The sequence below is a fragment of the Devosia sp. P2_G7 genome (genome assembly GCF_056403495.1).
The window spans coordinates 1-54,774 of the sequence record NZ_JBFUFI010000010.1 but is presented as its reverse complement, the minus strand read 5'-3'; the positions used below and the strand labels follow the sequence as shown (position 1 = coordinate 54,774).

At 65.0% G+C, this 54,774-nt stretch carries 55 protein-coding genes, 2 tRNA genes and 1 pseudogene (1 of these 58 only partly in view); 28 read left to right on the top strand and 30 right to left on the bottom strand.

Annotated features, from left to right (window positions below; translation table 11 throughout):
* Window positions 1-818: the end of a L,D-transpeptidase family protein gene (locus AC1DWU_RS16370; protein ID WP_477151068.1), read on the top strand. The gene continues 829 nt to the left of window position 1, outside the view; only the last 818 of its 1,647 coding nucleotides appear in the window; its start codon lies beyond the left edge, outside the window; the stop codon is at window positions 816-818.
* A gap of 21 nt (window positions 819-839) precedes the next feature.
* Here the strand turns inward: AC1DWU_RS16370 and AC1DWU_RS16365 are convergent, their stop codons facing one another.
* Window positions 840-1,244, bottom strand: coding sequence for a DUF6165 family protein (locus AC1DWU_RS16365; RefSeq protein WP_477151067.1), 405 nt, complete (start codon window positions 1,242-1,244; stop codon window positions 840-842).
* Window positions 1,245-1,460: 216 nt separating this feature from the next.
* Between AC1DWU_RS16365 and AC1DWU_RS16360 the strand changes: the two genes are divergently transcribed.
* The 3 genes from AC1DWU_RS16360 to AC1DWU_RS16350 are packed head-to-tail and all read left to right on the top strand — an operon-like array spanning window position 1,461 to window position 6,094.
* The gene (locus AC1DWU_RS16360) at window positions 1,461-1,889 is read left to right on the top strand and encodes a hypothetical protein (RefSeq protein ID WP_477151066.1); all 429 of its coding nucleotides are present in this window, start codon (window positions 1,461-1,463) and stop codon (window positions 1,887-1,889) included.
* Window positions 1,890-1,910: 21 nt separating this feature from the next.
* On the top strand, window positions 1,911-5,234 hold the full coding sequence (locus AC1DWU_RS16355; RefSeq protein ID WP_477151065.1) for a glycosyltransferase family 9 protein: 3,324 nt from the start codon (window positions 1,911-1,913) through the stop codon (window positions 5,232-5,234).
* Window positions 5,235-5,245: 11 nt separating this feature from the next.
* Window positions 5,246-6,094, top strand: coding sequence for an FkbM family methyltransferase (locus AC1DWU_RS16350; RefSeq protein WP_477151064.1), 849 nt, complete (start codon window positions 5,246-5,248; stop codon window positions 6,092-6,094).
* A gap of 17 nt (window positions 6,095-6,111) precedes the next feature.
* Here AC1DWU_RS16350 and AC1DWU_RS16345 read toward each other — a convergent pair whose 3' ends face one another.
* The 3 genes from AC1DWU_RS16345 to nirK are packed head-to-tail and all read right to left on the bottom strand — an operon-like array spanning window position 6,112 to window position 8,491.
* Entirely contained in the window at window positions 6,112-6,357 is a 246-nt protein-coding gene (locus AC1DWU_RS16345; protein WP_477151063.1) for a BON domain-containing protein, read from the bottom strand.
* An 11-nt stretch (window positions 6,358-6,368) separates the two neighbouring features.
* Window positions 6,369-7,283, bottom strand: coding sequence for an SUMF1/EgtB/PvdO family nonheme iron enzyme (locus AC1DWU_RS16340; protein WP_477151062.1), 915 nt, complete (start codon window positions 7,281-7,283; stop codon window positions 6,369-6,371).
* A 59-nt stretch (window positions 7,284-7,342) separates the two neighbouring features.
* Complete coding sequence (gene nirK / locus AC1DWU_RS16335) at window positions 7,343-8,491, bottom strand: copper-containing nitrite reductase (protein ID WP_477151061.1); 1,149 nt, start codon at window positions 8,489-8,491, stop codon at window positions 7,343-7,345.
* Between the two features lie 218 nt (window positions 8,492-8,709).
* Between nirK and AC1DWU_RS16330 the strand changes: the two genes are divergently transcribed.
* From AC1DWU_RS16330 to AC1DWU_RS16315, 4 genes are all read left to right on the top strand, one after another.
* On the top strand, window positions 8,710-9,150 hold the full coding sequence (locus AC1DWU_RS16330) for a pseudoazurin (RefSeq protein WP_477151060.1): 441 nt from the start codon (window positions 8,710-8,712) through the stop codon (window positions 9,148-9,150).
* A gap of 59 nt (window positions 9,151-9,209) precedes the next feature.
* Window positions 9,210-9,536, top strand: a complete 327-nt coding sequence (locus tag AC1DWU_RS16325; protein ID WP_477151059.1) for an NnrU family protein — start codon at window positions 9,210-9,212, stop codon at window positions 9,534-9,536.
* A gap of 16 nt (window positions 9,537-9,552) precedes the next feature.
* Window positions 9,553-9,897 carry an NnrU family protein gene (locus AC1DWU_RS16320; protein WP_477151058.1) on the top strand — a complete coding sequence of 115 codons (345 nt, stop codon included), beginning with the start codon at window positions 9,553-9,555 and terminating at the stop codon, window positions 9,895-9,897.
* Between the two features lie 406 nt (window positions 9,898-10,303).
* Window positions 10,304-11,005, top strand: a complete 702-nt coding sequence (locus AC1DWU_RS16315) for a VIT1/CCC1 transporter family protein (protein WP_477151057.1) — start codon at window positions 10,304-10,306, stop codon at window positions 11,003-11,005.
* Between the two features lie 26 nt (window positions 11,006-11,031).
* On the opposite strand, the gene AC1DWU_RS16310 is transcribed toward AC1DWU_RS16315, so the two are convergent.
* Genes AC1DWU_RS16310 through AC1DWU_RS16295 form a run of 4 tightly spaced genes read right to left on the bottom strand, consistent with a single transcriptional unit; the run spans window position 11,032 to window position 14,968 of the window.
* Complete coding sequence (locus AC1DWU_RS16310; RefSeq protein ID WP_477151056.1) at window positions 11,032-11,337, bottom strand: hypothetical protein; 306 nt, start codon at window positions 11,335-11,337, stop codon at window positions 11,032-11,034.
* A gap of 12 nt (window positions 11,338-11,349) precedes the next feature.
* Entirely contained in the window at window positions 11,350-12,303 is a 954-nt protein-coding gene (locus tag AC1DWU_RS16305) for an FAD:protein FMN transferase (RefSeq protein WP_477151055.1), read from the bottom strand.
* Entirely contained in the window at window positions 12,293-14,491 is a 2,199-nt protein-coding gene (locus AC1DWU_RS16300; protein WP_477151054.1) for a PepSY domain-containing protein, read from the bottom strand. Before AC1DWU_RS16300 ends, AC1DWU_RS16305 begins: the two co-directional genes overlap by 11 nt.
* Window positions 14,492-14,500: 9 nt before the next feature.
* Window positions 14,501-14,968 carry a DUF2271 domain-containing protein gene (locus tag AC1DWU_RS16295; protein ID WP_477151053.1) on the bottom strand — a complete coding sequence of 156 codons (468 nt, stop codon included), beginning with the start codon at window positions 14,966-14,968 and terminating at the stop codon, window positions 14,501-14,503.
* Window positions 14,969-15,103: 135 nt separating this feature from the next.
* Here AC1DWU_RS16295 and AC1DWU_RS16290 point away from each other — a divergent pair, with 135 nt between their 5' ends.
* Window positions 15,104-15,760, top strand: coding sequence for a response regulator transcription factor (locus AC1DWU_RS16290; protein WP_477151052.1), 657 nt, complete (start codon window positions 15,104-15,106; stop codon window positions 15,758-15,760).
* Window positions 15,761-15,810: 50 nt separating this feature from the next.
* Window positions 15,811-17,151, top strand: a complete 1,341-nt coding sequence (locus tag AC1DWU_RS16285; RefSeq protein WP_477151051.1) for a sensor histidine kinase — start codon at window positions 15,811-15,813, stop codon at window positions 17,149-17,151.
* Here the strand turns inward: AC1DWU_RS16285 and AC1DWU_RS16280 are convergent.
* A complete protein-coding gene (locus tag AC1DWU_RS16280; RefSeq protein ID WP_477151050.1) occupies window positions 17,143-17,760 on the bottom strand; it encodes a UbiX family flavin prenyltransferase in 618 nt (205 codons plus the stop codon). The two genes, AC1DWU_RS16285 and AC1DWU_RS16280, sit on opposite strands and share 9 nt — an antisense overlap.
* Window positions 17,757-19,253, bottom strand: a pseudogene (locus tag AC1DWU_RS16275) (UbiD family decarboxylase). Before AC1DWU_RS16275 ends, AC1DWU_RS16280 begins: the two are co-directional and overlap by 4 nt.
* Window positions 19,254-19,371: 118 nt before the next feature.
* Here AC1DWU_RS16275 and AC1DWU_RS16270 point away from each other — a divergent pair.
* From AC1DWU_RS16270 to AC1DWU_RS16255, 4 genes are all read left to right on the top strand, one after another.
* Window positions 19,372-19,713 carry a hypothetical protein gene (locus tag AC1DWU_RS16270; RefSeq protein WP_477151049.1) on the top strand — a complete coding sequence of 114 codons (342 nt, stop codon included), beginning with the start codon at window positions 19,372-19,374 and terminating at the stop codon, window positions 19,711-19,713.
* Window positions 19,714-19,987: 274 nt separating this feature from the next.
* On the top strand, window positions 19,988-20,185 hold the full coding sequence (locus AC1DWU_RS16265) for a DUF1775 domain-containing protein (protein WP_477151048.1): 198 nt from the start codon (window positions 19,988-19,990) through the stop codon (window positions 20,183-20,185).
* A gap of 40 nt (window positions 20,186-20,225) precedes the next feature.
* Window positions 20,226-21,758 (top strand): copper resistance CopC/CopD family protein, encoded by a 1,533-nt coding sequence (locus tag AC1DWU_RS16260; protein ID WP_477151047.1) that lies wholly within the window; start codon window positions 20,226-20,228, stop codon window positions 21,756-21,758.
* 24 nt (window positions 21,759-21,782) lie between these two features.
* The gene (locus AC1DWU_RS16255; RefSeq protein WP_477151046.1) at window positions 21,783-22,499 is read left to right on the top strand and encodes a Crp/Fnr family transcriptional regulator; all 717 of its coding nucleotides are present in this window, start codon (window positions 21,783-21,785) and stop codon (window positions 22,497-22,499) included.
* Here the strand turns inward: AC1DWU_RS16255 and AC1DWU_RS16250 are convergent.
* On the bottom strand, window positions 22,465-22,653 hold the full coding sequence (locus AC1DWU_RS16250) for a DUF1858 domain-containing protein (protein ID WP_477151208.1): 189 nt from the start codon (window positions 22,651-22,653) through the stop codon (window positions 22,465-22,467). The two genes, AC1DWU_RS16255 and AC1DWU_RS16250, sit on opposite strands and share 35 nt — an antisense overlap.
* A 171-nt stretch (window positions 22,654-22,824) precedes the next feature.
* Between AC1DWU_RS16250 and AC1DWU_RS16245 the strand changes: the two genes are divergently transcribed.
* Window positions 22,825-24,045 carry an NnrS family protein gene (locus AC1DWU_RS16245; RefSeq protein ID WP_477151207.1) on the top strand — a complete coding sequence of 407 codons (1,221 nt, stop codon included), beginning with the start codon at window positions 22,825-22,827 and terminating at the stop codon, window positions 24,043-24,045.
* A gap of 70 nt (window positions 24,046-24,115) precedes the next feature.
* Here AC1DWU_RS16245 and AC1DWU_RS16240 read toward each other — a convergent pair whose 3' ends face one another.
* From AC1DWU_RS16240 to hemN, 6 genes are all read right to left on the bottom strand, one after another.
* On the bottom strand, window positions 24,116-25,693 hold the full coding sequence (locus AC1DWU_RS16240) for a carboxylesterase/lipase family protein (RefSeq protein WP_477151206.1): 1,578 nt from the start codon (window positions 25,691-25,693) through the stop codon (window positions 24,116-24,118).
* A 149-nt stretch (window positions 25,694-25,842) separates the two neighbouring features.
* A complete protein-coding gene (locus AC1DWU_RS16235) occupies window positions 25,843-26,658 on the bottom strand; it encodes a DUF6544 family protein (protein ID WP_477151045.1) in 816 nt (271 codons plus the stop codon).
* 100 nt (window positions 26,659-26,758) lie between these two features.
* A complete protein-coding gene (locus tag AC1DWU_RS16230) occupies window positions 26,759-27,373 on the bottom strand; it encodes a LysE family translocator (RefSeq protein WP_477151044.1) in 615 nt (204 codons plus the stop codon).
* Window positions 27,374-27,459: 86 nt separating this feature from the next.
* Window positions 27,460-28,653 (bottom strand): hypothetical protein, encoded by a 1,194-nt coding sequence (locus tag AC1DWU_RS16225; RefSeq protein WP_477151043.1) that lies wholly within the window; start codon window positions 28,651-28,653, stop codon window positions 27,460-27,462.
* A 44-nt stretch (window positions 28,654-28,697) separates the two neighbouring features.
* The gene (locus AC1DWU_RS16220) at window positions 28,698-29,345 is read right to left on the bottom strand and encodes a helix-turn-helix domain-containing protein (protein ID WP_477151042.1); all 648 of its coding nucleotides are present in this window, start codon (window positions 29,343-29,345) and stop codon (window positions 28,698-28,700) included.
* Window positions 29,346-29,450: 105 nt separating this feature from the next.
* On the bottom strand, window positions 29,451-30,800 hold the full coding sequence (gene hemN / locus AC1DWU_RS16215; RefSeq protein WP_477151041.1) for an oxygen-independent coproporphyrinogen III oxidase: 1,350 nt from the start codon (window positions 30,798-30,800) through the stop codon (window positions 29,451-29,453).
* Window positions 30,801-30,891: 91 nt separating this feature from the next.
* Between hemN and AC1DWU_RS16210 the strand changes: the two genes are divergently transcribed.
* A complete protein-coding gene (locus AC1DWU_RS16210) occupies window positions 30,892-31,623 on the top strand; it encodes a Crp/Fnr family transcriptional regulator (RefSeq protein ID WP_477151040.1) in 732 nt (243 codons plus the stop codon).
* Here the strand turns inward: AC1DWU_RS16210 and ccoS are convergent.
* The 8 genes from ccoS to ccoN all read right to left on the bottom strand — a co-directional run bounded on the left by ccoS (window position 31,589) and on the right by ccoN (window position 39,614).
* Window positions 31,589-31,765, bottom strand: a complete 177-nt coding sequence (ccoS, locus tag AC1DWU_RS16205) for a cbb3-type cytochrome oxidase assembly protein CcoS (RefSeq protein WP_477151039.1) — start codon at window positions 31,763-31,765, stop codon at window positions 31,589-31,591. The genes AC1DWU_RS16210 and ccoS overlap by 35 nt on opposite strands.
* Window positions 31,762-34,023: a heavy metal translocating P-type ATPase gene (locus AC1DWU_RS16200; protein WP_477151038.1), complete on the bottom strand. Its 2,262-nt coding sequence runs from the start codon at window positions 34,021-34,023 to the stop codon at window positions 31,762-31,764. The genes ccoS and AC1DWU_RS16200 overlap by 4 nt, the downstream gene beginning before the upstream one ends.
* A 1-nt stretch (window position 34,024) precedes the next feature.
* Window positions 34,025-34,507 carry a FixH family protein gene (locus AC1DWU_RS16195; protein ID WP_477151037.1) on the bottom strand — a complete coding sequence of 161 codons (483 nt, stop codon included), beginning with the start codon at window positions 34,505-34,507 and terminating at the stop codon, window positions 34,025-34,027.
* Window positions 34,504-36,063 (bottom strand): cytochrome c oxidase accessory protein CcoG, encoded by a 1,560-nt coding sequence (ccoG, locus tag AC1DWU_RS16190; RefSeq protein ID WP_477151036.1) that lies wholly within the window; start codon window positions 36,061-36,063, stop codon window positions 34,504-34,506. The genes AC1DWU_RS16195 and ccoG overlap by 4 nt, the downstream gene beginning before the upstream one ends.
* A gap of 132 nt (window positions 36,064-36,195) precedes the next feature.
* Window positions 36,196-37,062, bottom strand: coding sequence for a cytochrome-c oxidase, cbb3-type subunit III (gene ccoP, locus AC1DWU_RS16185; RefSeq protein ID WP_477151035.1), 867 nt, complete (start codon window positions 37,060-37,062; stop codon window positions 36,196-36,198).
* The gene (locus tag AC1DWU_RS16180; RefSeq protein WP_477151034.1) at window positions 37,059-37,244 is read right to left on the bottom strand and encodes a cbb3-type cytochrome c oxidase subunit 3; all 186 of its coding nucleotides are present in this window, start codon (window positions 37,242-37,244) and stop codon (window positions 37,059-37,061) included. Before AC1DWU_RS16180 ends, ccoP begins: the two co-directional genes overlap by 4 nt.
* A gap of 12 nt (window positions 37,245-37,256) precedes the next feature.
* Window positions 37,257-37,988, bottom strand: a complete 732-nt coding sequence (ccoO, locus tag AC1DWU_RS16175; RefSeq protein ID WP_477151033.1) for a cytochrome-c oxidase, cbb3-type subunit II — start codon at window positions 37,986-37,988, stop codon at window positions 37,257-37,259.
* 12 nt (window positions 37,989-38,000) lie between these two features.
* Window positions 38,001-39,614, bottom strand: a complete 1,614-nt coding sequence (gene ccoN, locus AC1DWU_RS16170) for a cytochrome-c oxidase, cbb3-type subunit I (protein WP_477151032.1) — start codon at window positions 39,612-39,614, stop codon at window positions 38,001-38,003.
* 137 nt (window positions 39,615-39,751) lie between these two features.
* Here ccoN and AC1DWU_RS16165 point away from each other — a divergent pair, with 137 nt between their 5' ends.
* A complete protein-coding gene (locus tag AC1DWU_RS16165; protein ID WP_477151031.1) occupies window positions 39,752-40,192 on the top strand; it encodes a hemerythrin domain-containing protein in 441 nt (146 codons plus the stop codon).
* 37 nt (window positions 40,193-40,229) lie between these two features.
* On the opposite strand, the gene AC1DWU_RS16160 is transcribed toward AC1DWU_RS16165, so the two are convergent.
* The 3 genes from AC1DWU_RS16160 to AC1DWU_RS16150 all read right to left on the bottom strand — a co-directional run bounded on the left by AC1DWU_RS16160 (window position 40,230) and on the right by AC1DWU_RS16150 (window position 42,640).
* Window positions 40,230-40,574 (bottom strand): hypothetical protein, encoded by a 345-nt coding sequence (locus AC1DWU_RS16160; protein ID WP_477151030.1) that lies wholly within the window; start codon window positions 40,572-40,574, stop codon window positions 40,230-40,232.
* 106 nt (window positions 40,575-40,680) lie between these two features.
* Window positions 40,681-41,298, bottom strand: coding sequence for a response regulator FixJ (gene fixJ, locus AC1DWU_RS16155; RefSeq protein ID WP_477151029.1), 618 nt, complete (start codon window positions 41,296-41,298; stop codon window positions 40,681-40,683).
* Complete coding sequence (locus AC1DWU_RS16150; RefSeq protein WP_477151028.1) at window positions 41,285-42,640, bottom strand: PAS domain-containing sensor histidine kinase; 1,356 nt, start codon at window positions 42,638-42,640, stop codon at window positions 41,285-41,287. The genes fixJ and AC1DWU_RS16150 overlap by 14 nt, the downstream gene beginning before the upstream one ends.
* Before the next feature lie 172 nt (window positions 42,641-42,812).
* Here AC1DWU_RS16150 and AC1DWU_RS16145 point away from each other — a divergent pair, with 172 nt between their 5' ends.
* Both AC1DWU_RS16145 and AC1DWU_RS16140 read left to right on the top strand, forming a co-directional pair.
* Complete coding sequence (locus AC1DWU_RS16145; protein ID WP_477151027.1) at window positions 42,813-43,640, top strand: universal stress protein; 828 nt, start codon at window positions 42,813-42,815, stop codon at window positions 43,638-43,640.
* Between the two features lie 134 nt (window positions 43,641-43,774).
* Window positions 43,775-43,933: a hypothetical protein gene (locus tag AC1DWU_RS16140; RefSeq protein ID WP_477151026.1), complete on the top strand. Its 159-nt coding sequence runs from the start codon at window positions 43,775-43,777 to the stop codon at window positions 43,931-43,933.
* A 97-nt stretch (window positions 43,934-44,030) separates the two neighbouring features.
* Here AC1DWU_RS16140 and AC1DWU_RS16135 read toward each other — a convergent pair.
* Both AC1DWU_RS16135 and mobA read right to left on the bottom strand, forming a co-directional pair.
* Window positions 44,031-44,106: transfer RNA gene (locus AC1DWU_RS16135), tRNA-Asn, on the bottom strand.
* Between the two features lie 81 nt (window positions 44,107-44,187).
* On the bottom strand, window positions 44,188-44,829 hold the full coding sequence (gene mobA, locus AC1DWU_RS16130; protein WP_477151025.1) for a molybdenum cofactor guanylyltransferase: 642 nt from the start codon (window positions 44,827-44,829) through the stop codon (window positions 44,188-44,190).
* 89 nt (window positions 44,830-44,918) lie between these two features.
* Here mobA and AC1DWU_RS16125 point away from each other — a divergent pair, with 89 nt between their 5' ends.
* The 9 genes from AC1DWU_RS16125 to AC1DWU_RS16085 all read left to right on the top strand — a co-directional run bounded on the left by AC1DWU_RS16125 (window position 44,919) and on the right by AC1DWU_RS16085 (window position 54,295).
* A complete protein-coding gene (locus tag AC1DWU_RS16125; RefSeq protein ID WP_477151024.1) occupies window positions 44,919-45,545 on the top strand; it encodes an outer membrane protein in 627 nt (208 codons plus the stop codon).
* Window positions 45,546-45,660: 115 nt separating this feature from the next.
* A tRNA-Cys gene (locus AC1DWU_RS16120) sits at window positions 45,661-45,734 on the top strand.
* 109 nt (window positions 45,735-45,843) lie between these two features.
* Window positions 45,844-46,581 carry a hypothetical protein gene (locus tag AC1DWU_RS16115; RefSeq protein WP_477151023.1) on the top strand — a complete coding sequence of 246 codons (738 nt, stop codon included), beginning with the start codon at window positions 45,844-45,846 and terminating at the stop codon, window positions 46,579-46,581.
* A 112-nt stretch (window positions 46,582-46,693) separates the two neighbouring features.
* Complete coding sequence (locus AC1DWU_RS16110) at window positions 46,694-47,347, top strand: protein-L-isoaspartate O-methyltransferase family protein (RefSeq protein WP_477151022.1); 654 nt, start codon at window positions 46,694-46,696, stop codon at window positions 47,345-47,347.
* Window positions 47,348-47,554: 207 nt separating this feature from the next.
* Entirely contained in the window at window positions 47,555-48,886 is a 1,332-nt protein-coding gene (locus AC1DWU_RS16105) for a TolC family outer membrane protein (RefSeq protein ID WP_477151021.1), read from the top strand.
* Between the two features lie 132 nt (window positions 48,887-49,018).
* The gene (locus AC1DWU_RS16100) at window positions 49,019-49,393 is read left to right on the top strand and encodes a hypothetical protein (RefSeq protein ID WP_477151020.1); all 375 of its coding nucleotides are present in this window, start codon (window positions 49,019-49,021) and stop codon (window positions 49,391-49,393) included.
* Between the two features lie 178 nt (window positions 49,394-49,571).
* Window positions 49,572-50,261, top strand: a complete 690-nt coding sequence (locus tag AC1DWU_RS16095) for a PopZ family protein (protein WP_477151019.1) — start codon at window positions 49,572-49,574, stop codon at window positions 50,259-50,261.
* Window positions 50,262-50,436: 175 nt separating this feature from the next.
* Entirely contained in the window at window positions 50,437-53,283 is a 2,847-nt protein-coding gene (locus AC1DWU_RS16090) for a valine--tRNA ligase (RefSeq protein ID WP_477151018.1), read from the top strand.
* A 10-nt stretch (window positions 53,284-53,293) separates the two neighbouring features.
* Window positions 53,294-54,295 carry a CorA family divalent cation transporter gene (locus AC1DWU_RS16085; RefSeq protein ID WP_477151017.1) on the top strand — a complete coding sequence of 334 codons (1,002 nt, stop codon included), beginning with the start codon at window positions 53,294-53,296 and terminating at the stop codon, window positions 54,293-54,295.
* Window positions 54,296-54,774 lie beyond the last annotated feature (479 nt).

Genomic DNA, 54,774 nt, shown 5'->3' with positions numbered 1-54,774 from the left:
TCGGCCCTGCCTCCCTCGTCGCCATGAACGTGCCGATCGAGGACCGCATCGAGTCGATCGATTTCGCCATGGAGCGCTGGCGCTGGATGCCGGACGATCTCGGCAGCCAGTACATCATCGTCAACATCGCCGGCTTCGAGCTCCGCCGCATCCGCGACGGCGAGATCAAGGAGAAGATGGCCGTGGTGGTCGGCAAGCCCTACAGCCGCACCCCCGTGTTCAGCGACGCCATCCGCTACCTCGAGTTCAACCCGTACTGGAACGTTCCGGCCGGGCTCGCTGCCAAGGAAGAGCTGCCCAAGTTGCAGAGCAACCCCGCTGCCGTTGCCGCTGCCGGCTTTGAGGCGGTGCGCGGCAAGGATGTCTACGACGTCCGCCAGGTCGATTGGGCCCAGGTCACACCCAGCCGCTTCCCGTTCCAGCTGCGCCAGAAGCCGGGCACCAACAATGCGCTGGGCCGCGTCAAGTTCATGTTCCCCAACGCCCACGATGTCTACCTGCACGACACGCCGTCACGCAGCCTCTTCGGCCGCGCCGAGCGCGCCTTCAGCCACGGCTGCATCCGCCTGTCCCGTCCGCTGGAATTGGCCGATCAGGTCCTCGCCGCTGGTGGTGTCGACGGCTGGTCCAACGACCGGATCGACTCGGTCGTCGCCTCGCTGAAGAATACCGTGGTGAACCTGAAGACGCCGCTCCCGGTCCACATCACCTACCTCACTGCCTGGGTCGAGGCCGACGGCGTCCACTTCAGCTCCGACATCTACGGCCACGACGAAAAGCTGCTGGCGGCGCTGGACGGCAAGTCGCTGGCCTGGTGAGGCACGCTCGGGCGGGGGCCCTCAAGCGTAGTCCTTCACTTCCACGATCTCGGATCCCAGCGCCTCGTTCAGCTGCCGCTTGATCGCCGCGCGGCGATCGTTGGTCCGGTAGACCGAGCGGGCCAGCGCGATGAACTCCTCGTCGAACGCAGCGTGCTGCTCCTTGATGCGGATGGCATCCTCGATGTCCCACAGCGCCTCGTTCACCTGCCGCAACTCATTGCAGAGGTTTGCGAGCGCCGGCGTGTCCACCCCCTGATTAGCGAGCAAGGCGCTCAGCAAAGCCAACTCGTGCCCGGCCAGGGCACGCTTGTCCGGATTGCTGATCCGCTCGGTCTTGATCTTGAGGATCGAGATCTTGTCGAGCAACTCACCCATCGATACCGGCGCGAGGATCGCGTGTCGAACCTGCTGTCCATTCAACATTCAAAAGTCTCCTGTACGAAAGCGCACATGTAGCGTAGCAAATGGATCTATAGTTGCGTAAAAAGCCGACTAGATAGGAAGCAACGATAGCCATCATTTGGCAACTAACGTCGAAATGTTGGAATGGTTACATGAAATAACCCCAATTTACGTGGAACAGATAGTGGTGCCCCCACGTTCAAGGGCGTGTCTGTAGCTAGACCATAGGAGCCCAAGATGTTTGCCACTCGCTTGGCCCGACTGCTCTCCATATTGATAACCTCGACCGCCTCGGTGGTTCTGCCGGCGCCGATCATCAGTCCCGCGACGGTCGCCCAGGAAGCGAGCTGCTTTGTCGGTGTCGACTTTGCCGCCATGTCGCACGATCAACTGGCGGCGGTAGTGACTGAGGCGGTGCAGGGCATGCCGCCCGGCACGTCGGACGCCGATATCGTTGCGGCTATCGGCTCTCAGATCGGGGCGAATGCTGCCGGTTGCAGCCCGGAACAGCTCGCCGCCGTCGCCCAGAACGTCGCAGCCGTGCTGGAAGAACTGGGCATCACTGTCAACGGCAACATGGCTCAGCTGCTGCTGGTCGCGATGGTCACGCCAGCACCACCGATCCTACAGGGGCCGGGTGTCTCTACCGTCGCTTCCGTCTACTGATCAGCACTGGCGACCACGACGATGAGTTCACGCAGACTTCAGGCGCTGGTCGCCAGTTTTACGACCCAGACGCTGGCGTCGCCCAAGGCGCCGGCGCCCACACCTCCCCTGTCGGCGGACCTGCCGGCGGGCATATCGCAGCAGCTGGCTGACGCGGCTTTCGCTCAGGGCCAGTGGCAGCAGGCGTGGGGATACTTCTTCTCCGCGCTGCAGTCTGGCGAGGCGGTGGTCGACATCGCCCACTGCCTGCTGTTCGGCGGCCGCTGCGCCCTCTACCTCGGCGACTACAACACCGCGCAAGTGCTGCTCTCCGACTACGTGGACCGCTTCCCCACCGATCCCGAGGCGTTGTTCTATCTGGGCAAAGCCTATCAGGGTGCGCATCGCGATTTCGAGGCGCTGGCGTCCTTCAACGCCGCCGCGCTGGTCGGCGCCGGCAAGCCCAAATACCTGGCCGCGGTTGCGCAGGCGGCGCACAGCCTCGCCTTCCAAGGCTTCGGCTACGCGTCCGACACCATGCCGGCCACCTATCTCGCAGTGGCACACGCGGCCCTCGACGCCGCTCTCGCCAAGGACCCGAACCATCTCGAGACGCAGACGACATCGATGCTGCTGTCGCTCGATACCGGCGACATCGACAAGGCGCTTGCGACAGCCCGCAGCATCGTCGAGAACGAGAGCAAGCATGGCGCCGAGCGGGTAGGGGCCGCCACCACCAGTCTGGCCCTCGCCCTCACGCGCGGCGGCGATCTCGCCCGGCTCGAAGAGCTTCCGTACCTCAAGACCTATCCCGCCGGCCGTCGCCTGCTCGGGCGGGCGCGCGGATTGCACGCGGCGAGCCAACCACATCCGTCCCCTGCATCCCTCCGCGCTGTCGTCCACGACCCCAGGGCCGATCGCTGGACCCTCGAAGCCCTTGGCGCCCCGAAACTGCCCTGGCCCCGCGCCCGCCATACAGTCGGCCGGGCGGCCGAGACGATCTCCATCGATTGCGATCTGGCTGTCCCAGTCCATTACCAAAGCCGCGGTGAACTGGCTGGCTTGGCCATGCGCCTCCATCGGCTGCCCTCGCACTTTGCCGGCCTCGTTGTCTTCGCGGCATCTGCGATCCCCGGCAATCGCGATCCGCAGGCGGTGTCGAGCCTCCTTCTCCGCAAGGCGGCCTGGAATGAGCTGGTGACGCTGCACCCGCATGCCGACCGGCAGGCGCTGGTGGCCGCCGCCCTCCAACGCCTGCGGCTCTACGCGGTGCCGAGTTCCACCAGCATCGCAGTGCTAGACTGGCCTCAGGCCGCGGCTTCGGCCGCCGCGCCGCGCGTCGTCGTGTTGTCGCGCCACGGGCCGCGCCTCGTCGGCGGGGGTGAGCAATTCCTCCGCATCGCCGGCCAGACTTACGCCGCCGAGCAGGGCGCCGACGTGTTCTTTGCCGGCCTGACGACCGATTGGAGCGAAGCCGTGACTCAGTGGCCGGGTGCCGGAACCGGCTTCACCGAAGGCTTCGTCTATGACGACGCCGACGCCTTCCGCGCCTTCTGCCTCGCCAACGGCGTCACCGCGGTCCACGTCATCTCGGGCCTCGGCGAGTTCGTGCTCGACGCCACCGCCGGCCTCGATATCCGCCTGGTCTACGGCGTCCATTTCTGGCGCGAGTTCATCCCCGCCCGTGTCCTCAGCCGCCCGTATTATCCCAATGTCAGCCTCGAAGACGCCAAGCCCTTGCCGGCCATGGAGGATCTGTTGGCCCGCGGCGACTACCTCTACGTCAACTCCGACTTCTGCGCCGATATCGCCCGCAAGGCCTACGCCTGGTCGCCGCCGGTGATCTACTCCGTCCCCGTCGACGAAACCGGCGCCGAGCTGTCCGACCCCTCGCAGCCGGCCGTTTGGCCGCGCGATTTCGTGCTGCTGGTGAACGCCCGAGCCGACAAGGGCTGGCATCTCTTCCTCGATATCGCCGAACGCCTGCCGGAGCAGGGCTTCGTCGCCATCGCCAGCCAGTCCGACCGCCAGGCGGCCCTCGCCGAGGTGCAGCGCCGCGGCCTGCACAATGTGCGCGTCATCGATCGCACCGACCGCATGGACGAACTCTATCGCGCCGCCCGCGTCGTCGCCGTCCCCAGCTTCACCTTCGTTGAGACCTTCTCCCGCGTTGTGATCGAGGCGGGCCGGCTCGCGCGCCCGGTGCTGATGGCCGATAGCGGCAACCTCGCCTATCTCGGCGCCGGCACCAGCCTGGTGCTACCCAACGATCCTAAGGTTTGGGCAGCACGCATCGCGCAACTCGCCTCCGACGCCGCGGCTTACGATCAGGCGGTCGCCGAAGTCGTAGGCATCGCCGAGCGGCACTCCGCCGATGCCCTCATCGACAAGCTCCGCACCATACCGCTCCGCGCCGACCGCCCACGGGCGCTCGTCTGCATCGGCTCCGGCATCGGCAACATCTGCCACACCAGCCCGATGATCCGCCACCTCTCGGGCTATCTCGGTGCGCCGGTCGATGTGCTGGTAGCCGGCGATTTTCCAGGCAGCGCCGCGGCGATGGCCGGATCACGGTACGTCGGGCAGGTGTTCGAACGCTTCGCCCATGTCGAGCAGCGCCCCTACGACGTCGTCCTCGTTACCCACTGTTTCGGCACACTGATCCCCGCCTTCAACGCGCCGCGCGTGCTGTCGAGCCGCGATTTCATGCAGTTCGACCCGGCCGGCTCATTGCACGAGGCCGAGTTCAATCTCGCCTTCCTCGAGGCGGCAATCGGCCTCGGCTACGCCCCCGAGGATCGGCTGAACTACTTCTTCGGCGGGCTCGATGACGTCGTCGTCCGAGCGGTCACCCGCCGCAAGCCGCGCATCGCGCTGCATGCCGGCTCGAAAGGCGGCATCTGGGCCGCCAAGCGCTGGCCCGGCTTCGCCCAGTTGGCTGGTGAGCTCACGCGCGCCGGCGCCGATGTCATCAGCGTCGGTGTCGCCAGCGAGTATGTCGAGGGCACCCTCGACAAGACTGACCTCAGCATCGCCCGCATGGCCGAGGAACTCAGCGCCTGCGACGCGCTCGTCACCAATGACAGCGGCGTCATGAACGTCGCCAATGCCCTTGGCCTGCCCATCGTCGCGATCTTCGGCCCCACCAACCCGGCAACGCGCGGACCACTGAAATCGGCGGTCCGCATCCTCGCGCCACCGACCGAGTGCGCTCCCTGCGAAGCCGATCCGCGCTACAAGTCCCGCTTCGACGAAGGCGCCTGCCGCTGCATCTCGCTCATTGGCACGCCCCAGGTCATCTCGGCCCTGCGCGAACTCAACGTGTTGCGCCGAACCCGCCGGCACAGCACCCGCCGAGCGGCCTGACGGAGCGCGCGGTGGACTTCGCCATTACCCGCAGGCAGAAGGCGCGCCTCCAGGACATCCCAACGCCCTGGGGCACGCTGATCGGCGTCAAGGCCGATCGCATCACCCGCACCATCCTCGCCGACGGCCAGTACGAGTGGGCCGAGACGGCCATCGTCGCGCAACTGCTGCGCGCCGGGGCGACCGCCATCGATGTCGGCGCCAATATCGGCTACTACACCGCACTGTTTCGCTGCCTGGTCGGCCCGCGCGGCGCAGTCCATGCCTTCGAGGCCAACCCCTTCACGGCAGCTCTCCTGAAGCTCGGCATGGCCCGCAATGGCTGGCACGATATCGTCATCAACGCCAAGGCGCTGGGAGATGCCGCGGGCACCCTGCAAGTGCGGCAGATGGACCTCGACCTGGCCCTGACCGATGACGCCCTCAATCTCGGTGGCTGGTCGCTGCACGAGGCCACGTCCGGCGCGTGGGAGATCCCCGTACTGCCGCTGGATCAGTACGTCCGCGACCACCACATCGAGAAGGTGCATTTCCTCAAGGCCGATGTCGAGGGCTTCGAGCTGAAGGTACTGCAGGGCGCCAAGACCGTCGTCCGCAAACTCAGGCCCTACATCATGTTCGAGATGCGCGCGCCCGTCACGGCCGACCGCCTGCGCTGCGAGCAGATGGTCGAGCACCTCGAGCACGACGGTTACGTCTGCTGCCGCATCGTCAAGCGGCCGTTCCCGCACTTCCGGATCCTCGCCCGATCAGACCTCGAGGAGGAGCGGTTCCACTTCAACCTGCTGGCCATGCCGGCCGCCCGCTACCGCGAGTTCTTCGCCAGCGTCGCCGGCCGCATCATCGAGACGCCGGCCTGACGCGCGGCACCGCACGACTAGGCTGCGAAACGGCTCACGACGTCGGTGACTGTGATGGCGTTGGCCAGCCCCTCGACACAGATGAGGTCTGCGACGAGCCTTCCGATCGCGATCCGCTGGGTCTCCGAGCCAACCTCTCCGGTCAGCATGACCGTGCCATCGAAGACGTGCACGCGGATGTCCCCGGCCGGCACGAACGGATCGCTCCAGAGGGCTTCAGTCACCCGGCAGGCAATGTTGTCGTCAACGCGAAGGTTACGCATGAGTCGCTCTTTCAGTTGGTCGTTGCGTTCTTGTTCAGCAGCCCCAGTGCGTAGTCGACTGGAGCACGCCACCACTCGCGCTCCCGCACCAGGCGGAAACCAAGGTTGTCCGGAGGAGCGCCGATGGTGCAGCCGCCGCCCTGCGCGTCGCGGACGAAGACGTTCATGGGGGTGCGGTGCCTGCCTTCGAGGAAGCGGACGCCGCACGAGTCGAGATATGTGAGCGTTTCGTCCGCCGGACCCAGTGTGGTGCGGCTTCCGCAGGTCGCCGTCCACTCCCACACAGTTTCCGCCAGGTCGGCGACGCCGTACTCATTCTCGCCGAAGGTCCCGATGGGGCTGGGGGTAGCAAGGGCATTCGCGCCGAGCTTGGCTTCGCGCTCGTAGAAGGCGAGCCAGCGTTCGGCCGGGTCCTTGGCATCGGTTTCGATGTCGAGCGCATGGTCTCGCGCCTTGCTGCCCGCGGCGAACGCCCATTCTCCGATCGTGGGCAGGCGCCAGGTCTGGCCGGTCTTTTCGCTGAGCCACTTGGCATACTCATTGGCGTCGTTGAAGCTGACACCTGTGACCGGAACGTCGACCAGACCCCGCCGGCGCGGCTCCGCCTTCTGGCAAGCCCCGTCGGCAACGCACCGGTCATAGTCCGACGCGCTGACTTGGTATTTCATGATCTCAAGCGCCCCGGCATCGTTGACCGTCACAAGGGGCCCATCGACCGTGGCGGTGCCGCGCACGAACTCCCCGGGCGCCCGGTAGGTGTAGGGCCGGGGGTCAATTGTCACTGTAACTGGAGCTAGGCTCGGGGTCGTCACGACCGGAAGCTGAATAGCGCCACTCTGCATGGCGATCGTTGCCAGAAGTCCAGCAAGCAGGACGATGGGCACCAGCAGTGCTGTCTTATCTTGGTGCGCGACTGTGTGCGTCATGATTGCACCTTTGAGAATGCGGTGGCCCGTGCATGTCGGGCCACCGCCGTTTCGGACGCTTAGCCGTCGATCGGCGTGGGCGCCTGAACCTGGGTCATCAGGTCGTCGTTCCACTCGCCACCCACCTTGAAGTGGGCGGTGGCGCCGAGTTCGACGGCTTCGATGAGGTTGTGGTTGACGTAGGCGTAGACCCCCGGCTGGAGGAAAGTGTAGAGCGCTGCGCCAGCACAGCCCCCGGGGATGTGCCAGGTCTCGAGGTCGACTTGGGGCGCGTTGTTGAACTTGCCGGTAGCCCAGACATGGTCGCCGTGTCCGCCGATCAGGTGCGGGCGAGTGTCCCGGTTTGCCTGCGAATGGATGATGAGCACCGTCTCGCCGACATTGGCGGTCATGGCGTTCTCGCCGGTCAGCGCACCCACGGCGCCGTTGAACACTTCGTGCGTCGGCGTCAGGGTCTTCATGACCTCGAGCATGTCGGCGTATCCGTCGCCGGCCGACTCGTAGGTCTTGAAGTTGCCGTCCGCGTCCTTCGGAACGTAGAAGTCCTGCTCGCCGACATAGTAGACGTAGTCGTACTTGAGCGGCTTGCCGGCGCCGTCCTTCAGTCCGTCACGCGGCAGCACCATGATGGCGCCGTTCATGCCCGACACGACGTGCCACGGGATCATCGGGCCGCCCGGTGCGCAGTGGTAGACAAAGACGCCGGGGCGCGTGGCCTTGAAGCGCAGCTTCACCTGTTCGCCGGGGTTGATGAGCGTGAGCCCGCCACCGCCGAGCGCGCCCGTCGCCGCGTGGAAGTCGATGTTGTGCTGCATCGTGTTGGTGTCGGGGTTGACCAGTGTCAGCTCGACGTAGTCGTCTTGGTGCACCACCATCAGCGGACCGGGGACCGAGCCGTTGAAGGTCATGGCCGGGACGGTCGTCCCATACTCGTCGATGACGAGCTGCTTTTCCTCGATGACCAACTGGAACTCGACGACCTGGGGTCCGCCAACCGCAATCTGGTCGTGAGCGTGGACGAACGGTGGCTTCAACAGCTCCACCCGCTTACGCGGCAGAGCCGCCAGGTCAGGGGCAGGGCCGGTCGTCACGCCGGCTTCCTCAGCCTGCGCCGGCACCGAAGCCAGCACTGCACCGAATACGCCGGCAAACGCGGCGGCGCCGAGCAGGGTGCGGCGCGATACTTCTACTTTGTCCTGACCGTCCATTTTGGTCTCCACGGTTGACGGGCACCAGTACGCCCGGTTCGACTGTGGAATATGCCCGCCGCTGCCCCTCTTCTTTGATCCGCCTCAAATTGAGGGTGCGGCGTTTTGTGCAGCGGCAGACGTCATCTGTTTGATCCTCGTCAAAGAGAACTTGTCGGCAATGCAGGAAATGGTCGCGAAAGGACATGAAGACCGTGTCTTCGTTTTGGAGAACCACTATGCGTACCCTCAAGACCCTGGCCGCCGCCGCGCTGCTGGTCCTCGCTGCCGCTCCGGCGATGGCCGCTAACTTCGAAGTCCACATGCTGAACAAGGGCGAGACCGGGGCGATGGTCTTCGAGCCGGCCCTGACCAAGGTTGCAGTGGGTGACACCGTTACCTTCATTCCCACCGACAAGGGACACAACGCCGAAGCGATCAAGGACCTGCTGCCCGCCGGCGCAGAGCCCTTCAAGGGCGCGATGGGCAAGGAGCTCGTCGTCACCTTCACCGCGGCCGGGGCGTATGGCGTCAAATGCGCACCGCATGTCGGCATGGGCATGGTGGCCCTGGTTGTCGTCGGCGATGCTCCCGTCGATGTAGAGGCCATCAAGGCGGCGAAGCTGCCCAAGAAGGCGCAGGAGCGCATGACGGCCATCACCGATCAGCTCGCCCTTTAGGACGCGCTTAAGAGGCGGACCCACGTGGTCCGCCTCCAATTTTCCGGCGAGATCCCGCAATGCTGAGTGATGCGGCTGGCTGGGGCGAGCTCGCCACAGCGATGACGGTTTTTCTTCTGACGCACGCGATCCCAGCGCGTCCGGCGCTACGTGGCCGCCTCGTCACTCTTCTGGGGCGTCGAGCCTACCTGATCGCGTACAGCGCCGTTTCGCTCCTGGCCCTCGCATGGGTCATCGGCGCCGCTGCCAATGCGCCCTACCTCGAGTTGTGGCCGCGGGCGGACTGGCAGAGCTTGGTGCCGGCGATCGGGATGCTGCTCGCGTCAGTCCTGGCTGTCTTCGCGCTCACCATGCCCAATCCGCTCTCGCTGGGAGCGGGGCTTTGATCCGAACCATCCCGGAGTGGCCGGCTTCGTCCGCCACCCGCTCCTTTGGGCCATGCTGATCTGGTCGATTTCGCACATGTTCCCGAATGGCGATCTCTCACACGTCATGATGTTCGGGCTGTTTGCGCTGCTGTCGGCGGCCGGGATGATGATGTTCGATCGGCGGTCGCGCGGGACGCTTGGCGATGCCGCTTGGCGGCAGCTTGCCAAGAAAACCTCCAACATCCCGCTAGCGAGCCTTGCGAAGGGGTGGCGCCCGAGACTGTCACCGGCCACTGGGCTGCGGTTCGGCGCAGGATTGGTCCTCTATGGCATACTGGTCGTCTGCCATGGAGTGATTGCCGGCCTGCCGCTGCCATAGGAAGAGCCGACGAGTTTGATGCGGCGCAAAGAGCGCTGCATGGCGGCTGGCTATAGAACTCAGGTCCACCTGGGTGACCACAATGAGAACCAGCGAAACCGGCTTGGATCCCGGCCTTTGCGATATCTTGCGCGACGCCGGGCTCTCTACGTGCCCTTGGCGTTGTTGCACATTTCGGTGTTCACCCGGGTCTTGGGCGATCTCCTTGAACTATGGGAGGTCAGGATGGCGAGCGGGCCCGTGACCGCTATTGCGTTGGTCCTCTTCGCGGCGACCATGGCGACCGGACGTAAGGCCCTTGCGCAGCGCACTGCCTCCCGGTGACCACACCCGTGAGGATGGCGGCAGCAACAGGGCTCGACTACCATCGCAGGAGAGGCAGCTTGCCCCACAGGAGCCGACGCCGGTGACCAGACTGAAGACGCATGCGGAGGAACACTATGTCGGCCGGGTCGGATGGCTGCGTGCCGCCGTACTCGGCGCGAACGACGGTATCGTGTCGACAGCAAGCCTGGTGATAGGGGTGGCCGCGGCGTCGGCGGACCGGGGGGCGATCCTCGTGGCGGGTGTTGCCGGGCTCGTCGCCGGCGCCATGTCGATGGCGGCGGGTGAGTACGTGTCGGTCAGCTCGCAGGCGGACACAGAGGCAGCCAGCCTTGCGAAGGAGAAATCGGAGCTCGCCAACGAGCCCGAGTCCGAGCATGCCGAACTGACCGCCATCTATGTCGCACGGGGGCTCGACGAAGCGCTCGCCGGTCAGGTTGCCACGCAGCTCATGGCCAAGGACGCCCTAGGTGCCCACGCCCGTGACGAACTGGGCCTGTCGGAAGTCTCCACCGCTCGCCCGGTGCAAGCCGCGCTAACCTCCGCCGTCACCTTCGCAGTTGGCGCGGCGCTCCCGTTGCTGGCGGTCCTGGTGTCACCGAGCAACTGGATGATCTGGATCGTTGCGCTCGCGTCTCTGGTGTTCCTGGGCGCCCTTGGCGCGGTGGGGGCCAGCGCGGGCGGGGCTTCGCCCTGGAAGCCGACCGTCCGCGTAGTGTTCTGGGGCGCTCTGGCGATGCTGATCACAGCCGCCATAGGCGCATTGTTCGGCACGGTCGCCTAGTCACCAGCGAGGCCGGTATCCAACGGTCAGGCGCCGTAGGCGTCGTCGTCGTGCTGGTCGTCATCGTCATCGTCCCGATGACGCGACGGCTTGGCCTTGGCCGCTCTGAGGTCTTCGGCGGTGCAGAGCACCGTCCCTTTGACGCGACCCCCGCCGGGCAACATGAAGGTGCCCTCCGTCTCGCTCCCCACGCCGGCTGCCATGCAGTGGTCGTAGATGAGCTCGGGTGTGAGCTCGGCTCGGACATCAGCCGCCGAGGTCGGCAGGACCGCGCCGGCGAGGACGCCGACGCCACCCAATGTCACGGCGAGGATTGTACGGGTGTTGGTCATAGCTACTTCCTTTCAGGGGCTAGGTAGTTGGTGATCGGGTTCGACATCTGGGGAGCGCGCATCGGCCTCGCGCTCTGCGAACAGCACCTCGAGACCCTGAGCCGAGGCGACTTCGCTGCCGCGCTCGGGGCCCAGCACCATCAGGGCGGTTGCCCAAGCGTCGGCTTGCATCGCGGTTGCGGCCCGCACAGTTACCGAAGCGGGGCCATGGCGGACGGGGACGCGCTGACGCGGGTCCATGGTGTGACCGAAGCAAACACCGTCGCGCTCGACGAAGTGCCGGTAATCACCGGATGTGGCGAGCGCCGCATCTGCGATTTCGATCACGCCGGCGCCTCTGCGGTGCCCGAATTCCGGGCTTTCGACCACTACCCGCCACGCCGATCCGTCGGGTTTCACTTGCCCAGCGCGGAGTTCGCCGTCGATCGAGACAAGGTAGCTCGCGATGTCGAGCCGCACGAGCACGCTAGTCATTTCGTCGACCCCGTAGCCCTTTGCGATGGCGGAGAGGTCCAAGGTGACTTGTGCGTGCTTGCGCGCCCGCTCGCCCCCTTCATCGAGCTCCAGGGCGAGGTGGGCAGGCACATGCTGGGCAGCGCCTGCCGCGGCAATGGCGCGGCGATCGGTCGTGCCCGCGGCGGCGCCAAAGCCCCAGGCAGTGACCAGGTCACCCACGCCAATGTCGAAGGCACCGTCGGACAATCGACCTACCTCCAGCGCCGCGGCCAGAACGGTGGCAAGCTCCTTCGGCAGGTCCATCCATGTGCCGACCGCTGCACGGTTGAACCGCATCAGGTCCGATTGTGGCTTCCAGCTGGACATCTGGCCGTCGACCGTGTCCAGGGCCTCTTGCAGCGCGGTATGCACCACGGAAAGATCGATCGTCGTGGGGGCGAAGAATACGGCCGAGTAGCGGGTGCCCATGGTCGGCCCGCTGATGACGCGGCGAACGAGATCAGTACGCATCTTCGAGGTAGCGTCCCTTGCGCTTGAGGGCGTCGACGGAGAGCCCGAGGGGTTCGAGGCAGGTATCGATCGTCTCGCGCACCCCAGTCGCCATCTCGCGGCCGCCGCAAACCATGATCTGCGCCCCGCGCCTCACCAGCTCCTGAATGGCGGCGGCTTCGCTGAGCAGGCGGTCCTGCACATAGCCGCCGCCAAGCACACGCGAGAACGCGGTGGTGAGGGAGGCAAGGCGACCGTCCGCCAGGGCCTCCAGGAACTCGTGGTGGTAGAGGAAATCGGATGCCGGATGGCGAGCGCCATAGAACAGATGGATGGGGCGGCGCCTCCCGCCGCGGACAAAGCCGGCGAGCGGCGCAACACCCGCCCCGGCGCCGATGAGGATCAGCGGCCGCCGCGTCCGGTCAGGACGAAAATCCGGATTGGGGCGGACGAAGGCCTCGATAGCGTCACCGAGGGCAATGGCGTGCAGGTATTCCGAGCACAAACCGCCTGTCTGCTTGCGCACGCAGATCTCGAGCACGCCATCCCGCGAGGAACTGGCGAGGGAGTAGTAGCGCGGCACGTCGCTGCCCGGCGCCAGGATGCCGACAAGGTCCCCGGCCTCGAAATGCGGCATTGTCCGCCCGCCGAGCCAGTTCGGAAGGCCGGGACGAAGGTCGGGCATGGTGAAGCGCAGGACCACTACGGGAGCCTGGACTTCGACGCCATAGAGCGAGCGTTCCTCGAGGATGAAGCTCCTGGTCCGCGGTCGCGACGGCACATGGGAGAGGGAAAGCTCGACACCGAGGCGCTCACCCAGGATGTGACCCCAGGCCGCGAAATCAGCAGGCGACTGCCGGTCTATGCCATAGACCGGGAGGAGGGGCGCGAGCCCGCGAGCGGTGAGCGCGGCTTCAACCTCGGATGCAAAGGCACAGAACTGAGGGAAGCTCTGGTCGCCGAAGCCGAGTACGGCGAAGGCAGGCCGCGAGGCCAGCGCCTTGACCCGGCCAAGGAAGTGGCGTGCCGAGGCTGGCGCCGCACCATCGCCATAGGTGGCGGTAAGGACGAGCAGGTGGCTCGCCTTGGGATAGCTACGGCGGAGGTCGGTCATGGCGGCGAGGTGTACGCGGTGGCCAGAGACGCTCAGCGCTTCGTGCAGGTTCGCCGCAAACCCCCACGTGCTGCCCGATTCGCTGCCGACGAGGATGACGGTGTCGGCTTCGCGCGCAGGTGCGTTGCCCGTAAGGCGGGGCGTGCTGCGCCGACGCAGCCACCAGATGGTCGAACCGGTGATCGCCAGGGCCGGGGCCGCGAGAGCGCCCACGCCAAGGAATATGGCCAGCACCCAGGCGCCTTGGCCGGTGTGAAGCGTGTAGATGAGTTCGTAGACCTGCTGCCAGACGCTGTTGGACGTGAACGAGAGCATCGCGCCCGTTGCCTGATCGACGTAGCCCTGTCCCGCGCCGGTGGTGACCGTAAAGACGTCGCTCGGATCGTCCGCGGCAGGGAAGACCAGTTCGCGCAGATCGCTCAAGCGAACGCTCGCCAGCCCCGGAAGCGTGGCAATTGGGGCTGGCGTCGTGCCGTCACCGGTGGGCGCGAAGGAGAACGCCGAGTCCGAGCTTGGCACGAGTTCGAAATAGGCAGCCGACATGTAGATGCCGGTCGTCGCAGTGAGGATCAATGCCGTGACAGCGGCGCGGGCAAGGTTCGTATGCAACCGTTGCGAGCCAGTGCCGCGCGCCGGCCGAAAGAGCTGGCGCCAGCCCCCCATTTTGCGCAGCAGCAATCCGATGCCGCTCACCGAAAGGATGAGAATGGCGAGCGAGGTCACGCCCGCCACACCGTGCCCAGCCCAATCGAGGAACAGCGAGCGATGGAGTTCGGTGATGAAGGTGAAGAACGCGGAAGGGGCAAAGGCGCCGATGACTTCGCCGCTATTCGGATCGACGATTTCAGCTTTGTGGGTCGCACCATCGAGCGCGTAGGCGACGAGCTGACCGGAAGCCGAACGCACGAGGCGCTCCACACCGGGAACCTGTTCGGCAACGCGCCCCGCCACATCGGCAACGTTCAGCGTGCCACCCGCAGGAGCAGTCGTTGCCGCATCGAGCAGCGGCTGGATTGACAGCGCAAAGCCGGTAACGGCCATGAAGATGACGAGAGCGAGACCGGCCAGGCCCGCCCAGGCGTGGAAGCGGCGCATGGGACTGACCTACATGCTGACCGAGAGCTTGCTGACGTAGCCGCTGCCGTCGATCGTCGCCGGTGTCGATGTCACCTGGATCATGGCATCATCGGCGTATTCGCCGCCGTTTTCGACCGCCGTATCAACATGGATCTGATAGCCGGCATCGATGAGCGCGTCGGCGAGATCGGCATGGACCGTCAGGGTCTCGCCACCGCCGACGCTGGCGCCGGTGATGCCGTCGAGGTTGATCGAGCCAGCTTGGGACACACCTTGGACCCAGCCGCGCAAGGTGCCGTAGTACTTGGTCTTGTGGCCGGAAACCCAGAGCGTCGAATGATAGGCGCCTGCCGGATCGGTAAGGTAGACGGCGACATAGGCAGCATGGCCCGAATAGCGGACCATCTGGGCCTCGATCGTCACGTCCTTGGCGAGTGCCCACCCGGGCGCCACCAGGGCCGTGGCCAACATCAGCATCGCAGCAAGCTTCTTCATCTGCCAATCTCCATTCGGTCGATGTCCGCGGTTCCACCACACCAAGCTGACGTCAGCCTGAAGCGAGGACGGATTCTTCGTCAGGCTGGCGTAAGGTTCAGGGCCTATGGGCGAGCCAAAGGAGCTCGGAGCGCAGTGAGAGTGCTGTTGGTGGAGGACGACCACGTGCTGGGTGCGGCAATCCGCGACCATGTGCTGTCGGCCGGCCATGCCGTCGACTGGGTGCAGCGGATCGATGACTCGCGGTTGGCGCTGGCCGGCGTCTCATACGAACTGGTGCTGCTCGACCTCGGCCTGCCCGATGGCCGCGGGCTCGACCTGTTGCGCGAGCTCAGGGCAGCCGGAAATGCGGTGCCGGTGATCATCACAACAGCCCAGGACCAGGTGGCAGTGCGTGTGGAGGGGCTTAATGCGGGTGCCGACGACTACCTGGTGAAGCCCTTCGACCTTGCGGAGATGAGCGCCCGGATCGCCGCGGTGGCCCGCCGCTATGGTGGCAATCCGAGCCCGAAGGTCACCTCAGCCGGCGTCACCGTCGACCTTGCTCATCGCACCGCCAGCGCCAATGGGCGGGCCATAAGCCTCACGGCCCGCGAGTGGGCAGTGGTCGAACGGCTGCTCTCGCGACAGGGTGCAATCGTGACAAAGGCGGAGATCGAGAACTCGCTCTACGCGTTCGGCGCAGAGATCGAAAGCAACGCCGTGGAGGTCTATGTCAGCCGGCTGCGAAAGAAGCTGGGGCGTGAGTTCGTCCAGACCGTCCGCGGCCTCGGCTACCAGGTCCTCAAATGAAGCGTCGCCCTTCGATAGCCGTCCGACTCGCGCTTGGGCTAAGCGCCGGCATGGCCCTGCTGTGGGTCGGGGCCGCTGCTATCTCCGTCGCGGTGATGCAGCACGAGCTGAACGAGGCCTACGACGACAGCCTGCGACAGAGTGCGCTGCGCCTGCTGCCGCTCGCCGTGCATGACCTGAAGGAGCGCGACCACGGGCAAAAGCGTCTGGTCGTTGGCGCCGATGGAGAGGACGGCGATGGGGACGAGGACGATTACGCCCGCAATGGCGTTCCTCATGACGCAAGCTTCACCTACTACATCCGTGACGAGGCCGGCCAACTTGTCCTGCGTGACGAGCACGCGCCCGAGACTATCGACGTCGATGCATCGCAGGAGGGCTTTGGAGCGCTCAATGGGCAGCGGACTTTCGCGCTTGATGATCCTCGCTCCGGCTATTCAATCGTCATCATTGAGTTGAGCGATCGCCGTCTTACGGCCCTCAGAGACAGCGTGGTGGCACTCGGCCTTCCTCTGCTCGCTCTGATCCCGCTGATCGCTGGCGGTGTGTGGTTCTCAATGCGGCTTGCCCTTCGGCCGCTGGAAGCACTGCGCCGTGACATCGCGCAACGCGACAGCCGCAATCTCGCGCCACTGCACTCAGACGGCCACCCGGCAGAGCTAGCCCCCATTGCCGATGCCGTGGCCGCTTTGCTGGAGAGGCTGAAATCCGCGCTGGATTCCGAACGCGCCTTCGCAGCCCGTAGCGCCCACGAGCTGCGGACCCCCATCGCCGGTGCGCTGGCCCAGACCCAGCAGCTCGCCGACGAGCTCGCCGGCCGGCCTGGCGCCGAGCGTGTCCAGAAGATCGAGAGTGCCCTGAAGCGCCTGTCTCAGCTTTCGGAGAAGCTGCTCCAGCTCGCCCGCATCGAAGCGGGTTTTGCCAGAACCAGCGACGAAACCGACCAACTGCCGGTGCTGAGGATGCTCGTCCGGGATATCAACGCCAGCACTGCCTGGCGCGACCGAGTGGAGCTTGAGGCGGACGAAGCCCCAAGCCTGCCCGCAGCTATTGATGCCGACGCCCTCGCAATCGTTGTCCGGAACCTCATTGAGAATGGTTTGAAGCACGGTGACGCAACAACGCCGGTCCGCGTCGTGGTCACCGCCGACGGCATCCTGCGCATCCAGAACGAGGCCTCTGCGCTGGCGCCTGACGACCTCAAGCGGATGGGCCAGCCGTTCGTTCGCGGTGACACGCTTGCTGAGGGCAGCGGCCTCGGCCTGTCGATCGCACGCGGCATACTCGAACAGGCGGGCGGGCGGCTGACGCTCATCTCGCCGATCGCCGGACGAGACAGCGGTTTCGAGGCCATGGTGGACCTGCCGCGGCGGGGGAAGTCCCTACGCTGAGGATGAGGTTGCTGGTCCCAGTCCGCTTCGTTCTGTGTCCAGACCTGACCAGCGACCGGAATCAACCTCCAGGCCAATGCCCAGGAGATCGATCGCGCGGGCCGCCGTTGCCTCTACGATATCATCCACCGACTTGGGACGGCGGTAGAATGCCGGAACCGGCGGCGCAATGATGGCGCCCATTTCTGTCGCCGCGAGCATCGCGCGAAGGTGCCCCAGATGCAAAGGCGTCTCGCGCGTCAGGAGGACAAGCCGGCGCCTCTCCTTGAGGTGCACATCGGCCGCCCGCACCAGCAGATTGTCCGAGAGGCTCGACACGATGGCGCCCAGCGTGCGCATCGAGCACGGGGCGACGATCATCCCGCTGGTGCGAAACGATCCACTGGCAATCGTCGCTCCGATGGCATCGATCGGGTGAACCACGTCTGCGAGTTCGCGGAGCGCGTGGATCACTCCGGGGCCGACCTCGTGCTCGAGGGTCACCTCGGCCGACCTGGATACGACTAGGTGCGTTTCCACGCCCTCGGCCGCGGCAAGCAGCTGCAGAACGCGAACGCCAAAGACTGTACCCGAGGCCCCGGAAATGGCGACTACGACGCGGTGTGTCATCTAGATTCCTTCTGAGGCCCGAGGCCGAGTTCGCTCCAGAAGCCATCGACCCGCCGAATGACGTCTTCGCTCATGGCGAGCGGCTTTCCCCATTCGCGGCTGGTTTCTTGGCCCAGTTTGTTGGTTGCGTCGAGGCCCAGCTTGCCTCCCAGCCCCGGTTGGGGCGAGGCAAAGTCCAGGTAGTCGATGGGAGTGTTGTCGACCACCATCGTGTCGCGCGATGCATCGAACCGGGTCGACAGGGCCCAGATGACATCGTGCCAATTCCGAACGTCGATGTCGGGATCCACGACATGATCAGCTTTGTGTAGGTGAACTGGGGCAGGGCCGACCACAGGCCCATCATCACGCGTCTCGCCTGGCCGGGGTAACGCTTGTCGATGGACACGACCATCGCCCGGTAGGAACAGGCCTCCGGCGGCAGATGCAGGTCCCGGATTTCGGGGAACTGCCGTCGGACGATCGGGAGGAAGAGCTCTGTCATGGCTTCGCCGAGCACTGACGGTTCGTCCGGCGGGCGTCCCGTAAAGGTCGAAAGATAGATGGGGGAGGTGCGGCTCGTGATCGCCGAGACCCGCATCACCGGGAAGCGCTCGACCGAGTTGTAGTAGCCGGTGTGGTCCCCGTAGGGCCCCTCCTCGGCGACGTCATCGGGCGAGATATGTCCCTCGATGACGATCTCAGCGCTCGCGGGGATGGGAAGGTCCACCGTCAGTCCGGTGCCAACCTTCAGCCGTTCTCCCCGCAAGACGCCTGAGAACGAGAGTTCGCTCATGCCGTCGGGAAGGGGCATCACGGCGGAGAGTATGGTTGCCGGATCCGCGCCGATGACGACCGCGATCGGCGTGTCGAGCCCCTTCCTCTTCCACAGGGTGTGGTGGCGGGCGCCGCCACGCTGCGCGAGCCATCGGACGATCAGTCGGTCCCGATCCAGAACCTGCATGCGGTAGATGCCGACGTTGATGTCAGCAGGGTCGTCGGGGGAACGGGTGATCACGAGCGGCCAGGTGACTAGTGGTGCGGGCTCCCCGGGGCCAGCACCACTGGATCGGCAGGCTCGACAGATCTACCTCGTCGCCGAGCTGCCGCTGTTCGTGACAGCGGAGGCGGACGACCTTCTTCGTTCCCATCGGGAGGCCGGCCTTCAGCGCCGGCAGCTTCTCCAATGCGGAACTCAAGCCGCGCGGCGGCTCTGGATTGCGCAGGAAAGCCAGCGTCTGCGCCAGCTCACCTATCCCTTCGGTGCCGACGCCGAGTCCAAGGGCTATGCGCTCCCGCGTCCCAAAAAGATTGACCAGGACGGGAGTGCTGCTGATTTGCCCGGCAGCGGAAACCGGACGCTCGAAGAGGAGTGCAGGTCCACCTGCGGCAAGGACACGGCGATGGATCTCGGTGATCTCGTGGAGCACCGAAGTGGGGCGACCGATACGTTTCAGCAGACCGAGCGACTCGAGGCGCGAAACGAAGCTGGCCAAATCTCGGTCGGTTTTCATGGAGTTGACCCCGAAGCACCGTCCCGAGCTAGCGCGACATCATCGGCCGGTCTTTGCGCTACCTCAAAATTCCCGGCGCAAGTTGCGATACGCTGGAGGGACGAGAGCAGGAGTCGATATGGCCAGTCTTCATATGAGCGTCACTTCCTGGAATGGGACCGAACCGGTCGAAACCAGACGTCCCCGTTGCCCAACGGCATTCGAGCTGCAGGATTGGATCAGCCTCCCGGGGTTGGTCGACGATGTTGCGTCTCCGGAGCCCGACCAGGTCCTTGCCAGCGCGATGCGCCTGGAGGCCATCTCCCGTCGGCACCCGAAATGGCTCGATGCCTATCAAGCTACCCTGGTCTGCGTGGCTCGCCTCGCGCAGGGAAAGACGCGGCAACTGCTGCTCGCAACCGTACTGCGGCTCGACCTGTCCCCGAGGCGACGGCGCGAACTCGAGGCTTTGGCCAGCTGAAAGAGCGCGTCTTTGCGCTGGCGCAAAATCCTCTCCCTCGCTTGCGAGTAGCTTGCAGCACCAATTCGAGTGCTCAGATGACCCTGCCGCCCGTCGTTCCCAACATGCTCAAGCCGATACCCATTCCAGTGGTGGAGCAGGTGGGCCAACTGGCCTTTGCTCGCGTCATCGCTCGCCATCCGACACTGTTGGATCGACCGGGAGCGTTCGGCGGCAAGACCTACTGCTTCGCGCCGATCGACCTGCCCTTCGAGTTCGCCGTCACGGCGGCGAATTGCCCGATGCCTACTACGATGAGTTCGTATTCCGGGGCACGGTGGCAGCGACGGTGCCGGCCGGTACGACGTTCTACTTCCCGACCGTGCAGCTCTGCGATGGCGCGGAGGAAGCATGGATCGATGTGACCGGGGCCGAGGATGCCGAGATGCCGGCGCCCAGTCTGGAACTCGGCCCGGCCGAGGCCACACACTGAAAGCTGACGATCGATGCGTGGGTGCTTTCGAGCCATCCTGTTGTTCTGGCTAATGCTTGCGGTGTCGCCGGCATTTGCTAACGCAACGCTGCTTTCCAGCGCTCCACCGGCGGATGCTCGGCTTTCCGCGATCCCCACGAGCGTCAGCCTCACCTTCAACGAGCCGATTTCGCCGGTGGCCTTGTCGCTGGTGAGCCCCGACGGCGCCATAGAAGATCTCGAGGGGGCAGCCAACGGCGGGCGCCTCCTTGTTCGCATGCCGGCCGCCGGGGGGCAGGGCGGCTACCTGCTCTGCTGGCGTGTTGTATCGGCGGACGGCCATCCGGTCGCTGGCACCATGCCGCTGACCATCGGAGTTTCTGGTGGGCTGCGAGCGGCTGCCGCCGAACCGAGCGATGGAGTTCGGCCGGCGATCTGGATCGTCACGACGTTGATGTACGCGGGGCTGTTCTTTGGCGTTGGCGGAACACTGTTCATTGCGCTGGTAGCGCGAAACCGGCCGATCGGCCGCGTGGCCTGGAGCCTCCTTGGGCTCGGCGCGGTGATGATCGCTATCTCGGTGCCTCTGCATGGCCTGGATCTGACGGGGCGGACCTTGCAGGCTGTGCTCGATCCAGCAGTGTTGGCGGCGGTAATCCAGACGTCCTACGGCGCCCTGGCTGGCCTGGCGCTTCTGGCGGTTTGCCTTGCCGGTCTCGCCGCGGCGCTGCGGGAAAAGTGGCGCCTCGTGGTCGCGCTCATCTCCTTTGTGGTCATGGCCGCGGCGATGACCGCGTCGGGGCACGTCGCCACCGCCGATCCCTTCGCCGTCGCCCGAGGGGCCCTCGCTGTTCATATCGTGAGTTTCGCCGTGTGGATCGGCGCACTTCCATGGCTGGCCTTCGAACTGGTCGTTCACCCCGCAAGTGCATCCCGCGGTCTGGCGGTGTTCTCCCGGATGATCCCAGTGCCGGCTGGCGCTGTGCTGGTCTCGGGAGCCGTGCTCGCAGTTATTCAACTGGCGTGGCCGGGCATGGCGTGGATCGCGCCCTACGGGGCCATCCTTGCGGCGAAGCTGGTCCTCGTTGCAGTCCTGTTCGCCGTAGCAGCTTGGAACCGCTGGAAGCTGACCTCGCCGGCACTCGCCGGTGAGATACGGGCTCAGATCGCCCTGCGGCGGCTCGTACTCGTCGAGGTTGTCATCGTGCTGGCCGTACTCGGCCTCGCCGCCGGCTGGCGCTTCACGCCGCCGCCGAGGGCGGTGCTGATCGCACAACCGATCAAGCTGACCACGCATCTGCACGGGAGCGGAATGATGGCGGAACTCTCGGTAAGCAACCCACGGAACGGCGGCCTGGCCAGTGTCCAGCTTACCGCGATGAAGGCGCAGATCGAGGAGCCGCGGTCAGTGACCCTATCGCTTGCGGTGCCGGACCTCGCCCCCATCAAGCTCGAAGCGGTCGGGCAGGGCGACGGCATGTGGACCACAGAGGTGCCGCCACTACCCATCACGGGCAAGTGGAAGGTGAAGGTGGAAGTCAGGGTGAGCGACTTCGATCTCGTGAGCCTGCCCGGAACGATTGTCGTGAAATGACCGCCCGATTTGAGGAAAGCTGACATGCAAACGCAAACGCAGATCAACCGCGCCGCGGTCCAGGGCCTCGCGCTGTTCGAACAACTGGAGCCCAGCCAAGTCGACGACGTGCTAAAATCGGTGAGCAGCCGTCGCTATGCCCCCGGGGGCGTGGTGTTCGAGCAGGGCCAGACCGCAACCCAGTTCTTCGTGCTGCTGCACGGTCGCCTGCGGGTGACGCAGGTCACCAGCGAGGGCCAGCAGGTGGTGGTCCGAATGGTCAATCCCGGCGACTTGTTTGGCATCGCCAAGGCGCTGCGCAGGTTGGACTATCCCGGGACAGCGACCGCCGTTTCGGAGAGCGTGGTGCTCTCCTGGCCGATGAGCCTCTGGAACGACTTCCTGGAGCAATACCCATCGCTGGCCGTCAATGCGATGCAGACGATGGGCAGCCGGCTGCTCGAAGCCCAGCAGCGCCTGCGGGAACTGTCGACCGAGGAGGTCGAGCGTCGCGTCGCCCACGCGGTTCTCCGTCTCGTGAACCAGTCGGGCAGGAAAGAGGAAGAGGGGGTCCGTATCGACTTCCCTATCTCCAAGCAGGACATCGCCGAGATGACCGGCACCACGCTGCACACCGTCTCCCGCATCCTCACCGCCTGGGAGGCAGCCGGCCTGGTGGTGGGCGGTCGACAGAAGCTGCTGGTACGGGACCCGCACCAGCTCGTCCTCATCGGTGACGGGCTGAAACCGGGCTATCTCTGAGCCTCGCCAGTTCGATGTCGGCCGCCAACCCAGCCAGCAGCAGCGTGTGTTCCTCCGCCGCGTCGATCAAGGTGTGGAACGGCGCTATCGGACATCCGACGCAGTGCATGCGGCGGTCCAGGAACACCCTGATGGTCGACGGCCACTTTGACATGATCTCCGCGAGACTCAGGTCGTCAATGTCGGTTCCAGGCATCGCGGCGTCTCCGGCTTCTCCTGACACCAAACGTTACGCAGGCGCCGAGCGACTTCCTTGCGCGACAGCAAAGACCGGGGAGGTTTGGACTGGCATTCATCGCTGCGCCACCAAAGGAGCGGCAGGACCATGAACTTCGGCTTGGGCAATGCAGTCAGCAAGGCTCGCAAACCAGTCCCCCGTGGCATCGCCAGAAGCGGGCCGCCGGTGCTGTCCTACGGGTTCCGCCCGTTTTTCCTGCTGGCAGGGATCTTTGCCATTGCCGCGATGGTTGGCTGGATTGGGGCATTGATTGCCGGCTGGGAGATCGGCGGCGACTACGGCATGCTCAACTGGCACGCTCACGAGATGCTGTTCGGCTACACCAGCGCCGCGCTGGCGGGCTACATGCTGACAGCCATTCCCAATTGGACCGGCCGCCTGCCGGTGTCAGGCTTGCCGCTTCTCGGGTTGGTCGCGGTATGGCTTGTGGGTCGGCTGGTCATGGCCGCTCCGGGGGTCATTGGCCTGCCGCTGTCGATGCTGGTCGAGGCCTGCTTCCTGCCGCTGATGGCTGCGATAGCTGCGACAGAGATCATTGCGGGGAAGAACTGGAAGAACCTCAAGATCCTCGCCGGCCTGAGCGCCCTTTCGCTGGTCAACATCGCATTCCATGTTTCGGTGGCGTTCAACGGCGTGGCCCTCGAGGCGTCCCGGGCCGGGGTCGCGATCTATGTGATGCTGATTGCCGTCGTGGGCGGCCGCATCGTTCCGAGCTTCACCAGGAACTGGCTGGCAAAGGCAGGCTCACCCCTGCTGCCGGCCCCGTTTGGCCGCTTCGATATCGTTGCGACGGCATGGCTGCTGGTGGCCCTGGCGCTGTGGGTCGTCTTTCCCGAGACCATCGTCACCGCCTGTTCGGCGGTGGTCGCGGCCATTCTCCACGCTGTCCGGCTCGCCCGCTGGCACGGCCAACGCACGGTCGATGAGCCTCTATTGCTCGCACTTCACGTCGGCTACGCATTCATCCCCCTCGGGATGCTGTCGGTTGCCCTCGCCTCCCTCGGCTGGATCGCCAATGCCTCGGCGCTTCACGTCCTGACCGTGGGGGCCATCGCAGGGATGACATTCGCAGTGATGACCCGTGCGAGCCTCGGGGATACCGGGCGAGCGCTCACCGCGACCCCGCGCACTTCGGTTGCCTACCTGGCGCTGACACTTTCAGCAGTGCTGCGGCCGTTTGCCGAGCTGATTCCATCGCAATACCACCTCCTGCTCTCCCTGAGCGGCGCGTGCTGGCTCATTGCATTCGGGTTGTTCGTCCTCGAATTCGGGCCGATGCTCGTTTCACCAAGGCTCAAAGCTGGATGAGTCAGTAGGTCGCATGCCGGGCCCCACGGCCTTTCGATGCCCGACGGATCGCTGTGGAGCTTGTGCGGTTCTAGCGCACGCCCTCCCAGAGGCGTCGCTCGGCGGCCATCGGATCCTCGACGACAGAAGACGGCACGTCGAAGTGCATCGTCGCCCGTCGCGCCGTGTCGAATTCAGGCCAGCCGGCATCCCCGGTGGTGGCGAAACGCGTCCATGCCTTATGCATCTCATCCGCAAGCTGTTGCGGCGGTCCAGCACCGAGAAGCTGCTCGGTTTGGGCCCCGAGCGTATCGAACACGAACGGGATTTCGACGGCATGACCGGCACCCAGGCGCCCATCGAACTGAGGCGAGCGCCAGGCGAACTCGTACATGAAGGTTCTTGCCTTGCCCTGGGCTGAATGCGCCTCGGCAAGTCTCAGCGCGGGAACCCGCCAATACCAATCGGTCATGACAGCCGCGAACAGGTCGCCCGTACTCGCGCCCGGATACCGGTCCCTGTAGGCGGCAAGAGTCGCCGCCACTGGCAACCCCGTTGCCATGATTGTCCCCGCAAGCGCCTCTTCACCGATCGTGTCGATTACGCCGCCGGGTACCAGAAACAGTCGCCACTCCTCGGTGTTCGATCCTGAGAGTATGTCGACATCCGCACCGATACCGGCCGAGATCGCGTCGATCGGCCGGACCGGGATCAGATCACCATCGATGACTGGTTCCCACGGCAGCCCATCGAGCATGATCTCCCCCCAGAACGCCGGGTCTGGATTCGAGAGAAGCTCGCCGCGCACGGCTTCCTGCGCCTTCAGCATCTGCTCGATTGGAACGGCGGCAATGGCCTCGCGGCTTGCGTCGGTCCCGAGGAGCTCGGCCAGCCGTCGACCGATGCGTTCGGCGGTCCTCGGCGTGCTGGCATGATGACCGCCTCCGCTTTCGATGATCGCCCGCCGGAAAAGCCCCTTGGCACGCGGCATTGAAAGGAGAGTTCCAACGCTCAGCCCGCCGGCGGACTCGCCGAATATCGTGACGTTGCCGGGATCGCCGCCGAACGCGGCGATGTTCTGCTGTACCCATTCGAGAGCCGCAATCTGGTCGAGCAGACCCAGGTTGGAGATCCCATCGTTCAGGAAGACAAAGCCCTCCGCTCCGACGCGGTAGTTGATGGAAACGAAGACAACGCCATCGCGGGCGAAGCTACTTCCGTCGTACCAGGACGAAGCTCCTGTAGCGTGGTACTCGTACATGCCGCCGGGTATCCAGAGCATGACTGGTAGGCCTGCCTGGCCCAGCGCCGGCGACCAGATGTTCAGCGTCAGACAGTTGTCGCCCGGCCCCGGCGCCTCCGGCGGCAACAAGGCCGCGACCATGGGCGGGTAGGGCGGTTGCGGTGGCTTTGGGCCGAACGCGGTGGCATCTCGGGTACCGTCCCAAGCTTCGGGAGGGCGGGGAGGTCGCAGGCGGTTTTGCCCGATCGGGGGCGCCGCAAAGGGGACGCCCTTGAAGCTATGGATGCCGTCCACAGTCGCGCCGCGGAGCTGCCCGTTCGAGGTTGCGACGGTAGGGAGGGAGTCGTCCGAAGTCGCTCGAGCCGGCCACAGTCCCGCTGCCAGTCCTGAACCGGCAGAACCAATCAGAAAACGACGTCGCCTCATAGCGGCCTCCATCTGGCGCCCCACAAGATGGGTGGGATCGTAGCCGGACGGCTCCCCTGGCAGATTGATCAGGATCAAAATCTGCAGACGCCTTGTGCGAAGTCGAGTCTGACATAGGCTTCCCCCGATCCTGGGACGTTCCCTGGACTTCAGACGTTGCCGCCGCCGCTCGGTTCGTAGGCGACGATCTCGCCTTTCCAGTAGGTGAAAGGCCCCTCGGACAGCACCCAGCTGACTTCGCCGTAGCTCGGGATGCGATAGCGTCCGAACTGCTTGTATTTGCTGAACTGTCCTCTCCATAACGTGGGCACCGTGGTGCTGCCCACGGTCATCGGGCGGTCCGCTGCTTCCAGACCGACTATGTCGCCTGAGGCATCGAAGAACAGCCGAACGCTTGCCGGCCCCGTTCGGGACGTGCCGCTCACCTCGACCACGCCACCCTCGATCTGCCGCCACCTCAATTGCGCGTTGTTGAGGATTGCATCCGGATGAACCGGCAGCTCGGACAAGTAGCGCTGCATCTCACCCTTGTCGAAATCGGCGCCAAGGCCCTTCGCTACAGACAGGACGCCGACCAGGCGGGCCTGCAGCAGCCCTGAGCCGCCGACGACGCTGTCGATGACCGAGACGGGTAACCCAAACATGCTGCTGCGACCGACCCAGACGAGATCCGCTCGACGTGTGGCCAGCCATTGGTCTGCCTCGATATCGATGGGCGGTCGCCGCTGATCCGTCACCAGCGTGGCGCGGTGCCGGAGGTGGACAGATGTAGGCCCGCCAACGCTGCCTCCCGCCCGCATCGCATAGGCGCGCACGATGTCGGGAAGTTCTATCGCAGCCGCGGCCGGCTCGGCGGCCGCGATAACCCGGTCGCGCAAACCGGCAATCAGGGTCTCGAAGTTCCGGTTCTCGAACCAGACATACGCTGCTGCGCCGGCCAGGCCGACAATCACCAGAAGCAGCATCGCGTGACCCCATTTCATTTTTGGGCCTCGAGCCACGTATCTATCGATACCACCGGACCTGCTGCCGCATTGATCGAAGTCAAGTATGGCTCACGGCGGCTCAGAATGGGGCGCGGGTCGCGTAGGCAACCCATGCGGCGACGGCCACCAGTGCAAGCGCGAACAGCTTGCCTACGGCGGCAATCAGGCCTCGGTTCGCAAACAACGGACGGAGGGCGCCGGCGAGGCTCACGATGCCGCCGTGGACCACCGTTGCCACGGCGACGTACAGCGCCGCTAGTACGGCGGTCGAGCGCCAGTCGGTATCCCCCGCGGGCAAAAACCCCGGCATGACCGCCACATAGAACAGGGCGGCCTTGGGATTCAGCAGGTTCGTAATCAGGCCACGGGTGAAATAGCGTCCGTCATCCGCGGTGGTGTCCCCGGAGAGGTCTTCATTCCAGGCCTCCCAGGCGAGATAGAGGAGGTACGCGACCCCACCCCAGCGGAGGACACCGTAGAGCGGAGGCGACGACTGCAGGAGCGTCGCCAGCCCGAGGGATGCAAGCAACCCGAGGACGCCAAGGCCCACGGCGACCCCAACGACCGCGGCGTATCCCGGCCGCCTCCCATGTCGTGCTGCCAGCAGGGCGAGATATGTCATGTTCGGCCCGGGCGTGAGCTCGATGACCAGACTTGCGAGGACAAACGCAGCGAGCGTCTCGAACGTCAGCATTGCGAAATCGCCCAGTGGTGGGAACGAAGCGGCGACCACTATTGGTCGCCGCCGTCGTTCATTGGTAGAGGCACGCGATGGCCTTGCTAGCGAGTGCTCGCCGATACGAGCTCGGCATGATCATGTGGCGCGTCGTCGTCGTGTGCCGCCTCGTCGCCGTGAGGGTGGTCCGGATCGGGACTATGCGTCGTCATTTCGATCGGCGCACGGCCTTCAGGCCCATAGATCGCCGTGTGCAGACCCCAGTAGCTGCCAGCGATGACCACCAGGGCAGCCGCCAGTCCGACCGGCACGCTCCTCAGGCTCTTCTTGAGGGCCGGCAGGAAGTGCATCTCACGCGTCGGATCGATGGCGATGATGACGATGATCGCCATGATCAGCGCGTGGCCGACGAGATCCATCCGGCCGAACGGATAGACCGCGGCGTTGAAGATCACGAACAGGCTGATCGCCGACAGCCGACGAACCAGTGGGGTCCAGAGCAGACCAAAGCCCATGGTGAACTCTGCGACGCCAGCCATCGGAATGAACACGTCGCGCGACATCCCGAACGTCAGGAAGGGCTTCTCGTCGACGAGCGGATAGAACCACTCGGGATAGGCGAACTTCTCGAGGCTCGACCACATCAACGCGATCGCTACACCCCAACGCAGCAGCTCAAACCTGTGCTTCCGCCACTCCGGATTGTTCGAGCTTTCGAGAACGAGGTAGCCCGCAATGGCAACGCCCAGCGCCAGATAGTCGAGAAGGTGGAAGATGTCGTAGTCGCGTAGCGCCAGGACCCACAGGAGGATGATGCCTGCGGCTGAGAAGGGCTGGGTCTTCCGCGAGAAGATGCCAAACGCAATCAGCAGTTGCAGCCACGACACCCACTCGGCCGGCGTCTTCAGATCAGGAGTGAGATAGACGCCGCCGACTGCGAAGATCGCGACGAAGAAGGCGCCGATCACCACGCGGACGAAATCGTCCGACCGGTTCCACAGCGGTCCCGAGACCTTGTCCATGCCGGCGAGCGTCGCTTCGCCGAACCGGGTGCGCTCCACGAGGCGCGTCCCGATGAAGAATACCAGCACCAGCCCGATGGCGAGCCAGAACCAGGTGTTGGTCAGTGTCGCCATGATCGGCTGTGGCGCCGCGCCGACGATGTAGGGCGCAAACCACTTGACGTGGGCCTCGGCAGGCGTAGCCGCCAGGGGAAGGATGATGGCCGCCGTTCCGGCTGCTGTGAGCAGCGGCCGAAAGCGAGCCAGCTGGTACTTTGCCGCAAGCAAGATACTCATTTGTCTCTCGAATGGTTGGAGGTCGTTTTGAACGCTGCGACTTGTCAGTCACACATGTCCTGCAGGGCAGCGAGATCGAGGATTTCGATTTCGCTGATGGAACGGAGCCGGATTACGCCCTGGTCCTTCAGGACGCGGAGAATGCGGGACACCGTCTCAAAGGTGATGCCGAGATAGTCGGCGATGTCGTAGCGCTGCATCGGCAGGTGCACGAGTTTCTCGTCGCCCTGACGCTCGGCGAGATCGAGGATGAGGGCGGCCATGCGCTCATTCGCAGTCCGGCGCCCGAGCACCATCAGGTGGTTCTGCGTGCGAGCAAGGCTCTTGAGCGCCAGCATCAGCATGCTGGCGGTGGGCTGTTCGCCGCGGCTCGCCCGGAGCACGCGAACGCCGGCGCCATCGACGCTCTCGGCAAAGGACTCGTGCTCGGGGTCCGCTTCGAAGCCGAAAACCTCGCCAGCCGTGTGAAAGGCGCTGATCAGCCGCCGGCCATCGGCCGTCAGCCGGCAGATCCGGACCGTGCCGAACTCAACCACATAGAGCGGGCCGGCGGCCTCGCCCTGGGCATATATCACTGCATCGGTCGGGTAGAAGGTGACAGCGGCCGGCTGCATCGCGGTCAACAACTCGGAGACACCCAGGCCTGCAGTTTTGGTCGGCTGGTTGACCCGGAAAGTCGGCTGGATGTGCATCTCTTGCTACCCCTGGTTGCGATGATCAGTAGGTAGCCGCTCCGCCGGATCCGAGAAATTCCGGCTCGAGTCTTAGGGGGTTTACTTAGGGCCCGCCCCCCGGAGCTAGACGGCGACGGAGTGGCGGCCGACGCCGCTGGCCAGATACGTATCGAAGGTGGACGCTATCGAGCGGACGAAGGGCCTCCCGAGCTCGGTGACCGTGAACGTGTGTCCGTCAAACCAGACGACACCTTCTTCGTCGCCCTGCGCCGCATAGGTCATCTCCGTGACCACGGGTGCTGCGATATGCCTGAAGCGGTCCCGCAGTTCATCCACCGACACGGCAAAATCGCACATCAGCCGCTCGATGACCCAGCTCCGCATCCGGTCCTCCTCGCTCAGGCGCAAACCCTTTGCGATGGCGAGCCCGCGTTCGCGGATCGCGCGGATGTACTCGCCTGTTGCAGTGATATTCTGCACATAGCCTTGCGGCAGGCAGCCGATCGAGGAGGCGCCGAGGCCGATGAGGGCAGGGGCTTCGTCCGTCGTATAGCCCTGGAAGTTGCGATGCAGCCTGCCTGATCCGGCAGCCACAGCGAGACTGTCGGCGGGCTTAGCAAAATGATCGATGCCAATGGCCACGTAGCCGGCCGCGCAGATGCGCTCGGCCGCCGCCGTCGACTGGCGCAACCGCTCGGCCATATCCGGCAGGGCCGCCTCGTCGATCATGCGCTGGTGAGTCTTCATCCACGGGACATGCGCATAGCCAAAGAGCGCCAGGCGATCTGGGTTCATCGCCAGGGCCTGGTCAACCGTTGCGACGACGCTGGCGACGGTCTGGTGCGGCAGTCCGTAGAGAACGTCGAGGTTGACCGATGTTACGCCCCGCTGCCGCATCCCATCGACGACGGCCTTGGTCTGCTCGAAGGTCTGGATGCGGTTGATTGCGTTTTGCACCTTCGGGTTGAAGTCCTGTACCCCGACGCTGATGCGTGTCACCCCGGCGGCCGCGAACGCGTCGTACCGATCCTCGGTCATGTCGTTCGGATCGATTTCGATGCTGAACTCAAGTCCGCGACTTGTGTCGAAACGCTGCCGCACGCGGGACGCGAGACTGATCAGATCCTCGGGCCTGAGCATGGAGGGCGAACCGCCGCCGAGGTGCAGGGCGACGGCCTGCCCACGTCCATCAAGCAACCCGGCGATGGTTTCCATCTCGGCAAAGACGGACGGCAGGTAGGCAGCGATCGGATCGTAGCGGAGCACCTGCTTGGTATGGCAACCGCAAAACCAGCAAAGCCGGTCGCAGAACGGGATGTGCACGTAGAGGGAAAGTGCCGTCGAGGCCGGCAGGGAGGCAAGCCAGCCCGCATAGGCAGCGTCGTCGATCCCGTCATGGAAATGCGGCGCCGTGGGGTAGCTGGTATAGCGGGGAACCGGCTTGGCGAACCGGTGGAGCATTGCGTCGGACATTGGCACCTCTCGCTTCCTAGGTCGCAGAACCGTGCTGGCTCGTCCTTGATCCTGATCAAATGCTCCGCGTCGCATCGTGCGATGACGGGGCATGCCACGGTCAAAGCCAGTTTCTGCAAGATCGAGTTCGGAGCCGGTGCCGCGCGCCTGCCTGGAGTGCCGGGTCCGGCATGAGGGCATCTGCGCGGTCCTGAGCCCTGCTGAACTTCAGCAACTTGCTCGCCACGCAAGGCACACGCGACACCAGGCCGGCGAAGGGCTTGCCCTAGAAAGCGACGAGATCAGCGGGTACGCCAACGTCACCGCCGGCGCGGTCAAATTGTCCCGCGTTTTGAGGGATGGCCGGCAACAGCTGGTTGGGCTGCAGTTTGCTCCGGACCTGATGGGCCGGCTGTTCCGGACCGAGAGCCCCCTTACCGCGGAGGCGGCCTCAGATGTGGAACTCTGTCGCTTTCCCAAACGCGTGCTCGAGGCGCTGGTCGCGTCCAGCGCAAACCTGACGCAGCGTCTGCTCAACCAATCCCTCGACGAACTGGACGAGGCCCGGGAGTGGATGGTGACCCTGGGACGGAAAAGTGCCGCCGAAAAGGTCGCCAGCCTACTGCTTCGGATCGCCTGCCGAAGCGGCAGTGCGGATATCGGCAATAGTGTCGCCTTCGACCTGCCGATCGGACGAGCCGACATGGCGGACTTCCTCGGCCTGACGATCGAGACGGTATCGCGTCAGGTCAGCAGGCTACGGCACAGTGGCGTAATCTCGGTCTCGGGCCACCGCCACATCAAGGTGCTCAGCCTTCGCGCTTTGAAGGACCGTGCCGGATAGCGCGTTCGTCCTCATCGAAGATCCGCTCGCTCGCCCCCTCCAGGTCTTCGTACTGACCCGACCGCAAAGCCCAGAAAAATCCGGCAAGCGCGATCAGGCCCAGCGCGATGGCGATGGGAATGAGGAGGGCGAGACCGCTCACGTGGCGGTCTCCTCGTGTGCGATGAAGTTCGGCTGGCTGGCGTTCCGGACGGGTGCCGTCACGGCGCCGAACCGCAGGCGGAGGGCATTCGCCACCACGATCAGGGACGACGAGGACATCGCAACCGCGGCCACCAGTGGCGTCACCTGGCCGGCGATCGCAAGTGGTACGGCAATTGCGTTGTATCCGATCGCCAGCGCGAGATTCTGCGACACGAGGCGTGCTGCGCGCCGTGCCGTGCTGATCACGAACGGCACGGCGCCGAGATCGTTGCCGGTGAAGACGAAGTCAGCGGCGCTGCGGCCGATGTCGGCAGCGGAGCCGGGTGCCATCGACACGTAGGCCGCGCGAAGGGCGGGGGCATCATTGATGCCGTCGCCGACCATCAGAGTCCGCCCGTCCGACACGGCGGCGACCTTCTGCTCCGGCCTCAGGGAACTCTTCGCCTCAGCGATGCCGACGGCCGCAGCAACGGCGTTCACCGCTTCAGGCCGGTCGCCGGACAACAGCCGCACCGGAAGACCCAATCGGGCCAGCGCTGCTATGCTGCTCCGAGCCTCAGGGCGGGGGAGGTCGCTGAAGCAATAGTGACCCTGGCTTTTGCCGTTCGCGCTGAGCCAGACCTCAGACAGCGTCGAGCGCGTGTCATCGGCCGGCACGCCGCACCACTCCCGGCTTCCCAGCCGCCAGGTCACGCCGGCAACGATGCCTTCCACCCCTCGCCCGGCTTCCTCCCTGATGTGGCCGGGCAAGTCATGCGCACTGCCAAGATGGGCGGCGAGGGCCTTCGACAAGGGATGGGTACTTGCTGCCGCCAGGGCCGCGGCGACGTCGCGGGCTTGGTCGCTTTCGGAGTGGCTTTCGACGACTTGTGGCTGTCCGGCAGTCAGCGTCCCGGTCTTGTCGAAGGCGACGGAGTCCACTTCGGCTACCCGCTCGAGCGCGGCACCGTCCTTCATCAGGATACCGCGCTCGAACAGCCTTCCGGCCGCGACGACGTGGACGATCGGCACGGCCAGCGCGAGCGCGCATGGGCAAGTGATGATCAGCACTGCCACGGCGTTGAGCAGGGCTGCATGCCAATCGCCTGACATCAGGCCCCAGCCGAGGAAAGTGGAGATGGCGATGGTGTGGACAACCGGGGCGTATATGGCCGCCGCGCGATCGGCGAGCCGCCGCGGCTTGGTCTTGGCACTTTCGGCGGCCTCCATCATCGCCGCCATGCGGGCGAGGAAGGATTCCGTGGAAGCTCTCGCAGCTCGCAACCGCACGAGGCCGCTGAGATTGCTCGCCCCAGCGACCACCTCGCCTCCGATTGGTACGACATGCGGCACAGTCTCACCCGTGATGATCGAGTAGTCGAACGCAGCGCCGTCGGTGATGACGACGCTGTCCAGCGGTACCCGCTCCCCAGCCCGGATTTCCATCAGCATGCCAGGGGCGATCTCATCGAGCCGCAGATACTCCCGCCGACCGTCGTCGTGCACCCTAGTCGCTCCACGCGGCTGCAACCGGGCAAGGTTGGTTATGGCACTGCGGGCCCGCTCGCGCATCAGATGGTCAAGCGTGCGGCCGACGAGGAGGAAGAAGAGCAGCGTCGCCGACGCATCGAAATAGGCATGCTCGCCCGAGTTCAATGTCTCGAAGAGGCTCAGCGCCGTGGCGAGAATGACTCCGATCGAGATCGGCACGTCCATGTTGGTCTTGCCGACACGCAGCGCCCGCCAGGCCGACCGGAAGAAGATCCGGCCGGAGTAGGCGATCGCCGGCAGTGCGATGATCGCCGAGATCCAGTGAAACAGGTCGCAGGTCGCGTCATTGGCACCCGACCAGACCGAAACCGAGAACAGCATGATGTTGCCGGCCGCGAAGCCGGCGACGCCAAGAGCCTTCACCAGTTCGCGCAGAGCGGGATCGCCTTCGTCGTCCTGGGTCGGGTCGAGGACATAGGTGTGGTAGCCGCTTTCACGGATGGCCGGCGCCAGTTCGGACGGCTCGCCCCGCGCGGGATCGAAGACGACACGGACACGACGGCGGGTGAGATTCACCCGCGCCGCGCGCACCATGGGAAGCGCCGCGAGGCCCGTCTCGATCGAGCGGATGCAGGCGGCACAATGCGCGTCCGGCACGGCGAACTCGAGCTGATGGGTGCCGTCTCCGAGGCGGCGGCTGAGGGCGAGAAGCGCTTGACTGTCGGCCTCGATGCCGCTGGCCTTCACGTCGATGATGGCGTGCTCGCCGGGAACGCAGCAGGTCATCTCACTCGGCTCCCACGGTGAAGCGCTCGCGCAGTTCGAACGGCCCCTTCGAGGTCTCGGTCGCCTGCACCAGGGCGTCCCAAACGCCGGCGGCGAGTGTCAGCGTCGCCGTGTATCCCCCATCCGGCGCCCGCTCGAGCAGCACGGCCTGGTCGTCATGTCCGCCCACGGGACGATTGACCTGCAGCTCCACCGGACCGAGGTCGATGGGCCGGCCGGCACCGTCGACGATCACGACCTTGGCGATGCCTGGCGAGTAGGTGAACGTTGCCTGCCACCCCGCCGCCTTCTGCGCTTCATGAGCGATGCGCTTCTCCTCGAACTCCTGGCTGGCGACATAGGAGTTGGACACCACGAGGCCCGTCCAACTGGTCGACGCGACGATGGCCATGCCGATATTGACGGCGATGATCACACCGAAAAAGCCGATGACGAGAAACCACATGTGGCGCCCGGTAAACTCCTGCGGTCGGGTGGGGGTCATTTGCTGCTCTCCGGAACTTCAAACGTGGTCTCGGTGCTCGACCGGATGTGGCCGTCAGCCGTCTCGACGACGATGCGGAATTTCGCCTGCGCATCCGGCCGCGCCGTCGGGGAGGTGCGGATATAGAGCCGAAGCGGCAGCACGCGGTCGGGCTCAAGCTCGAGGTCGAGGACCTGGCTGGCCTCGCCGCCATCGACCAGCGACAGCGCCGCTCCCGGCAGGCCCTCGAGGTGCAGTTCGACGCTGCGTGGGGCCGGCGTCATGTTTAGGACCTTGACGTCGTAGCCGTTGCGGATCGAGCCATCCCTGAGCTCGACATATAGCGGGTTGCGATCGTGCAGCACGCTGACGGACAGCTGCGTGCGCAGTGTCAGGGCGGTCAGCATGGCAAGGCCGATCGCCAGCCAGCCGACAAGGTAGACGATGGTTCTGGGCCGGACGACCGACCGCCAATCGGTGTGCTTGATGGCATCGACCAGCTTGCCGGTGACCTGATCGCGCACACGGTTCGGCTGGACAACCTTGCCGCTGCCGGTCGCGAGCGCCATGTTCTGGTTGTAGTCGCTCAGCGTTGCGTAGGAGATCAGGCCCGTCTCCTTGCCCAGCCTCGTCATCACGTCATCACACGCATCGATGCAAAGCGCGCACGTGATGCACTCGAGCTGCTGGCCGTCCCGGATGTCGATGCCCATGGGGCAGACCACCACGCAGGCATTGCAGTCCACGCAATCGCCGACCGGCTTGCCTTCGGCTATCGCCCTCTTGGCGTGACGGCTCCGCGGCTCTCCGCGCCAATCGTTGTAGGTGACGGTGAGCGAGTTCTCGTCCAGCATCGCGCCCTGGATGCGCGGCCAGGGGCACATGTAGGTGCAGACCTGCTCCCGCATCAAACCGCCGAACGTGTAAGTCGTGGCGGTAAGCAGCGCGATGGTGGCGTAAGCGACGAACGGCGCCTGAAGCGTGGCGATTTCGGCCAGCAGGGTAGGGGCGTCAGCGAAGTAGAAGACCCAGGCGCCGCCCGTCACAACCCCGATGGCGAGCCAGCTGGCGTGCTTGGTCGTTCGCTTGAGCAGCTTGGACGCGGCCCACGGCGCTGCATCAAGCTTGATCCGGGCGTTGCGATCACCCTCGACGTAGCGCTCGACCGCGAGGAACAAGTCGACCCAGACGGTCTGTGGGCAGGCATAGCCGCACCAGGCGCGGCCGACCGTTGAGGTGATGAGGAACAGGCCTATCCCGGCCATCACCAGCATGCCGGCGACGTAGTAGAACTCTTGCGGCCAGATCTCGATGAAGAAGAAGTAGAAGCGCTTGTTGGCGAGGTCGACGAGGACCGCCTGATCGGGCGCGAACGGTCCGCGGTCCCAGCGCAGCCACGGCGTGACGTAGTAGATGGTGAGGGTCACCAGCATCACCAGCCACTTGAACTTCCGGAAGTGCCCCGTCGCCCGCTTGGGGAAGATCTTCTTGCGCGGAGCATAGAGTGGCTGGCGCCGCTGGGCGGAGTTCACCGCGTCGACGTCATAGGATTGGGGGTCGGGCGGGTCCGCAAGCATTCTGATATTCCAAGTGGTCGTAGCCGTTTCTCACACGAACGCCCGGCGAGCGGCTTGATCTGGGTCAATTTCCGCGGACGAGAAGGAGAGCGCTTGCGGTCGCCCCCTTCCTGCCCGCGGCGATGGCACTATCTATTGGCCACCGCCGAGTCCGTGGACGTAGACAGCCAACTGCTTGACTGCGGTATCCCCCAGCCTTGGTTGCCAGGCGGGCATGACGCCGTGGCGGGGCCGCTCGATCTGGGCCTTGATCGCCGCAAGCGTGCCCTCATAGAGCCAGATCTGATCGTTGAGTGACGGACCCCCGGCATCGGGCATCCCCTCGCCGCCATCGCTGTGGCAAGCCGCGCAGTTATCGGCGAAGAGCCGGGCGCCCTCGTCACTGGCGACCCCGCCGTCGATCCCGGATAGCGAAGCGACCTGCTTTGCGAGAAGGTCGATCTCCTCAGCGGTGAGCATGCTGTCCGTGCCGAAGTTCGGCATGACGTTGTAGCGCGTCTCCGGATCAGTCGGCGAACGTGCACCATGCGAGATCGTCGAGTAGATCTGCTCGATGCTGCCGCCCCAGACCCATTCGTCGTCATTGAGGTTCGGGTAGCCGACGCTGCCCGTCGCACCGGTGCCGTGGCACTGCGAGCAGTAGACCTTGAACAGCGACTTCCCGCCGGCGCGGGCGAACCGGGCCAGGTCCTCGTTGGCGAGGATATCGGCCGCCGGGGTCTCGGTGATCTTCGTGATCAGATCCCCCTGCGCCGCCTTCGCAGTGGCCAGTTCGGCATCGAGGTTGGCGCGGCTGGAGTAGCCAAGAACGCCGGTTGTCGCGGACGAAATCAGCGGCCAGGCCGGATAGGCGACGGTGTATCCGATCGCGAAGATGATGCAGCCGTAGAAGGTCCACAGCCACCAGCGCGGTAGAGGGTTGTTCAGCTCCTTGATGCCGTCCCACTCGTGACCGGTGGTCTCGACGCCGGTGATCTGGTCGATCTCCCCGTTGGTCATTTCCGTTCCTCCTCAGCCCTGGGCTGCACATCGTCGAGTGGGATGCGGGCGGCCGCCATGGCGTTTGCCTTGGCGCCCGGACGCACGAGGAAGAACACGACCACGAGGAAGATCGCCATCATGTAGAGGAGGCCCCAGCTGTCGGCGAAGTGCCGGAGCATGTCGTAGTGTGCGGTTGGCATGAGCTGGCTCGCTTAACGATAGTTGGCTTTGGCGTCGTAGGTGGTGAAGTCGACCAGCGTGCCGAGCATCTGGAGATAGGCGACGAGCGCATCCATCTCGGTGATCCGCTTGGGGTCGCCGTCGAAGTCCTCGGCCCGCACGTTGGTGTAGCGGGCAAGGAGTCCCGAGGTATCCGCATCCGGCGTTGCCTGCGCGATCAGGTCCGCCCGGGCACTTTGAATGGCCTCCTCGGTGTACGGCACACCGACCATGGCGTTCGCCTTGAGGCTGCCCGCGATATTGTTGGTGTCGAGGGTGGTTTCGGCCAGGAACCCGTGTTTCGGCATGATCGATTCCGGCACCAGCGAGCGCGGGTCGCTCAGGTGCTCGACATGCCATTCGTCCGAGTAGCGGCCTCCGACGCGCGCAAGGTCGGGCCCGGTGCGCTTTGAGCCCCATTGGAACGGGTGGTCGTACATCGACTCCGCCGCCAGCGAGTACTGGCCATAGCGCTCGACCTCATCCCTGAACGGACGGATCATCTGGCTGTGGCAGACATAGCAACCCTCGCGGACATAGATGTCGCGCCCGGCGAGCTCGAGCGGGGTGTAGGGACGCATCCCCTCCACCTTCTCGATCGTGTTCTGGAAGTAGAACAGCGGGGCGACCTCGACGATGCCGCCGATGCAGACGACGACCAGCGAGAGGGTCAGCAGCAGGGAGGCGTTGCGTTCGATGACGCCGTGCTTGCCCAGAATATCCATTTGGCGTGGCTCCTATTCAGCCGGCTGCAGGGCGGCGGTTGCGATCGGACGCTCGTCGCGGACCCGGCCGCGGATGGTCATCCAGATGTTGAAGGCCATCACCAGGCCGCCGGCGAGGTAGAGGAGGCCCCCGAAGGCGCGGGCGATGTAGTAGGGGTGGAGCGCGGCCACGGTCTCGGCGAACGAGTAGACGAGGAAGCCCTCCGCATCGTACTCGCGCCACATCAGGCCCTGCATGATGCCCGACACCCACATGACGGCGGCGTAGACAACGATGCCGGTGGTCGCGAGCCAGAAGTGCCAGTTGACCATGCGCGGCGAGTAGAGCTGCTTCCGCCCCCACAGGCGCGGCACCATGAAGTAGACCGCGGCGAACGAGATCATGCCGACCCAGCCCAGTGCACCCGAGTGCACGTGGCCGATGGTCCAGTCGGTATAGTGGCTGAGGGCGTTGACCGACTTGATCGACATGACCGGACCCTCGAAGGTCGACATGCCGTAAAAGGCGACCGCGATCACCATCATGCGCATGATCGGGTCGGTGCGCATCTTGTCCCAGGCGCCGCGTAGCGTCATGAGGCCGTTGATCATGCCGCCCCAGCTGGGCATCCACAGCATCACCGAGAACACCATGCCCAGCGTCTGCGCCCAGTCGGGCAGGGCGGTGTAGTGGAGGTGATGTGGGCCGGCCCAGATGTAGAGGAAGATCAGGGCCCAGAAGTGGATGATCGACAGCCGGTAGCTGTAAACCGGCCGCTCGGCCTGCTTGGGCATGAAGTAGTACATCATGCCCAGGAACCCGGCGGTGAGGAAGAAGCCCACCGCGTTGTGGCCGTACCACCACTGGGTCAGCGCATCCTGCACGCCCGAGAACAGCGAGTAGCTCTTGGAGCCGAGGAGGCTCACCGGCACGCTGAGGTTATTGACGACGTGCAGCAGCGCGATGGTGACGATGAAGGCAAGGTAGAACCAGTTCGCCACATAGATATGCGGCTCCTTGCGCTTGATGATCGTGCCGAGGAACAGGATCAGGTAGGCGACCCAGACGATGGTCAGCCAGATGTCCGTGTACCATTCGGGCTCGGCATACTCTCGGCTCTCGGTGATCCCGAGCAGGTATCCCGTCGCCGCCATCACGATGAACAGCTGGTAGCCCCAGAACACGAACCAGGCGAGGTTGTCGCTGATCAGTCGGGCTCTCGAGGTGCGCTGGACCACGTAGAAGCTCGTTGTCATCAGCGCAGTGCCGCCAAATGCGAAGACCACGGCCGACGTGTGCAGCGGCCGCATCCGGCCAAAGTTGAACCAGGGACCGAAATTGAGGTCAGGCCAGGCGAGCTGCAAGGCGATCACCACGCCGACGAGGAAGCCCACGCACCCCCAGAAGACAGTCAGGATGGATCCGATCCGGATGGGCGCATCGAAATACCCGTTCGATTCCGCACCGTCCGGCGAGACCGCCGGCTTTGGCTCACGCTGCCGGAGCAGGATCACGGCGCCCAGCCCGAGGACGGCGGCGATGATGCCCATATGCGCGCTGAAGGCGGCATCCTGTCCCAAGCCGGACAGTACGAGCGTGAAGAACGCCCCGCCCACCAGCGTGATGATCCATGGCAGATTTTGCAACGTCGCCCCCGTGCGCTCTCACTTTGACGTCGCAACCTAGTGGGCGCCGCGGCCGGCAACTTTGATTCAGATCAAGACTTTTGATCCCAGCTCACCCCACCATCTCACCAGAGTGTTCTTGGGTTGGAGCGTTTGGGATGACAGCCCGCGATCGGCTTTCGGCAGATCTCTGGACGCTGTTCGACCAGCAGCTGAGCCTCTGCGACTCGCTTGAGCGGATCGCGGACTCGCTGCCGCATCGGCTCGACCAGCCGCACTGCCAGCAAATCGCCGATCTGATTTGCCCTCTGATCAGGCAAGCGCACGCCTCGGAAGAAGCGCTGATATTTCCCCAGCTCGCTGCGTTGCATCGTGAGGGCGGCCAGGTTGTTGAGCGGTTGCGGCTTGAGCACATCGAGGACGAGTGCTTTGCCGAGGAGGTGCAGTTCGAACTGCAGCAGATCGCGACCGGTCAACCGGTTCTGGCGCCGGAGGCGACGGGATACATGCTTCGCGGCTTCTTCGAAGGTCTGCGCCGCCATGTGCGGCACGAACTGGAACTTGTGGCGAGCCTGCGTGCCGGGAACACGCTGAACTAGTCAGCCTGCTCAGCGCGATAGCGACGTCCGCCAGTTTTCAGACATGAACACGAATAGCCTCGCGGACGGCGGCCGACATCGAGTTGCCGATCGCCGGCATCTCGACGATCTGGGAAACCCACTCGACCAGCCAGGGGAACGGGCGAGCCGCCAGCAAGACCACCGGATAGGCCTTAACGCAGAAGGCGATGCTCTCGTAGTCCGGGCCGGTGAGGGCCTTCTGGTCGAGGACCGTGCAGTCGAAGCCTTGGGAGGCCACCCATGAAAAGTCAGGGAGCGCCTCTTTCGCCGTGACCTGGTATCCCTCCGCCTCGAGCGCAAAGACCAGCGATGCTCGAAGATCGCTGTTTGGTGCAATGACGAGAATGCGGCCGGAGGCCATGGCGCGGCAGGTCCTTGTGAATGCGCCTCAATGGAGAGACACCTCTCACTATGCCGCCGCCCCAACTGCCGCCTTGAGGTAAATCAAATAGCCGGCGCCGGCAGTCTCAGGCCTCGATCTCTACGTCCATGATCATCCGGACGAGCTCGGGAAGGCTCTTTGCCTGCATCTTGCCCATCAGACCCGCGCGGTAGACCTCAACGGTCCGCGGGCTGATACCCAGCTCGAAGGCAATGGTCTTGTTGGCTTGCCCCGCAACCACGCCCTTCAGCACCTGCCGTTCACGGTCGCTCAACGACGCAACTCGTTGCTTGACGATATCGAGGGCGGCCCCGCTCTGTACGCGCTCGGCCGCACGGCTTGCTGCCCTCGAAATGGACTCGATGATCACATCGTCGCTGAACGGCTTCTCGATGAAGTCGATGGCGCCACTCTTCATGGCTTCGACGGCCATTTGAACGTCGCCATGACCGGTAATCACGATCGCCGGCAACAGCGCATCGGCGTCGCGCAGGCGCCGAAGCAGCTCGACGCCGTCCATGTCCGGCATCCGAAGATCGGTAATCAGGCAACCGTTCGTGATCTGGGGCGCGATCGCGAGGAAGGCGGTTGCACTTTCGTGGACGCGCACCGCGAAGCCCGCCCCCGATAGCAGGAATGCCAGCGAGTTGCGTACGGCTTCCTCGTCATCGACGATGTGGACGACAGTGTCAGCTGTACTCAACAGGGGCCTCCGCGAACACGGGAAGAGAGAAACTGAATGTGGCGCCGCCCGCCGCGTTCTTGGCCACCGTGAGTTCGCCGCCGTGAGATTCGATGATGCGGCGGGAGATCGACAACCCTATACCCATGCCGTTGGCTTTGGTTGTGACGAACGGCTGGAACAACTGCGGAGCGACCTCGTCAGAAATCCCTGGCCCCGTGTCTTCGACTTCAACTTGCAGCCAGTCCGGCGACACGTGCCGCGTGCGGACGATGAGTTGCTTTTCGGGGCTGTCGCGCATCGCTTCCATGGCATTGCGCATCAGGTTGATCAGGACCTGCTGGATCTGCACCCGATCCGCCACCACGATGCTGCTGTCCGAGCCGAAGTCGAACACCGACTTGATGCCACGCTCGCGGGACCCGACTAGGGCCAGCGCTCCCGCCTCCTCGACCAGATGGTTGATGTCCTCCGGCCCCTTGTCGGTCTCGCCGCGGGTCACGAACTCGCGCAGGTGGCGAATGATATCGCCGGCTCGCAGCGCCTGCTTGGCGGTCTCGTCGAGAGCGCCGCGCATGCGGTTGGCATATTCCTCGTCGATCTTGTCCAGCATGCGCCGGCATCCCTGGACGTAGTTGGCAATCGCCGACAGCGGCTGGTTGAGTTCGTGCGCCAGCGTCGAGGCCATCTCGCCAAGTTCGTTCAGCCGGGCCAGCCGGGCCAGCTCGCTCCGGGCTTGATCGAGCATCGCCTGCGATTCCTCACGCTCGGTGAGGTCGCGGATGAAACCGGTGAAGTAGACGCGGTCCCCCTGCCGCATCTCTCCCACCGCAAGCTTCATAGGAAACGTCGACCCGTCCTTTCGCCGCCCCACCACCACGCGATCGATACCGATGATCCGCTTCTCCCCGGTCCTGAGGTACCTCGCGAGGTAGGCATCGTGCTGCTCGCGATAGGGTGTCGGCATCAGCATGCTGACGTTCTGGCCGATTGCCTCCTCCGGCGTGTAGCCGAACTGCCGAACCGCGGAAGCATTGAACGAGAGCATGATGCCGTCCGGGTCGATGACCACAGTTGCATCAAGCACAGTGTCGAGGATGGACTGGAGGTGGGCCTCCTTTTCGCGGAGCGTTTCCCCGGTGCGCTGCGATGTCCTGCGCAAGCCGAGAACCGAACGCAACAGCCAATAGATGGCGCCCAGGCCCAGGCCGGCAAGTACCAGCGACCCTGCTGTACGCAAGCCTGGTGAGAGTACTGGCTCCGGCGCGAGAGCCATCCCGGCAGCCAGGACAAGGCAAATGGCCGCGATGCCGGCGACGATGAGGTCTTTTCGATCGGTCGTATGGGAGGGCAGCCTGTCCATGAATCGTGTGTAGCCGCTGGCATCTGGGGATACAACAACCGGCCACTTGCTTGCGACACGAGCTGGCGCGGCCCCGAGGACGCACTCTCGATTTGCGATAGATCAATGTGGCCATCGTCCACTTGTGAAGGGGTTGCTGCACGCGAAACGTTCGCCGCTCAGGAGCTCCAACATGGTCAAGGATATCGTCGTACATCTCACCGGTTCTCCAGAGGACGCCGTGAGGCTGGCCTTCACCAAGGTCCTTGCCGAGTCGCAGGAGGCTCGGGTCACCGGCCTGCAGGTGCACGCGTTGCCGGACGTGATCTCCATCACCGACCCGTCGGGTTCAGCCTTCCTGCGAGCGCTGCTGGATGAATCCTCCAAGGCCGCCGACAAAGTCACCGCTGCCCTGCGCACCCAGCTGGCGAAACTGGGAGAGTCCACCGAACTCCGTCGCCTTGATGTGTACCCGGGACAGGTCGGCGAGGCCCTCGCGGCCGAGACGCGGACGGCAGATCTGTTCATCGGCACAAGGCCCTACGGGGATCCGGCTCGCCAGCATGGCGTCGAGGAGGCCGTGCTCTTCAGTTCGGGAAGAGGGTGCATCTTTGTACCTCCGAGCGCCAAGCTATCGGGCAAGATCGAAGCGGTCTTCGTCGCCTGGAAGAACACGCGGGAAGCCGCCCGGGCCGTCGCCGAGGCCATCCCGCTCCTGCAACGCGCGAAGTTGGTCGTCATCGGATTGGTGGAAGAGGAGGGGGCGAGCGAACGGTTCGGCGATCAACCGGGAGCCGATGTCGGCCGCTACCTGAGCCGCCACGGCGTACTCGGCGAGGTCAGGATGGTGAACGGATGGTCCGACGCCGGTTCGGCGATATTGAACGAGGCCAAGGCGATGCAGGCCGACCTGATCGTGATGGGCGGCTACGGTCACTCGCGCTTCCGCGAGTGGGCGCTTGGCGGTGCCACCCGCCAGGTGCTGGTCAATTCACAGGTTCCGGTACTGATGGCACACTGATGTCCCGCGATCGGCTACCCACCTCGGTGGCGGTCGGGGCACTGCTTCCCGAGGGGCCGAGCCTTTGACGCAGATCAAGGTCCCCGGGCGACAATCAGGTTAAGTGTCCGTCGACATCTCCAAGGAGGATCATCATGGAACGCATTCACATTACGCAGCACAGCTCTCTGGGAGCGGCGTGGTTTGCCGGCTGGCTCTTCACCATCGGGTATCTGAAGCTGGACTTTCTGATGGGCCTGCTGGGGTTGGTGATCTGGCCATACTTCCTGGGGTCGCACTTCGTGCCAACCTGACCGGACGACCACTGAGGTCGCCTCGCGTCACGCATACGAAAACGCAGCTAAACCATTGGGCTGACTGGCTTTACGTCGTCTTGATGTTGAGAAGAAGTGGCTCCGCGACTTGGACTCGAACCAAGGACCATTCGATTAACAGTCGAATGCTCTACCAACTGAGCTATCGCGGAACACGAGCCCTCCGGGGAAGGCAGCGCCCGTTTAGCGCTTTTGATTTCCTTTGCCAAGCCCGAATTTCCGATCTGGAAAACTCAATCCCGCTGTACCGCCGCGATGGCCGAGCGACGCTCCATTTCGGCTAGATCCCCGGGCGTATTGACGTTGCCGAACGGATCGCCTCCAGCGGCAACCGGCCACTCGACCTCGATGCCGCCGGCCTCGCTACACAGCGATTTGAGGCTGCGCGGCGCGCTTCCCGCCGCAATGCGCTCCGGCAGGTCACGGAATCGCGCTACGCGCCAGATCGAGTTGGTGGGGTAGGGCTGTCCCCCATACGACGCGATCGCTGCCGGCGCTTCGCCGAGGCCATCAACCAGCCGCCCGACGAAGTCCTCCGGCAGGAAAGGTGTGTCGACCGCCACGCTGATCAACAGCTCCGGCACCCCCGCCAGCCCATTGAGATAGGCGATGGCGCCCGCCAGTCCCGCCAGTGGCCCCGCATAGTCGCCATCGAGGTCGGGAACGGCAATCATGCGCGCCTCGAGCCCTAGTAGCGCCGGCTCGATCCGCCCATGTGCCACCAGCAGCGGCGTGCAGCCGGCGAGCCTGCTGGCCACGCGCTCGAGCAGCCTCACGCCACCAACCACCAGTTCCGACTTGATTGTCCCGCCGAGCCGCTCGCCGCGCCCGCCGGCGAGGATCAGCGCTGCCGTAGTGTGTTGATTCTGCACCATATCTCGCCGCCCAATGGCTCGCTCCCTTGACAATCTTCCGGCCACCATAGAGGAGCGGCGTCGGGGGGCTTCAGTCTACTGGAGTCTATATGACTACGCGTATCTTTGCCGCCCTGGCGTTTGCCGGGCTGCTCACCGGCACCGCAACCGCTGCCGACCTCTACGTTCCAACGCCCGATGAGGCAATCGTCACCGCAAGCCGCGATTGGACCGGCTTCTACATCGGCGCACATGGTGGCTACGGTGCTTTCGGCGCCGCACACAACGGCAATGACTCCGACGTTTCGGCCCTCAGCGGTTGGCTGGGCGGCGTGCAGGCCGGCTATAACTTCCAGGTCGATTCGGTGGTTTTCGGCCTCGAGGCAGACCTCTCGGCTGCCGGCATCGTCGAAGGCAGTGACACCGACCACTTCGAGGAAAACGACGGCATCAATGGCCTCGCCACCTTGCGGGGCCGCCTCGGCTTTGCCATCGGCGACCTGCTGCTTTACGGCACGGCGGGTCTCGCCGTCGCCAATCTCGATACCTACGACGAAGCACAGACGATTGGCGGCTGGGTCGCCGGCCTGGGCGCCGAGTACATGGTCACTGAGACCGTCTCGCTGAAGGCCGAGTATCTCTATACCAACTTCGGCACCGTCGACGTCGAAGGCTACGGCGCGCCGTTCGACATTGACGGGTCTGCCGTCCGCGTCGGCGTGAACTTCCACTTCTGATCACCACCGGGTGCATCAACCGGGTCCCGCACGCGGGCCCCGGTCATTTCCGCTGACATCCCTCGCCGTTCAGCTTGCAGAAAGAATTGCTCTGCCATATGAACCGCGACGGTGGGGCCACATGGCGGAGTGGTTACGCAGCGGATTGCAAATCCGTGTATTCCGGTTCGATTCCGGATGTGGCCTCCAATCCTCTCCCTAAATGGCTGTCGATGCTGCCGGTGCTTCATCACCTGGACGCGTGTTGTCTTCTGTCCCGGTGCGCAATAGTATCCTCTTGCGGCTTCGAGGGTCGAAGATGAGCGCACGCGACGACGCCTACGAGCGTGTGTCGGGAGAGGTTCCCGATCGGACCCTGACGTTCTCGTCCGTGATGCTGCTCCTCACCTTGCTGGTTGCGGCGGTTGCACTCACCGTCGCGTACTTTGTTACCAGCCGCTATCTGCACACCGACGTCGAGGTCGAACGCTACTGGCGTCTGATGTTCGATATGAACGCGGAGGGCACCGTCCCTTCCTGGTTCAGTTCGGCCCTGTGGATGCTGTCTGCAGGGCTGGCTGCGGTTGCAGCTGCCGGGGACAGGCAGGCGGGACGCGCCGTCTGGCATTGGCTCGGCCTTGCCGCGGTATTTGTGCTGTTGTCGCTCGACGAGGCGGCTTCACTCCATGAGAATATCGGCGCGCTGCTCGATCTGGTCGTGCACATGGAGGGTGTGCTCGCATGGTCCTGGGTGCTGTTCGGGGGAGGGCTGTTTATCGCTGTCGCTGCCGTGTTCGGCAGGTTCATTCTGACCCTGCCACCCGCAATAACCGCCACCTTTGCCGTGGCCGCGCTGGTGTTTCTCGCCGGCGCCCTGGGCGTCGAAATGTACGGTGCTTCGGTTGTCGAGGGCCAGGCGCAGTTCCCCTCCTGGCTGAACTGGACCCGGGTCATCGCCCTGGAGGAACTGCTGGAAATGCTCGGGGTCATCATCAACGTGGCGGCCCTGCTGCAGGTTCTTCGCGGCCAGTCGCCGATCCGGTTGGGCTTCCGATAGCCGGAGCGGGATCGCGCCGTCGTTTGCCGGTGCAGCGTCGTCCGCGCCTCCTTGAAGCATTCATCTGTGGGCGGTATGCACCTGCCTGACGCCTCCAACCAAGGGAGCCGAGATGGCCGACTTCGCTACTGCCCGCCTCAGGATGGTCGACAACCAGCTGCGCACCAGCACCGTTACCGATCATCGTCTGCTGTCTGCGATGGGCGAAGTGCCGCGCGAAGCGTTCCTGCCGGCCGATCGCGAGGCGCTGGCCTATGCCGATGTGGTGCACGCGCTCGGCGGCGACCGGTACCTTGGGGCGCCGGCGCCGTTTGCCCGGCTGGTCCAGCTCGCCGAGATTGCCGCGACCGACCACGTACTCGATGTCGGCGCCGGCACCGGCTATTCCACTGCCGTATTGTCGCGGCTGGCAGCCGAAGTGACGGGCCTCGAACCCGACCCGGAACTCGCCGACAAGGCCCGCGCCAATCTGGCTGCCATCGGCGTTGCCAATGCGACGATCGCTGTCGGCGGCTTCGATGGCTCCAGCCTGCCGGTCGACCACTTCGACGCCATCGTGGTCGAGGGCACGTTGCGGGCTGAGCCCACCTCGCTGTTCCATCTGCTCCGCGATGGCGGGCGGCTGGTCGCACTCATCAGCGCCGACGGACCATCAGTCGCCCATGTCTTCGTCAAATCAGGCGGCGAAGTCGCCGGCCGCAGCGAGTTCAACACCACCCTGCCGCCTTTGGCCGCAGAGCCGCGCGCCGAAAATTTTGTGTTTTAAAGGCGCGGCAAGACTACTGGTTCATAACTGACCCGCGGTTCGGCAGTGTTGCCGCTCAATCACGCGGCTAAACATTTCAAAGGTTAAAACGTCGCAACACTTGAGTTGCGAGGTTGTGCGTCCCATGTGCCCGGCATATCGTCGGTCGGCTGTCGGAGGTTTTGGACTATGCGTTACCTGGGGGCAATGCGGGCGGGCGCCCTTGCCATGGCTATTAGTCTGCTGGCGACGGCGGCACATGCGGAGAGTCTCCGCTCGGCGCTCGAGAGCGCCTATCAGAACAATCCCGAAATCATGTCGGCGCTGCTGAGCGTGAAGGCGAGTGCCGAGAACATCGCGCTGGCCAAGTCGGGCAAGCTGCCCGCCATCGCGGCTTCCGGCACCGTTGGCGGTTCCTGGTCCGCGCCGCAGGGCGGCGACCTTTCCACTGCCTTCTCGTCCACCGCGGGGATCAACTACAGCCAGACGCTGTTCGACAATTTCAAGACCGACGCCGATATCGAGCAGGCGCGCGCCGGGACCGAGGTCTCCAAATACGCGCTGCGCAACACCGAGCAGAACGTCCTGCTGGCGGTTGTGCAGGCCTACTACGGCGTGTTGCGCGACACCCAGCTGGTGCAATTGCGCGCCGACAACATGAGCTTCTTCGATGCGCAGGTGAGCTCGGCCGATGATCGGCTTCGTCTTGGCGAGGGCACCAAGATCGATGTCTCGCAGGCCAAGGCCCGCCAGGCAGCGGCCGTTTCGTCCTACCGGGCGGCTATCGCCTCACTGCAGACCAGCCAGGCGAGCTACGAGCGCTATGTTGGCCACAAGCCCAAGGGCCTGTCGTCGGACTTCAATTTCGGCAAGTCGCTGCCGGCCTCCATCGACAGCGCCATAGCCTCCGCCGAGGATCGGCACCCGGCGCTGCTGTCCGCCCGCGCCGCCATCCGTGTCGCCCAGGCAGGGTCGGACGCGGCGAGCGCTGCATTCGGCCCGACGCTCAGCCTGATCGGCGGCATCGAGGCTCAGATGCAGTACAGCAGCATCACCGATGCGACGACCAGCAGCCTCGGTGGTTCGGCCCAGCTGAAGCTCTCGATCCCGATCTATTCGGGCGGCGCGCTGTCGGCCAGCTTGCGCAAGGCCAATATCGAACAGATCCGCAGCGAAGTGGACGCGCTCTCGGCGCGCGACACCATCCGGGAAGCGGTGATCTCCTCCTGGTCGACGCTGCAGAACGCCACGGCCCAGATCACCTCCGCCGAGGCGGCAGTCGCCTCCAACCAGCTCGTGGTCGAAGGCACCATTCAGGAGCGTGACGTCGGCCAGAAGACGACCCTGGACGTGCTGAATGCGCAGGCGGAACTCACGACCGCCCGCGAGTCGCTCATCACTGCCCGCTCGACCCGGATGATCGCCGCCTTCTCGCTGCTTTCTGCCGCAGGCAAGCTGTCCCCCGAAGTGCTGGGCCTTAACGTGCCGGTGCATTCGGCCAACGGTTACATTGCGACCGTCGAGGACGTCTGGGCAGAACTGCGCGCGCTCGACGACTGAGTTCGTGCTCGGGGTAGCGTGGACCCCGGCGAGGCAGTGGCCTAACCTTCCGAATCAAGCCGCGACGCGAGTCCCGCGTCGCGGCTTTTCTGTGCGGGCTGCGAGGGGCGGCCCGCCGATTTGGGGGAAGCAATGAAGTCACTACCGTTCTGGTTCATCGCCATCGGCGCGCTGCTGGGGCTCGCGGGCATGGCGTGGGGCATCCAGATGGCCATCACACAGGACCACGCGCTGTCGCCTGGGCACGCTCACAACAACCTCGTGGGGTTCGTCACGATGGTGATCTATGGCGTCTACTACAAGCTGGTGCCCGCCGCGGCGCAGACCCGCGTGGCGCTGGTGCATTTCTGGGTCGCACTGCTCGGCGCGCTGACCATCGGCATCGGTGTTGCCATGGCCACCTCGGGGCAGGGCGAGTGGTTGGCACAGATCGCCTCCATCGCCACCATCATCGGCATGCTGATCTTCGTCTACACCATCTTCCGCAATCGGGCGGCGCTGGCCTAGGTCAAGCCGCTACATTGGGATCTTCCCCCGGATTTGTCTGGGGGAAGACTTCTACTGCTGGTGTGCCGCCGATTCACAAAGCGCCATCGCTTGCACTAGATTGAGTGCAGCCGATTCGGTTTGTCGCCGAGTCTGCCCAAAGTGCGGCCGCGTATCTGGCGGGTAATGTGAGGCAGTTATGAACAAGCCGGCGCCCAAAGAGCCCTCGATGGACGAGATCCTGTCCTCGATCCGACAGATCATCGCCGATGATGACGCTGGGGCAGCGCCGAAAAAGCCGGTAATGCCCGCACCGCCGCCGGCCCGCAGCTTCGTGCCGCAACCGCGCCCGGTCGAGCCGGAGCCCGAGCCGCTGGCGCTGTCGCCTGAGCAGATCCTGCGCGACACCGCTGCCGAGGACGAAGCCAAGCCCGGCCTCAGCTTCTCCGAACTGCTCGGCGGCACCGCTCCGGCGCCCGATCTCGATGCCACGCTCATCGATCCGGACGACATTTCCTTCGACCAGGAGGAAGATGAGCCCGCGCCGGTGCCGGCCTATGTGCCGCCGCCGCGTGTTGCCGCGCCCGCCTACGAGCGCCCGGCACCGCGCCCGGCCGCTGCCGTAGCCATGGCCGCGCCGATGCCCGATCCGACCCTTTCGTCCGATCTCGCGGAAGAGCTGCTGGAGCCGACCACGCAGTCGGCGGTGAAGAGCACCTTCGCCCGGCTCTCGGGCCTCTCGACCGTCACCAGCGGCGTCACCATCGAAGACATGATGCGCGAAATGCTGCGCCCCATGCTGAAGGAATGGCTGGACGAGAACCTCCCCTCCGTCGTCGAGCGGATGGTGGAAAAGGAAATCGCCCGGGTCTCGCGCGGCGGCAAGTAGTCGATCGCTGACGACTGGCGGCCGTCACCGGCCGCCCCTTGCGCTGCATACCTCGTCGTCACCACATGGCTTTGTGTTGACTTCCCCCTCACGCCTTTGCTTTAGACCTAGCCACTGAGTTCTGGGGCCCGCCGGCACTTTGGTGCGCGCGGGCCGTTGCCGTTGGAAACCACCGATGCTTGAGAAGACTTACGACCCCGCCGCCGTCGAGACCCGCATCTACGAGCAGTGGGACAAGGCCGGCACCTTCAAGGCAGGGGCAGGGGCCAAGCCCGGCGCCGAGACCTTCTCGATCGTCATCCCGCCGCCCAACGTCACCGGTTCGCTGCACATCGGGCACGCGCTCAACAACACCATCCAGGACATCCTGATCCGCTTCGAGCGCATGCGCGGCAAGGACGTGCTGTGGCAGCCCGGCACCGACCACGCCGGCATCGCCACCCAGATGATCGTCGAGCGCCAGCTGGCCGAGCGCCAGCAGCCCGGCCGCCGCGAGATGGGCCGCGAAAAGTTCCTCGAGCGCGTCTGGGAGTGGAAGGCCGAATCCGGCGGCACCATCCTCAACCAGCTCCGCCGCCTCGGCGCGTCGGCCGACTGGTCGCGCGAGCGCTTCACCATGGACGAGGGTCTCTCGGAGGCCGTCCGCAAAGTGTTCGTCACGCTCTACGAGAAGGGCCTGATCTACCGCGCCAAGCGCCTCGTTAACTGGCACCCCGGCCTCGAGACCGCCATCTCCGACCTGGAAGTCGAGAACATCGAGACCAATGGCAAGATGTGGCACCTGCGCTACCCCATCGAGGGCAGCGAGGAGACCATCACCGTCGCCACGACGCGCCCCGAGACCATGCTCGGTGACGTCGCGGTTGCCGTGCATCCCGAGGACGAGCGCTACAAGCACCTCATCGGCAAGCACGCCATCCTGCCGCTCGTCGGCCGCCGCATCCCGATCATCGGCGACGAGTACGCCGACCCCGAGCTCGGCTCCGGCGCGGTGAAGATCACCCCGGCGCACGATTTCAACGACTTCGAAGTCGGCCAGCGCCATGGCCTCAAGCCGATCAATATCTTCACCACCACGGCAAAGCTCAACAACAGCGTGCCGCCCGCCTATCGCGGCCTCGACCGCTTCGACGCGCGCGACAAGATCGTCGCCGAGCTCGAAGCGTCGGGCGTCCTCGTCTGGGTCGACGACAAGAAGATCATGGTCCCCTACGACGAAAAGTCGAAGCTGATCGTCATCGAGCCGTTCCTCACCGACCAGTGGTTCGTGAAGGCCGACATCCTGGCCGAGCCGGCGCTCGCCTCGGTGAAGGAGGGGCGGACCAAGTTCGTCCCCAAGAGCTACGAGAACACCTATTACGCCTGGATGGAGAACATCAAACCCTGGTGCATCTCGCGCCAGCTCTGGTGGGGCCATCAGATCCCGGCCTGGTACGGCCCGCGCCTCAACACCGATCCGGATTTCAACAACCGCGACGCCGGCCTCAAGTGCTTCGTCGCCGACAACGAAGCCGAAGCCATCACGTTGGCGCAGGCCTACTACGGCAATCGCAAGATCCAGGTCTACGGCGGCGGCGCCACCGCGCCCGACTACGTCAAGGCCTTCACCACCTTCGACACCACCCAGCGCGACCGGCTCAATGCCGACACCTGGAGCATGCGCAAGCACAAGGACCCTTTCGCCGAGCTGAGCGACAGCAAGGTCCCACTGCACCGCGACGAAGACGTGCTCGACACCTGGTTCTCCTCCGCCCTGTGGCCGTTCTCGACCATGGGCTGGCCCAACCAGACCCCCGAACTCGCCAAGTACTATCCGACCGACGTCCTCGTCACCGGTTTCGACATCATCTTCTTCTGGGTCGCCCGCATGATGATGATGGGCCTGGAGTTCACCGGCACCGAGCCGTTCCACACCGTCTACATGCACGCCCTGGTCCGCGACGAGAAGGGCCAGAAGATGAGCAAGACCAAGGGGAACGTCATCGACCCCTTGAGCCTCGTCGACGAGTACGGCGCCGACGCCACCCGCTTCACCCTCGCCGCCATGGCCGCGCAGGGCCGCGACATGCGTCTCGCCATTTCCCGCGTCGAGGGCTACCGCAACTTCGTCACCAAGCTCTGGAACGCCGCGCGCTTCCTCGAGATGAACGGCTGCGCCCGCGTCGAGGCGTTCGATCCCAAGAAGAACACCCTGGCGCTCAACCGCTGGATCGTCGGCTCCACCGCACGCGCCGTGGCCAACGTCACCGCCGCCATCGCCGACTACAAGTTCAACGAAGCTGCCAACGCTGCCTACGATTTCGTCTGGGGCACCTTCTGCGACTGGTACATTGAACTCGCCAAGCCCGTCTTCACCGGCGAGGACGAGGCCCACAAGGCCGAGACCCAGGCGACTGCGGGCTTCGTTCTCGACCAGATCCTGAAGCTGCTGCACCCCTTCATGCCCTTCGTCACCGAAGAACTGTGGGCGGAAACCGGCAAGACCGGCCCGGCGCGCGAAAAGCTGCTGATCATCTCCGAATGGCCCGAACTCGCCGGCCTCGAAGACCCCGATGCGCAGGCCGAGCTCGATTGGCTCGTCGCCCTGATCTCCGGCATCCGCTCGGTCCGCCAGGAAATGAACGTCCCCGCCGGCGCCAAGGTAAAGCTCCTGGTCGTCGGGGCAGGGGAGACCACCGGCACCCGTATTGAGGCCAACCTGTCGGCGCTCACCCGTCTCGCCCGCCTCGAAAGCGTCGATTACACCTCCGACGTGCCACGCGATTCCGCCCAGTTGATCCTCGGCGAGGCCACCTTTGTGCTGCCGCTCGCCGGTGTCATCGATCTGGATGCAGAACGCACTAGACTGAAGCGCGACATCGCCAAGGAAACGGTCGAGATCGAAAAGATCGACAAGAAGCTGGGCAACGAGCAGTTCCTTGCCAAGGCTGCCGAGGAGGTCATCGAAGAACAGCGCAGCCGCCGCGCCGAGGCGGAGGATCGCCGTGCGCGCCTCATCGAAGCGCTGTCGCGGCTGAGCTAACGGAGCCCCGATGGGCGACACCTTGCCTTCCAGCAGCCACCGCCAGCCCATCAAGGACTGGATGACCATCGTCCAGTTCGACGGCCGCGGCGGCGTCCGCAAGCTCGAAGAGGCCGAGGAGGCGGATTTCGCCACCCCGGCCAAGGGCTTCGCGCTGATCTCGGGCAACTCCCGGGCGCCGGAGTTCAAGGTCTGGCTGAAGCGCCAGCTCGGCGACTTCAATGCCGACCTGATCACGGTGCCCTCCACCCGCAGCCGCTGCACCGTGCTCGACGACCGCGCCCTGGTGGTGCTCCGCGTCGCCCGCCCGGGCGCCGATCCCGAGGATGTCGGCCGTCAGCTGCTTAGCCTCTGGATCGAGAAGGGCCGGGTGATCATCGCGTCCGAACTCAACATCGTCGAGTTCCTCGGCATCACCCAATGGCAGCAGACCCATCACGCCCCGGTCTCGCCGGCCGATCTGGTCGCACGCCTCGCCCTGCGCGCCGCCGATCGTATCGAGCCGCTGATCGAGCGCATGGGCGATAGCCTCGACACCATCGAGGAAACGCTGATGCTGAACCGCAGCGGCGACACCCGCTCCCGCCTCGCCCACCTGCGCCGCACGCTCATCAACATGCGGCGCCTGATCTGGCCGCAGCGCGACGTGCTGACGACGCTCGAAATCGAAGACCTGAGCTTCTTCACCACCCGCGACCGCGTCCGCCTGCGCGAGGCCGCTGCGCGCACCGCCCGCCTCGGCGACGAGATGCAGACCCTCTCCGAGCGCGCCGTGCTGGTGCACGAACAATTGCTCGATACCCGCGCCGAGCAGATGAACCAGACCATGCTGCTGCTTGCCGCCGCCACTGTGGTGCTGATGCCGCTCACCGTCATCAGCGGCATTTTGGGCATGAACGTCGACGGCATCCCCTTCCACGACAGCCCCTACGCCTTCTGGATCGTCACCGGCTTCCTCTGCGTCCTCGGCGTCGCCATCTACCTCTTCATGCGCAAGAAGAAATGGATGTAAGGGGCTGACGGGCCGCTAGATTCCGTATCTCCCCACCAGCCGTCATCCCGGCGAAAGCCGGGACCCACTGCTCGGACCGTTGGTGCGGCACGAACCGCGCCGGTCCATCACAGATGGGTCGGACGTGCTCGCGCGGGTGGATCAGCCGGTGCACTGGGTCCCGGCTTTCGCCGGGATGACGGCCAGCGAGGTTGGCTCGATGGTCCCCCAAACGCGATGCGGCACCTCCCCCTCTGACGGGGGGATGGATGGGGGTGAGCGGAGCCACAATGCCGAGGCGGCACAAGGCGTTGCGAGAATCTTGCGCCGATCTATCCCCCCACTCCCCAGCCATGCGATTCTCCCACCCATCCGCTGCACCGAAGCGAGATCATGACGAGTGGTTGGTGCGGGGGAGACCGGGTGGGCTGCGGGTCGCTGCAGTTCAGGCGGAAACCATCACGGCAAGGACCGGTTCGCCGGTCAAGCCGCTATCACGC

Excerpts from the sequence above, each read along its gene's own strand:
- AC1DWU_RS16240 (WP_477151206.1), bottom strand. The coding sequence starts at position 25,693 with ATGAGGCGACGTCGTTTTCTGATTGGTTCTGCCGGTTCAGGACTGGCA.
- AC1DWU_RS16340 (WP_477151062.1), bottom strand. The coding sequence starts at position 7,283 with ATGACGCACACAGTCGCGCACCAAGATAAGACAGCACTGCTGGTGCCC.
- AC1DWU_RS16345 (WP_477151063.1), bottom strand. The coding sequence starts at position 6,357 with ATGCGTAACCTTCGCGTTGACGACAACATTGCCTGCCGGGTGACTGAA.
- AC1DWU_RS16100 (WP_477151020.1), top strand. The coding sequence starts at position 49,019 with ATGAAGTCACTACCGTTCTGGTTCATCGCCATCGGCGCGCTGCTGGGG.
- AC1DWU_RS16230 (WP_477151044.1), bottom strand. The coding sequence starts at position 27,373 with ATGCTGACGTTCGAGACGCTCGCTGCGTTTGTCCTCGCAAGTCTGGTC.
- AC1DWU_RS16110 (WP_477151022.1), top strand. The coding sequence starts at position 46,694 with ATGGCCGACTTCGCTACTGCCCGCCTCAGGATGGTCGACAACCAGCTG.
- AC1DWU_RS16165 (WP_477151031.1), top strand. The coding sequence starts at position 39,752 with ATGACAGCCCGCGATCGGCTTTCGGCAGATCTCTGGACGCTGTTCGAC.
- hemN (WP_477151041.1), bottom strand. The coding sequence starts at position 30,800 with ATGTCCGACGCAATGCTCCACCGGTTCGCCAAGCCGGTTCCCCGCTAT.
- AC1DWU_RS16360 (WP_477151066.1), top strand. The coding sequence starts at position 1,461 with ATGTTTGCCACTCGCTTGGCCCGACTGCTCTCCATATTGATAACCTCG.
- AC1DWU_RS16210 (WP_477151040.1), top strand. The coding sequence starts at position 30,892 with ATGCCACGGTCAAAGCCAGTTTCTGCAAGATCGAGTTCGGAGCCGGTG.
- AC1DWU_RS16250 (WP_477151208.1), bottom strand. The coding sequence starts at position 22,653 with ATGTCAAAGTGGCCGTCGACCATCAGGGTGTTCCTGGACCGCCGCATG.
- AC1DWU_RS16225 (WP_477151043.1), bottom strand. The coding sequence starts at position 28,653 with ATGAGTATCTTGCTTGCGGCAAAGTACCAGCTGGCTCGCTTTCGGCCG.
- AC1DWU_RS16365 (WP_477151067.1), bottom strand. The coding sequence starts at position 1,244 with ATGTTGAATGGACAGCAGGTTCGACACGCGATCCTCGCGCCGGTATCG.
- AC1DWU_RS16325 (WP_477151059.1), top strand. The coding sequence starts at position 9,210 with ATGCTGAGTGATGCGGCTGGCTGGGGCGAGCTCGCCACAGCGATGACG.
- AC1DWU_RS16180 (WP_477151034.1), bottom strand. The coding sequence starts at position 37,244 with ATGCCAACCGCACACTACGACATGCTCCGGCACTTCGCCGACAGCTGG.
- AC1DWU_RS16220 (WP_477151042.1), bottom strand. The coding sequence starts at position 29,345 with ATGCACATCCAGCCGACTTTCCGGGTCAACCAGCCGACCAAAACTGCA.
- AC1DWU_RS16115 (WP_477151023.1), top strand. The coding sequence starts at position 45,844 with ATGAGCGCACGCGACGACGCCTACGAGCGTGTGTCGGGAGAGGTTCCC.
- AC1DWU_RS16330 (WP_477151060.1), top strand. The coding sequence starts at position 8,710 with ATGCGTACCCTCAAGACCCTGGCCGCCGCCGCGCTGCTGGTCCTCGCT.
- AC1DWU_RS16355 (WP_477151065.1), top strand. The coding sequence starts at position 1,911 with ATGAGTTCACGCAGACTTCAGGCGCTGGTCGCCAGTTTTACGACCCAG.
- AC1DWU_RS16200 (WP_477151038.1), bottom strand. The coding sequence starts at position 34,023 with ATGACCTGCTGCGTTCCCGGCGAGCACGCCATCATCGACGTGAAGGCC.
- nirK (WP_477151061.1), bottom strand. The coding sequence starts at position 8,491 with ATGGACGGTCAGGACAAAGTAGAAGTATCGCGCCGCACCCTGCTCGGC.
- AC1DWU_RS16085 (WP_477151017.1), top strand. The coding sequence starts at position 53,294 with ATGGGCGACACCTTGCCTTCCAGCAGCCACCGCCAGCCCATCAAGGAC.
- AC1DWU_RS16095 (WP_477151019.1), top strand. The coding sequence starts at position 49,572 with ATGAACAAGCCGGCGCCCAAAGAGCCCTCGATGGACGAGATCCTGTCC.
- AC1DWU_RS16310 (WP_477151056.1), bottom strand. The coding sequence starts at position 11,337 with ATGACCAACACCCGTACAATCCTCGCCGTGACATTGGGTGGCGTCGGC.
- AC1DWU_RS16105 (WP_477151021.1), top strand. The coding sequence starts at position 47,555 with ATGGCTATTAGTCTGCTGGCGACGGCGGCACATGCGGAGAGTCTCCGC.
- ccoP (WP_477151035.1), bottom strand. The coding sequence starts at position 37,062 with ATGACCAACGGGGAGATCGACCAGATCACCGGCGTCGAGACCACCGGT.
- AC1DWU_RS16145 (WP_477151027.1), top strand. The coding sequence starts at position 42,813 with ATGGTCAAGGATATCGTCGTACATCTCACCGGTTCTCCAGAGGACGCC.
- AC1DWU_RS16125 (WP_477151024.1), top strand. The coding sequence starts at position 44,919 with ATGACTACGCGTATCTTTGCCGCCCTGGCGTTTGCCGGGCTGCTCACC.
- AC1DWU_RS16160 (WP_477151030.1), bottom strand. The coding sequence starts at position 40,574 with ATGGCCTCCGGCCGCATTCTCGTCATTGCACCAAACAGCGATCTTCGA.
- AC1DWU_RS16285 (WP_477151051.1), top strand. The coding sequence starts at position 15,811 with ATGGCCCTGCTGTGGGTCGGGGCCGCTGCTATCTCCGTCGCGGTGATG.
- ccoG (WP_477151036.1), bottom strand. The coding sequence starts at position 36,063 with ATGCTTGCGGACCCGCCCGACCCCCAATCCTATGACGTCGACGCGGTG.
- AC1DWU_RS16235 (WP_477151045.1), bottom strand. The coding sequence starts at position 26,658 with ATGCTGCTTCTGGTGATTGTCGGCCTGGCCGGCGCAGCAGCGTATGTC.
- AC1DWU_RS16090 (WP_477151018.1), top strand. The coding sequence starts at position 50,437 with ATGCTTGAGAAGACTTACGACCCCGCCGCCGTCGAGACCCGCATCTAC.
- AC1DWU_RS16280 (WP_477151050.1), bottom strand. The coding sequence starts at position 17,760 with ATGACACACCGCGTCGTAGTCGCCATTTCCGGGGCCTCGGGTACAGTC.
- AC1DWU_RS16300 (WP_477151054.1), bottom strand. The coding sequence starts at position 14,491 with ATGCGCCGCTTCCACGCCTGGGCGGGCCTGGCCGGTCTCGCTCTCGTC.
- AC1DWU_RS16150 (WP_477151028.1), bottom strand. The coding sequence starts at position 42,640 with ATGGACAGGCTGCCCTCCCATACGACCGATCGAAAAGACCTCATCGTC.
- AC1DWU_RS16295 (WP_477151053.1), bottom strand. The coding sequence starts at position 14,968 with ATGAAGAAGCTTGCTGCGATGCTGATGTTGGCCACGGCCCTGGTGGCG.
- AC1DWU_RS16195 (WP_477151037.1), bottom strand. The coding sequence starts at position 34,507 with ATGACCCCCACCCGACCGCAGGAGTTTACCGGGCGCCACATGTGGTTT.
- AC1DWU_RS16140 (WP_477151026.1), top strand. The coding sequence starts at position 43,775 with ATGGAACGCATTCACATTACGCAGCACAGCTCTCTGGGAGCGGCGTGG.
- AC1DWU_RS16270 (WP_477151049.1), top strand. The coding sequence starts at position 19,372 with ATGGCCAGTCTTCATATGAGCGTCACTTCCTGGAATGGGACCGAACCG.
- AC1DWU_RS16255 (WP_477151046.1), top strand. The coding sequence starts at position 21,783 with ATGCAAACGCAAACGCAGATCAACCGCGCCGCGGTCCAGGGCCTCGCG.
- AC1DWU_RS16245 (WP_477151207.1), top strand. The coding sequence starts at position 22,825 with ATGAACTTCGGCTTGGGCAATGCAGTCAGCAAGGCTCGCAAACCAGTC.
- mobA (WP_477151025.1), bottom strand. The coding sequence starts at position 44,829 with ATGGTGCAGAATCAACACACTACGGCAGCGCTGATCCTCGCCGGCGGG.
- AC1DWU_RS16305 (WP_477151055.1), bottom strand. The coding sequence starts at position 12,303 with ATGCGTACTGATCTCGTTCGCCGCGTCATCAGCGGGCCGACCATGGGC.
- ccoO (WP_477151033.1), bottom strand. The coding sequence starts at position 37,988 with ATGGATATTCTGGGCAAGCACGGCGTCATCGAACGCAACGCCTCCCTG.